Consider the following 55790-nt stretch of genomic DNA (forward strand, 5'->3'; position numbering starts at 1 on the left):
GTTGGTGCTCGACGAAGTCGAGCACCCCCGCCACCGACAGATCCCCGAGATCCGTCACCGCCTCTTCGCTGACCATGTCCCCACCCCATCAAAGGGGTCCGACACAACCCCGAGCCGATCCACACCAGCGCGACCGCCCTCAGGGGCGCGGCGTCACCGCCGCGAGGCCGTCGCCGCTGACCAACGCGGGGTCCGGCGCGCGGCCCGAGGCCAGCATCAACAGCTCCTGGATCGGGCCGGTGATCGTCGGGCCGGACCCGCGCTCCCAGGGGACGTCGGTGGCGACCATCCGCACGCTCCGGAGGAGACGGCCGGTTCCCATCAGGGGCGCCAGCCGGCGGACGCGGTCGGCGGCGACCACGGCCGCCTCGACGGGCATGGTGCGCTGCCGGCCGAGCGGACGCGCGATGTCCTGGTGATGGAGGAGAGCGTCGATCAGCGGCTCGACCGAGGTCGTGGTGGGGACGTGATGGGTGCTGGCGGCGTACCTCGCGAAGTCGCCGAGGATGCTCTCCCTCGTCTCCCGCGCGCCGAGGCGCTTCACCTCGCGGAAGATCATCGTGTTGTAGCCGCGGCCGAGGTTGCGGGCCAACATCCCCGGCATCGAGCGCCACCCGATCTGCGGGGTGGAGATCACGTGCGCCGCGACGTCGTGGACGCTCCACCCGGGACAGAGGGTGTCGTGTCGCCATGCCTCCTCGTCGAGGTCCGCCAGGAGCTCGGCCAGCGCGGCTCGCTCGGCGTGGATGTGCGCCCAGATCGTGGCCTTGTCCATGACGACCTCCGATGGTCAGCGTCCCTGACTGTTATAGTCAGCCTGCCTGACTACTTCGTCAAGGGTGGGAGGACCTGGAGTGCGCGACCCGCATCCGGCGCTGCTCATGTTCATCGGCGCGCGGTACGTCGAGCAGCGGGTCTCCGACGCCGTCGTCGCCGCCGGGTACGCCGACCTCACGCCGGCGATGGCGCGGGTGGCCGCGCGGCTGAGTGAGGACGGCATCCGCGTGACCGAGCTGGCCGAGCAGGCGCGGATCACCAAGCAGAGCGCGAGCGTCCTGGTCGACCAGCTCGAGCGGGCCGGGTACGTCGAACGGGTGCCCGACCCCGCCGACGCTCGGGCCCGGCTCGTCCTGATCGCGCCCCGTGGGCGCGAGGTGCAGCGGGTCGCGCGGCGGGAGGAGCGTGCCGTCGAGCGCGAGTGGGCGCGGCACCTGGGGGCCGAGCGGCTGGCCGTGCTCAAGGAGCTGCTGGGGGACCTGCGGGAGATCACCGATCCCTACCGGTGACGATTTCGTCTCGCCGCCGCACGGCGGGTAGCCTTCTGCGGTTGCCTCGGCGAGGGAGCACCTGCTTCTGTGACTCCGTGATCGACTGGGCCGGCTCGTCATCATGACGCCGCGCGCCCTGCCGGTCACCGGGTGAGGGAAGCGCGGCGTTCCTCGTCTCCGGGTGCAGCGTCCCACCACCACGCGACGAGCAGGAGAGTTCCCATGAGCACCGAGAAGATCAAGGCCGAGGTCCGCACCGAGTTCGGCAAGGGCGCCGCCCGTCGGATCCGCCGTGACAACAACGTCCCCGCGGTCGTCTACGGCCACGGCAACGAGCCGATCCACCTGACCCTGCCGGGCCACGCCACGATGATGGCGCTCAAGCACGGTGGCGCCAACGCCCTCCTCGAGCTCGACATCGACGGCACCTCGCAGCTGGCGCTGACCAAGCAGGTCCAGGTCGACCCGGTCCGCCGCGTCCTCGAGCACGTCGACTTCGTCGCGGTCAAGCGCGGCGAGAAGGTCACCGTCGACGTCCCCGTGCACATCGTGGGCGACGCGATCAGCGGCACCCTGGTCGTCACCGAGAACGCCACGGTCCAGGTCGAGGCCGAGGCCACCCACATCCCCGAGCAGTTCGAGGTCGACATCGAGGGCGCCGAGGCCGGCACCCAGTTCCTCGCCGGCCAGCTGGTGCTGCCCTCGGGCGTCACCCTGCTCACCGACCCCGAGACCCTCGTGGTGAACGTGACCGAGCAGGTCGCCGAGGAGCCCGCCGCCGACGAGGCCACCGAGGAGGCCGCCGCCGAGGCGCCCGCCGAGGCCGCTGAGGGTGGCGACAGCGAGTGACCTTGAGCCGGCTCAGGTGGTTCCTGGGCCGACTCGTCTCCCCGGCGCGCACCTCCGCGCCGGGGAGCACCGCCGCACCCGACGCCGAGGAGACCAACGTGGCTGACGCGAACAGCGCCGACGTCTGGCTCGTCGTCGGTCTCGGCAACCCCGGCCCGTCGTACGCCGGACACCGCCACAACATCGGCTACCTGGTGGTCGACGAGCTGGCCCGCCGGATGGGCAGCGGCTTCCGCGCCCACAAGTCCGGGCGCGCCGAGGTCGTCGAGGGCCGACTGGGAGCCCCCGGCGCCGGCGCCCCGCGGGTGGTGCTGGCCAAGTCCCGCTCGTACATGAACGAGTCGGGCGGCCCTGTCAAGGCCCTCGCCACCTTCTACAAGGTGCCGGCCGAGCGGATCATCGCGATCCACGACGAGCTCGACATCGACTTCGGCACGCTGCGCGTCAAGAAGGGCGGCGGCGACAACGGCCACAACGGCCTCAAGTCGATGCGCTCCTCGCTGGGCACCGGCGACTTCTACCGGGTCCGGGCCGGCATCGGCCGTCCGCCGGGTCGCCAGGAGGTCGCGGACTTCGTGCTCTCCAACTACGCGACCAAGGAGCGCAAGGAGCTGCCGTTCCAGATCGACTCCGCCGCCGACGCGGTGGAGAGCCTGATCGCCGACGGCCTCGAGAAAACCCAGTCCCGCTTCAATTCCTAGGCGCGAGCCCTGTCCTAGGCGCGAGCGTGTCGTCCGATCGACGACCGCGGCCTGCACGCCGATCGGTAGGGTGACCGTGTGACTTTCGAGCCCGGTACCCCCGCTCCCGACGTCGTCGCCGACGACCACCGTCTCGCCGCCTGGCTGGCCGAGGCGGCCGGCCGCCGCCTGCTGGAGGTGCGCGCCGAGGGCCTGGAGGGCAAGGAGCTCAAGAACGCCGGCGACCGGGCCGCCCACGAGCTGCTCATGGAGCTCCTGGCGACCTACCGTCCCGACGACGCCGTGCTGTCCGAGGAGGCGCTGGAGAACGCCGCCGACAAGGACGCCCGGCTGCGCGCCACGCGCGCCTGGATCGTCGACCCGCTTGACGGCACCCGGGAGTTCTCGGAGCCGCCGCGCGACGACTGGGCGGTGCACGTCGCCCTGTGGCAGGAGGGCGAGCTGGTCGCCGGGGCCGTGGCGCAGCCCGCCCTGGGCGAGACCTTCAACACCGGCACGCCGCCGGTCGTGCCGCCGCGCACGTCGCAGCGACCGCGGATCGCCGTCTCCCGCACCCGCCCGCCGGCCTTCGTCCAGGCGCTGGCCGCCGAGCTCGACGCCGAGCTCGTCCCGATGGGCTCGGCCGGCGTGAAGATGATGTCGGTCGTGCGCGACGTCGCCGACGCCTACGTCCATGCGGGCGGGCAGTACGAGTGGGACTCCGCCGCGCCGGTCGCGGTCGCCCGCGCCGCGGGGCTGTTCACCTCGCGCGTCGACGGCAGCGAGCTGGTCTACAACCAGGCCGACGTCTACCTGCCCGACGTCATCGTGTGCCGCCCCGAGCTGTCCGCGAAGATCCTCGCCTTCATCGCCGCGAACGGCACCGACTGAGTCGAGCGGCGACGCGATGGCTGAGACCGACGCCGAGGAGCGGACGTCGCGGATCGACTGGTCCGCGACCTTCGCGGGCGCCGCGGCCGCGGTCACGGTCGCGGTGCTGCTCTCCACCCTCGGCGCCGCGGGGACGCTCATCGGTGCGGCGCTCGGCAGCATCATCGCCACCGTCAGCTCCGCGCTCTACAAGCAGGGCATCGAGTCCAGTCGCCGCCGGATGGCGGAGGTCCAGGCCGCGGCCCTGCAGCGGGTCAACCTCGCCGACCAGAACGTACGCCGTGCCGCGCGTCGCGCCGACCCGGAGGCCGCCGGGCGGGAGCTGGACCGCGCCCACCGTCACCTCGACGCCGCCGGCGAGGAGCTCGGCGACGAGCCCCCGGGCCCGGCGCCGGCCACGGCGCCCAGCCGTTGGGCGGACCTGCAGTGGAAGCGGATCGCGATGCTCGCCGCGGCGGTGTTCGTGCTCGCCCTGCTGGTCATCAGCGCCGTGGAGCTGGTCGCCGGCAAGAGCGTCTCCACCATCACCGGCGGCACCGACGGCAGGGACCGGACGTCGCTGAGCGGTGTCTTCGGCAACGGCGGCAAGGGCGACAAGGGCAAGGACCCGCGGCCCCAGGAGCCGCCGGCCGAGGAGACCCCGACCCCCACGCCCACGCCGGTGCCCACGCCGAGCGAGACCCCGACCGGCCCGAGCCCGACCGGGCCGACCGGTCCGGCGACGCCGAGCGACAGCGCGACGCCGACGCCCACGCCGAGCGAGACGCCGGTCCCGACGCCGTCGTCGACCCCGGCCTCGACCCCGTCGCAAGGAGCGAGCCCGTGACGTCGTACGTCTCCCACACCGCCGTCGACTGCGCCAACGCCTTCGAGCTCTCGGAGTGGTGGAAGCCGGTCCTCGGCTACACCGACCTGCCCGACGATCCCAACGAGCCCGGGCACGAGGAGTGCATGATCGTGGACCCGGACTCGGGCCACCGACTGCTGTTCATCGAGGTGCCCGAGCGCAAGTCGGTCAAGAACCGGTTGCACCTCGACCTGCGCCCGCGCACCGGCACGCGCGACGAGGAGGTCGATCGCCTGCTGCGGTACGGCGCCACGCAGGTCGCCGACCACCGGGGCATCCACGGTCCGGGCAGTGGCTGGGTGGTGCTCGCCGACCCCGAGGGCAACGAGTTCTGCATCCTGCGCTCGCAGGCCGAGGTCGACTCCTAGGGCGGCGCCCCGGAAGGGCTCAGAAGACGTTCAGGGGCCGGAACTGCACGGAGATCCGCGGGCCCGCCGAGGCGACCTTCGGCACGGCGTGCTCCCAGGTCCGCTGGCAGGACCCGCCCATGACGACCAGGTCGCCGTGGCCCATCTCGACCGCGAACGCCTCGTCGCGCCGGTCCGGGTCGCGCGGGCGCAGGTGGAGCCGCCTCGGGTCGCCGACCGAGACGATCGCGACCATCGTGTCGTCGCTCGAGCCGCGCCCGATCGTGTCGCCGTGCCAGGCGACGCTGTCGCGGCCGTCGCGGTAGAAGCAGCAGCCGGCGGTGCGGAACGGCTCGCCGAGCTCGTCGGCGTACCGCACCGTCAGCCGCTCGCGCGCCGCGGTCAGCGCCGGGTGGGGGAGCTCCTCGCCGATCATGTACGTGTAGACGAGGCGCGGCACGTCGACGACCCGGTCGTACATCGAGCGTCGCTCCGCACGCCAGGGGACGTCGCGCACCAGGGTCGCGAAGACGTCGTCGGCGTCGGGCAGCCAGTCGCGCGCGACATCGACCCAGGCGCCGGCGCTGAGTCGCCGGCGCTCGGTGGCCGCCTCGGCCGCCGGGGTGCTGGTCTCGAACAGGCTGGTCTGGAAGTCGACCGTCATGGACCGAGGATACCTCGGATTCGAACAGGTGTTCGCATCCGTCGGCGGCGGCGTGCCGACGGCAAAGAAACGCCGATTCCCCGGACGGCTGGGGCCGCTCGTCCCTAGGGTCGCGGCACGCGTCCACGCCACATGGGGAGTCGATGAGCCGCTCGCTCAAGCACGTCACCATCCGCGAGTACGTCCGCGGCCTGGTCGCGGGCAGTGCTCCCGGCACGGCGATGCCCTCCGAGCGCGACCTCGTCGACCGCTTCGGCGTGGCCCGGATGACTGTGCGGCAGGCGCTCGATGCGCTCGTGGCCGAGGGGGTGCTGGAACGGGTGCCGGGCCGGGGCACCTTCGTCGCGGCGCCGCGGCGTACCCCGACCGGCGTGCACGGCTTCACCGAGGAGATGGCCCGCCGGGGCGTGCTCGCGGAGGCGCGCACCCTGGTGGCCGAGCGCGTTCCGGCCGGCCCGGAGCTGGCCACCGCGCTGCAGGTCGCGCCCGGTACGACGGTGGTGCGCTGGCGACGGCTCCGGATGGCCGACGGGCGGCCGGTCTGCCTGTCCGAGACGCACCTCGCCGAACGCCGGGTCCCAGGCCTGCTCGAGGCCCTCCCCGCGAGTCTCTACGACGACCTCGACGCCCGCGGGCTGCGACCCACCTGGTCCGAGGACGTCCTCACCGCCTGCGCGGCCACCGCCGCGGAGGCCGCCCTGCTCGAGGTGCCGGTCGGCACACCGGTGCTCCGCCACGACCGGCGTGCGTGCGCCGGCGAGACGCCGGTCGAGGTGTCGCGCACCGTCCACCGCGGCGACCACCACGCCGTCAGCCTGCTGCTCCGCGGCTGAGCCCGCCCAGCGGCGCGACGGCGACGCCCGACTCCTCGCACACCCAGGTCGGGTCGGGGCCACCGAGATCGGGCTCGATGTGGAGGGCGTGCACGGGCCCCTCGGCGCACCGGGTGCAGACCGGCCACAGCCCCTCCTGGACCTGGCGGCCGAACCGGTCCGCGAGGGCGTCCTGCACGTCCTGGGCCACCAGGCCGGCGATGAACGGCGCGCCCTCGGGCCACTGACCCAGCCACCAGCGGCGCTCGGCGCAGGCGTCCTCGAGGGCGGTCACGGAGTCCGGCGTACCGAGGGCGCGGGCCTGCAGGTCGGCCAGCACCTGCGCGCGGGCCCGGAAGATCACGCTGTCGTCCACGGTTCCATTGTGCGGGGCGGCGGGTGACGCCCCGGGGTCACGGCAGGCCGGCCAGCTCGCGGGTGACGTTGTCGCGCGCCGCCTGCTCCCAGGTGCTGCGGCCATGGGCCGTGCGGAAGAGGGTGGGCGTGTCCGTCAGGGCGCGCAGGACCTCGGCGCGCCCGGCGGCGAACACGTCGTCGGCCAGATGGGCGTACTCCGCGCGCACGGCCGCGACGTACTCGTCGTAGCGCTCGCGCGGGGCGGCCAGGATGGAGAGGTCCGCGTCGGACAGCGCACACCCGTTGGCGTCGGTAGGCTCCGGCCGGTGGTGCTCGGTCAGCCGCACCAGGCGGGCGACCTCGGCGACCGTCGCGGCGTCGGCGTGCGCGGGCAGTGCGTCCTCGGCCCAGGTCGCCGAGCGCTCCTCGGCATCCCGCTCGCCGTCGTAGACAGCGTCGTGGAACCACGCGGCGAGCAGCACCGGCGTCCGCTCGTACGTCGCCCCCGCGGCCGCGAGCTCGTCGAGCCGCCGCAGCACCTCGGCGAGGTGACGGGTGCCGTGGTGACCGCGGCTCGGGTCGGCGTACGCCGCCAGGAGCTCGTCGCGCAGGGCGTCCGCGCCGGACAGCGGCCAGGGCAGGTCGGTCAGGTCGGGATGGTCGTCCTCCATCCCGCCATTCAAGCCGACCGCCCCGGCCGCTGTCATCGCCGGGTCCGCCCCCGTCTCAGTCGCCCTTCACGTTCACGATCTGGCGCAGCGTGTGCCGGACCTCGACGAGGTCGACCGCGTCGGCCATCACCCGGTCGATGTCCTTGTACGCCGCCGGGATCTCGTCGATGAACGCGTCGGTGTCGCGGTACTCGATGCCCGTCATCGCCTCCCGCAGCTGCTCGCGGGTGAAGGTGCGGCGGGCCCGGGACCGGGAGTACTCACGGCCCGCGCCGTGGGGCGCCGAGTTGAGCGCGACCGGGTTGCCGAGCCCGCTGACGACGTACGACGCCGTGCCCATCGATCCCGGGATCAGCCCCGGCCGTCCCCGCTCGGCGTTGATCGCGCCCTTGCGGGAGAGCCACACGTCCTTGCCGAAGTGGCGCTCCTGCTCGGTGTAGTTGTGATGGCAGTTGATCTCCTCGAGCCGCTCGACGTCGTCGGCCGAGCCGAGTCCCAGCCACTGCGCGAACTCCCGCACGACGCGGTCCATCATCTCCTCGCGGTTGAGCAGCGCGTACCGCTGCGCCCACCGCATCTCGCGGATGTACGACCAGAACTCGTCGGTGCCCTCGGCGAGGTAGGCGAGGTCCTTGTCGGGCAGCCGGATCCACCACTTCGCGCACAGGTCGCGGGCGACCTCGATGTGGTGCTGCGCGATCTTGTTGCCCACGCCCCGCGATCCCGAGTGGAGGAAGAGCCACACCCGCTGCTCCTCGTCGACGGTCACCTCGATGAAGTGGTTGCCCGATCCGAGCGTGCCCAGCTGCAGCTCCCAGCGCGCGGCGTAGCGGCCGGGGTCGAAGCCGGCCTGCTCCGCCGCGAGCGTGAGCTCCTCGAGGCGGCGCTCGGTGTGCTCCCTGCTGACGGTGCGGTTGGCGGCCCCGGCCGAGAGCGGGACCGCCCGCTCGATGGCCTCGCGCAGCGCTCGCCGGTCGGCGGGCAGCTCGTCGGTGGTGTACCGGGTGCGGACGGCGATCATGCCGCAGCCGATGTCGACGCCGACCGCAGCCGGGATGATCGCGCCGAGGGTCGGGATGACCGAGCCCACCGTCGCGCCCAGGCCCAGGTGGGCGTCGGGCATCAGGGCGAGGTGCGGGTGGATGAACGGCATGCTCGCCGTGGTCACCGCCTGGTCGCGCGTGCCCTGCTCGAGGATCGAAGCCCAGCTCAGGAGCTTCGGGGTGATCTTGTCCATCGTGGTGTCCTGTGTCGTTGCCCTTCTCGTGTTCTGTCGAACTCTCGTCGCCGCGTCCGCGGCCGCCGGAGAACGCTACGGCCCGGGAAATGCGTTGCACACGCATTTCCCGGGCCGTAGAAGGACAGACGGGGACCGGGTCAGCCGACCACCGGCACGTTCGCCAGCGCCTCGCCGAGCGCCTCGTCGGACAGCGGGTCGTCCTCGAGCCGGCCGCCGAGGAAGCTCTCGTAGGCCCCGAGCTCGAGCAGGCCGTGCCCGGAGAGGCCGATCACGATCACGGGCTCGGCGCCCGTCTCCGCGGCGACGAGCGCCTCGCGCCGGGCCTGGGCGAGGGCGTGCGACGACTCGGGGGCAGGGACGATGCCCTGGGTGCGGGCGAACTCGACGGCGGCCTCGAAGCACTCGCTCTGGTGGAGCGCGACCGCGTCGATGTGGCCCTCGTTGACCGCATGCGAGACCAGCGGCGCCATGCCGTGGTAGCGCAGACCGCCGGCGTGGATGGGGGAGGGCACGAAGTCGTGGCCGAGCGTGTGCATCTTCATCAGTGGCGTGAGGCCGGCGGTGTCGCCGAAGTCGTAGCGGTACTCGCCGCGGGTCAGCGTCGGGCACGAGCTCGGCTCGACGGCGAGGATGCGCGGAGCCTGGTTGCCGGCGAGCTTCTCGCGGAGGAACGGGAAGGCCAGGCCCGCGAAGTTCGAGCCGCCGCCGGCGCAGCCGATCACCAGGTCGGCGCCGGTCTCGCCGGCCTTGGCCAGCTGGCGCAGTGCCTCCTCGCCGATGACGCTCTGGTGCAGCAGGACGTGGTTGAGCACCGAGCCGAGGGCGTACTTCGCCTCGGGGTCCTGCGCGGCGACCTCGACGGCCTCGGAGATCGCGATGCCGAGCGAGCCGGGGTGGTCCTCGGCGAAGGCCTTGCCGGACTCGGTGAGCCGGCTGGGGGAGCGGTGCACCTTGCCGCCGAAGACCTCGATCAGGGTACGGCGCTGCGGCTTGGTGTCGAAGGAGGCGCCGACCTGCCACACCTCGCAGGTCACGCCGAACAGCGACGCGGCGTACGACAGCGCGGTGCCCCACTGGCCGGCGCCGGTCTCGGTGGTGAGCCGGGTGATGCCGTTGATCTTGTTGTAGTAGACCTGCGGCACCGCGGTGTTGACCTTGTGCGAGCCGGCCGGCGAGACGCCTTCGTACTTGTAGTAGATCCGGGCGCTCGTGCCCAGCCGCTCCTCCCACCGCCGTGCCCGGTAGAGCGGGCTCGGGCGGTACTGGCGGTAGACGTCGAGCACCGGCTCCGGGATCTCGACGTAGCGCTCGGCGCTCACCTCCTGCGCGATGAGCTCCGGCGGGAAGAGCGGCGCGAGGTCGTCCGGGCCCACCGGCTGGTGGGTGCCGGGGTGGAGCGGCGGGGGCGGCGGCACCGGGAGGTCGGCGACGATGTTGTACCAGTGCGTCGGCTGCTCGTCGGGCTCGAGGGTGTACATCACCTGGTCGCTCATCGGGATCCTCTCGGAAGGGGCGTGCTCGGGTGGTCGGATCCTAGGGCGTGGACACGCCCGGGGCGGCGTAGGGCAGGATTCGTGGTGTGAGTGCAGACGACGCCCGGGCCGAGCTCCACCGACTCCGGTCGAGCATCGACAACCTCGACGCCGCCCTCGTGCACCTGCTGGCCGAGCGCTTCAAGTGCACCGAGACGGTCGGTCGCCTGAAGGCGAGCGCCGGCATGCCGCCGGCCGACCCGGCCCGCGAGGCGGTGCAGATCGCGCGGCTGCGGTCGATGGCGGAGAGCTCGGGCCTCGACCCCCACTTCGCCGAGAAGATCCTCAACGTGATCATCGCGGAGGTCATCCGCAACCACGAGCAGTTCGCCGAGGAGAACGACGACTGACTCCGCCCACGGCCCTTGTGACTAAGGGTTACCGCGCGAATTCCGGCGCCACAACGCCCGGGTAGTAGTCAGAGCACCCGGGTAGTGGTCACAACGCCCGGGTAGTCGGCCGACGGGGTCGCGCGCGCGGCGGTCGGCGCCTCCGAGTCATCTGCCCGGGTGCTCTGGCTACTACCTCGGTGCTGTTGCACCCGTTTTCGTGCAGTAACCCTTAGTTACAAGCGCGCGCCCCATATGTTTAACTGCGGTTAAGGATATCGCGGAGCGGGGGTTCGGATGGTCGTGGCCGCGTCCGACCTCGACGCCCTCCGGCTCTCGCTCGGCGAGTGGGGCGCAGACCGGGATCACGCTCCAGAACGCGGTCTTCCTGGTGGGCGTCGCCCCGGACACGCGGGAGCCGGTCCGATGAGCGCACTACGGCAGCAGCGAGGACGGCAGGTGCGCGGAGCCCCTGTCCACGAGTGCCTCGAGCGCCCGTCGGGTGGCGGCGACGTCCGCCGCACCCGCGGCGGCGGCGAGGCCGGCCTCGAACTCGGCGTGGAAGGCGCTGGCGCAGGCGAGCGCCGCGCGGCCCCGGGCGGTGACCCGGACCGCCCGCACCCGCCGGTCGCTGGTCCCGGCGCGCTCCAGGTAGCCGGCGCGGATCATCGGGTCGATCGCCTTGAGGGTGCCGGGGCTGCTCAGCCCCATCCGCTCCGCGAGGTCGCGCAGGCTGAGCTCCTCGTCGCCGAGCGTGCGCAGCACCCAGCCGCTGCGCACGGTGAAGTCCTCGAACCCGGCCTCGGCCAGCCGGTCGTGCAGGGCGTCGACGAACACGACCCCCGCGAGGCTGAGCAGCACGCCGAAGTCCGTCACCCGAGCATCGTAGGAGCCTCTCGTGAGTGATCCCCGCAGCAGCGGCCCGGTGATCGGCCGCACGGTGGCCGACTCGACGCCGTACCACCCGCCGCGGCCGCGCCCGGCCGGCCGGCCGAACGTGCTCGTCGTCCTCCTCGACGACATCGGCTTCGGTCAGCTCGGCACGTTCGGGGGCGAGATCGCCACGCCGGCGATCGACCGGATCGCCGCGCAGGGCCTGCGCTACAACCGCTTCCACGTCACGGCGATGTGCTCGCCGAGCCGGGCCTCGCTGCTGACCGGGCGCAACTCCCACGCGGTCGGGATCGGCTTCCTGGCCGACATGCCGGGCGGCTATCCCGGGTACAGCGGACGGATCCCGCCGTCCGCGGCCTCGTTGCCACGCATCCTGCGCGACGCCGGTTGGAACACCATGGCCGTCGGCAAGTGGCACCTGACGCCCCGCAACGACCGCACCGCCGCCGGCCCGTTCGACACCTGGCCGCTGGGTCAGGGCTTCGAGCGGTTCTACGGCTTCCTCCACGGCGACGCCAACCAGTGGACGCCGACGCTCTATCGCGACAACTCGCCGGTCGCTCCGCCCGCGACGCCGGAGCAGGGCTACCACCTCACCGAGGACCTGATCGACGAGGCGGTGCGGATGGTCCAGGACCAGAAGCACGCCGCCCCCGACAAGCCGTTCCTGATGTACCTCGCTCCCGGTGCCGGGCATGCGCCGCACCAGGCGCCCCCGGAGTGGATCGACGCCTACGCCGGTCGCTTCGACGACGGCTGGGAAGCGCTCCGCGAGCGCACCTTCGCCCGTCAGCTCGCTTCCGGCGTGGTCCCGGCCGGGACCACGCTGCCGCCCCGCCCGCCGTGGGTCCAGGACTGGGCCGAGCTCGGAGCGGAGGAGCGCCGTCTGTTCGCGCGGTACGCCGAGGCGCACGCCGGGTTCGTCGCGCACTTCGACCACCACCTCGGCCGGCTGCTCGACGTCCTGGAGGAGACCGGTGTCCTCGACGACACCGTCGTCCTGCTCACCTCCGACAACGGGGCCAGCGCCGAGGGCGGCCGGATCGGCTCGCTCAACGAGCACCGCTTCGGCTTCGGCGCCGTCGACGACCTGGCCGAGAATCTGGCCGCCATCGACGACATCGGCGGCTGGCGCGGCTACAACCACTACCCCTGGGGCTGGGCCTGGGCGGGGAACACGCCGTTCCGCCTGTGGAAGCGCTACTCCTGGCTCGGTGGCGTCCGGGTGCCGATGGTCCTCAAGCCGCCGCGCGGCACCACCGAGCCCGGTGGCGTCCGCGAGCAGTGGTGCCACATCGTCGACATCGCGCCCACCGTGCTCGACCTGTGCGGCGTCACCGCACCCGTGCGGGTCGACGGCGTCGCCCAGCAGCCGATGGCCGGCGCCTCCCTGCGCGCCACCCTCGCCGACCCGTCCGCCGCGGCGCCGCGGACCACTCAGTACTTCGAGATGCTGGGCTCGCGCTCGATCATCCACGACGGCTGGAAGGCCACCACGGACCACGTCTCGTCCGGCGTCGACGACGAGCGGCTGATCCCGGGCAGTCGCGACTTCGCCACCGATCGCTGGTGCCTGTTCCGGATGGACGACGACTTCTCCGAGGCCCACGACCTCGCCGACCAGCACCCCGACGTGGTGGCCGCGCTCGCGGCCCGCTGGGAGGAGGAGGCCGAGGCCAACCAGGTGTTCCCGATGACCGACGGCCTCTACGGCCACCTCCCGGGCATCGAGCCGCCGCTGTGGCCGGTCCCCGATCGCCTGGTCGTCCGGCCCGGCGGCAACCCGGTGGCCGACGAGGCGGTCCCGTCGCTCGCGCTGGGCGCCCTGCTGGAGGCCGAGGTCGTCGTCCCGGACGCGGGGGCGGAGGGCGTGCTGGCCGCGATCGGCGACTGGTCCAACGGCTGGGCGCTCGTGGTGCTCGAGGGACGCCCGCGCTTCCTGCTCAACGTGACCAGCACGCCGTACGCCGTCGCGGCGGTCGCGGCGCTGACGCCTGGTCCGCACACGGTCGGCTTCCGCCTGGTGGCCGGCGACGGCGTGCTGCTCGTCGACGGCGCCGAGGTCGCCCGGGCGCCGTTCGCCCAGGGCATGGGCGCCAGCGGCATCCAGATCGGCGGCGGCGGCCTCCGCGTCGGCCACGACGCGGGCTTCCCGGTGAGCGACGACTACGCGCCGCCGTTCCCCTGGACCGGTGTGCTGCGTTCGGTCACCTTCACCGGCGGTCAGGCGCTCGCGGACCGCGACGCGGGGCGGGCCCGGCTCGCGACGCTGCTGCGCTCGGAGTGAGCGCGGGCGAGGTGGTCGCGCAGCAGCGCGGCCACCTCGGCCGGTGCCTCGAAGGGCGCTAGATGACCCACGCCGTCGAGGACGACCAGGCGACCCTGGGGGACGGCGTCGGCGATCTCCGCGAGGGCGGCGGGCGGCGTGGCGACGTCCTCCGCGCCGGCGACGGCGAGCAGGGGAACCCCCACCGACGCCAGGCGGGCCCGCACGTCGAAGCGGCCGAGCGCCTCGCACACCCGGGCGTAGCCCTCGGGGTCGACGGTGGCGAGGTCGTCGAGAGCGGCGGCGCGCCGCTCCGCGGGGATCGCGCTGCCGAACCAGCGCGCCGGCGACGACGTGACCATCGGCGCCATCCCCTCCGCCCGGACCAGGGCGGCCCGATCGCGCCAGCCGGCCGGGCCGCCGAACGTCGCGGCGCTGCACAGGACCGCCAGCGAGGTGACCCGGCCGGGGTGGTCCAGGGCGAGCTGCAGCCCGACCGCGCCGCCGACCGAGTCGCCGGCGTACGCGAACGGGACGGCGGCGCCGACGCACTCGTCGATCGCCGTGAGCACGGCGGAGGCGAGGGCCGACATCGAGAAGCCGGGCGTCAGGCGGTCCGCGGCCGGACTGGCACCGTGTCCCGGCAGGTCCCAGCCGAGGACGTTCCATCCCGGCAGCGCCGCGGCGACCGTCCCCCAGAGGCGGTCGGCCGTCGTGCCGAGGGAGGGGCCGACGACGAGCAGCGGCCGGGCCGGTCGACCGGCCAGGTGGCGCACGGCGACGGAGGGGAGCATCAGATCGCCGAAGGGTGCTCGGTCAGCGCCGTGACCTCGATGCGCAGGTAGGGGAACAGCGGCAGGCCGGACAGGATCTCGTGCAGGCGGGCGTTCGACTCGACGTCGAAGATGCTGATGTTGGAGTAGCGACCGACGATGCGCCACAGGTGCGCCCACTCGCCGCTGCGCTGCAGCTCCTGGGAGTACGCCCGCTCCCGCGCGACCACGTCCTCCCGCTCGGCGGGATCGAGGTCGCGCGGGATGTCGACGTCCATCCGGACGGCGAAGAGCATCGACGATCAGCCCCGCACCGGGTCGAGGACGAAGCCGTAGTCGACGGTGACGGAGCCGTCGGCCCGGCGCTGCGGCGCGAGCATGAGCTCGGGCTTCACGGCCGAGGCGATGTCGTCGTCGTTGTGCTCGTCGCCGGGGAAGTAAAGCTGCGCGGTGAGCAGCTCGTGGCCGGGCGCGGAGACCTTGACGTGCAGGTGGGCGGGGCGCCACGCGTGCCAGCCGGCGGCGGCGATCAGCTTGCCGCAGGAGCCGTCGGTGGGGATCTGGTACGGCGCGGGCTGGATCGTGTGGATCTCGAAGGCGCCGTCGGCGCCGACCCGGAAGTTGCCGCGCAGGTTCCACTCGGGGATGCCGGGGGCGAACTGCGAGTAGAAGCCGTCGCTGTCGGCGTGCCAGAGCTCGACGAGCGCGCCGTCGAGCGGCGTGCCGTCGGTCGAGGTGACCGTGCCGGTCCACACCAGCGGCGTACCGGCCTCGCCGTCGCGCATGTCGATGGTCCCCTTCGCGCCCTGCTCCGGTGCGCCCGGCACGTAGTACGGGCCCTCGATGGTGCCCTTGCTGCCCTCGCGGTGGTCGGTGGCGACCTCCTCGACGACGTGCTCGACCCACACGTCGAGGAAGAGCGGCCACTCGCCGTCCTCGCCGACGTTGATCATCCACGCCTTCAGCGCGTTGTACTCGTCGTAGGTGACCTTCTCGTCGCGGATCGTCTGGTGGACGGCCTCGAGCACTCGGCGGGCCAGGCGGTCGACCCGCTCGGGGGCGGTGTCGCGGACCGCGGCGAACGGCGACTTGTCGGAGTGGAAGCGCTCGGTGGCGCTGGCGCCGGATGCGGCGGCGGTGGCGACCTCGGTGGTCATGGCGGTTGTCCTCTCGGGTTGGTGTGCTGCGGTGCTGCTCGGTCAGGAGTCGGTGCGGTAGCGGCGGAGCTTGTCGTCGTCGACGGCGACGCCGAGGCCGGCGCCGGGTCGGAGGGCCAGCTCGCCGTTCTCGATGCGGAGCGGCTCGGTGAGGAGGTCGTCGCTCATGTCGAGGAAGTTCGACAGCTCGCCGGCATGCAGGCTGCTGCGCTGATGCGCGGCGCCGAACGCGACGGCGCAGATCGAGCCGAGCTGGCCGTCGATCTGGTTGCCCATCACGACCTCGAGTCCCAGCCCCTCGGCGAGGTGGAGGACCCGCTGCGAGCCGGTGAAGCCGGTGCGGGCGGTCTTGATCGAGAGTGCGGTCGCGGAGCCGCCGAGCACCTCGCGGGTGACCTCGGCCGGCGTGGTGGCCGACTCGTCGGCGATGAACGGCACGTCGAGCTGGGACACCAGCCACCGGCGTCCCAGGACGTCGTCGGCCGGGCTGAGCTCCTCGGCGAAGGCCAGGTCGAGGTCGGCCATCTGCCGCATCGCGCGGGCCGACTCCGACGCCGTCCAACCGCGGTTTCCGTCGACGTAGAGGACGACGTCGGGGCCGAGGCCCTCGCGCAGCGCACGGACGACGGCGACGTCGAGCGCGGCCGGGCGCCGGCCGACCTTGACCTTGAACGTCGTGATGCCGTGGACGTCGCGCATCCGCTCGGCCTCCTCGACCATGGCCTGGGGCTGGTCGAAGCCGAGCATGTGGGAGACCCGCATACGGTCGGTGTAGCCGCCGAGAAGCTCGGAGACGGGCAGCCCGAGGGTGTGGCCGAGGGCGTCCCACACCGCCATGTCGAGGGCGGCCTTCGCGGTCGGATTGCCGACGGTGCGCCCCAGCAGGGCGGTCATCCGCTCCCGGTCGGTCAGCGCGAGCCCGACGACCTGCGGCGCGAAGATGGTCTCGATCACCGCGATGATGCCGCGTTGGGTCTCGCCGTAGGTGAACGGCCGCGGCGGGGCCTCGGCGATCCCGACGACCCCGTCGTCGGTGTGCACGCGGACCAGGACGTGGTCGGCCGCGTGCACCTCGCCGCTGGCGAACCTCAGCGGCTTGACGTACGGGATCCGGAACGGGATCGCCTCGATGGCGGTGATCTTCACGGGGTCCTCAGCTCGTGGGGGAGGGGGTCGGGGCGAAGAAGCCGTGGCGGTCCAAGACGTCGATCGCGCCGGACACCAGCGCGGACGGCTCGTCGGCGCGCCAGGCCAGGGAGAGGTCGATGGTCAGGGCGTCGGCGACGTCGCGGAACACCACGCCGGTGAGCTGCATGCTCCGCACCGACTCGGGCACGAGGGCGACGCCGAGGTGCGCGGCCACGAGCGCCAGCAGCGCGGCGGTGCCGGGCGCGCGGTGGGTGACGTTGGGGGAGAAGCCGGCCCGCAGACAGCTGGACACCATCGCCTCGTTGACGGCCGAGCGGGTGTCGGCGTAGGCGACGAACTCGTCGGCCGCGACGTCGGCGACCTCGAGGGCGGGCTCCGGCGCCAGCCGATGGTCGGCGGGCAGGGCCAGCACGAGCGGTTCCTGGAGCAGGCTTCGGGTCGCGATGCCGGGCTCGGCGACCGGGCCGCGCAGCACGCCCAGGTCGAGCCGGCCGTCGAGCAGCCGCTCGACCTGGCCGGGCGTGAGGAGGTCGGCCTGGACCTCCAGCGCCACGGCGGGCAGGGCCGAGCGGATCATCCTCGAGAGGCGGGCGAGCTGTGTGAAGGCGCTGGTGCCGGTGAAGCCGACCCGCAGCAGGCCGCGGCTGCCCTCCGCGATGCTGCGCGTGCCGATCACGCACGCGTCGAGGTCACCCAGGATCCGGCGCACCTCGCGGTGGAAGAACTCGCCGGCCGGGGTCAGCGCCACCTGGCGGGTGGTCCGGGCGAGGAGGAGGACGCCGAGCTCGGCCTCGAGGCGTCGTACGGCCTGGGACAGCGCCGGCTGGGCGAGGTGGAGGCGCTCCGCCGCCTGGCCGAAGTGGCAGGTCTCGGCGACCGCGTCGAAGTAGCGCAGCTGCTTGAGATCCATCGGTCACCTCCTCGGGCCGGGGGTGGCGCCGGTGTGGTCGGCGTCACGGGGTCCGACCACGCTAGATCCGCGGCATTCAGAAACACAAAGACCAATAGTCGACGCATTCATAACCAGCCATTATGAATGTGGGAGCCCGAGCGGGCCGGATCAGCCCAGGGTCAGCCCGAGGCCGACGGCGGTCGGCAGCAGTCCGAGCAGGAGCCACGGGCTCAGGATCGGGCGGCGGTGGATGGCGAGCCCGGCCCCGACGCCGAGCACCCCGAACGCCCCCGCGATGACGTTGAGGCCCACCTGGGCCGTCCGCGCCGAGTCGGGCACCTCGAGGGCGGCGACCACGAGCCCCGCCGCGAGGTGGGCGATGGTGAATACGGCGAGGGTCGACATGATCCAGCGCTGCACGTTCGTCAGCGCCCGGTCGTTGACCGGCCGGACCGGGTGGGCCGGGTCCATCAGGTGCCGGCGGCGGCGAGGGGCGGCGTCCGTGGTCATCGGGGGACTCCAGTTCGTTCGTGAGGCAACAGTTTGTACACCAACTATTGCTAGGCTAACAACATGCCCCCGCCCGCTGATTCCCCCGCGCGCCCGGAGAATCCGCTCGCGCTCGACCAGCAGGTCTGCTTCGCGCTGGCCATCGCCTCGCGCAGCGTGATCGCGCTCTACCGACCGCTGCTGGAGCCGCTGGGCCTCACGCACCCGCAGTACCTCGTGATGCTGGCGCTGTGGGAGGAGGAGCCGCTGCGCGTCTCCGAGCTGTCGCGGCTGCTCGAGCTCGATCCGGGGACCCTCTCGCCCCTGCTCAAGCGGCTGGAGGCGGCCGGTCTCCTGCGCCGCGAGCGCGATCCGCGCGACGAGCGGGCGCTGGCCGTCGTGCTGACCGAGAAGGGCCGGGCACTGCGCGAGGATGCCGAGGCCATCCCGCCGGCCATCGTGGAGCGGCTCGGGATGCCGATCGAGGAGCTGCTCGACCTGCACCGCCGGCTCACCGCGGTGATCGCGGCTACCCGCTGACCAGCGTGCGGAGGACGTCGAGCGTCCGCAGCAGAGGGGCCTCGGTCCGGTCACTGCGGTGGGCCACGGCCAGCTCGACGGTCGGCGCCGGGCGGGCGAGCGGCACGTAGACGACCCCGCTGAGGGCGAGCGCCCGGACCGGCTCCGGGACGACCGCCACGCCCAGTCCGCCGGCCACGAGGGTCACCAGGGTCGAGGTCTCGCCGACCTCGTGCCGGATGTGCGGCGCCACGCCGGCCTCCGCGAAGAGCGCCCGCACGACGTCGTACATCGCCGAGCGGCGGCCCGCGGAGTGCACGATCAGGTCGGCGCCGGCGAGGTCGGAGACCCGCAGCCGGCGCCGGGCGGCCAGCCGGTGCCGCAGGGGTACGGCGACGACGAGGCGCTCCTCGCGCAGGACGGTCACCGTCAGGGAGCCGTCGTCGACCGGGGGCCGCAGCAGGGCGAGGTCGATCCGGCCCGCGCGCAGCGCCTCGACCTGCTCGGCCACGAGCATCTCGCCGTGGAAGGCGAAGTCGACGCCGGGCAGCTCCTCGGCCAGGCGTCGGGAGAGGTCGGGGAGCAGGCTGTAGGTCGCCGAGCCGACGCAGCCGATCGCGATCCGGCCGACCACGCCGGCGGCGACCCGCCGGGCCTCGTCCGCGGCGGCGTCGACCTCGGCGAGGATCGCCCGCGCGCGGGTCAGGTAGGCCGTGCCGGCGGCGGTGAGGTCGACGCGCCGGGTGGTCCGCTCGAAGAGCGCGACGCCCAGCTCCGCCTCGAGGCGACGGATCTGCTGGGACAGCGGCGGCTGGGCCATGTGCAGCCGGGCCGCGGCGCGTCCGAAGTGCCGTTCCTCGGCGACGGTCACGAAGTGGTGGAGGTGGCGCAGCAGGTCCATGGCGCCTGGCCTTTCATATGTTCTTTCGTCTCAAACGTGTCAGATATTGATCCTTCACAGTATCAACACGCGCGCCTACGGTCGGTGGCGTGAGCTCCTACGTCTACGCAGCGGTCCGCACGCCCTTCGGCCGGTTCAACGGCGCACTGGCCGGCGTCCGCACCGACGACCTCGCCGCCGCCGCCGTGTCCGCGGCGCTGGCGCGGGTGCCGGGTCTCGACCCGGCCGCGATCGGCGACATCGTCTGGGGCAACGCCAACGGTGCCGGCGAGGACAACCGCAATGTCGGCCGGATGGCGGCGTTGCTCGCCGGGCTGCCGGTCAGCGTCCCCGCCACGACCGTCAACCGGCTGTGCGGGTCCAGCCTCGACGCCGTCATGGTCGGCTCGCGCACCATCGAGACCGGCGACGCCGACATCGTCCTCGCCGGCGGCGTCGAGTCGATGACCCGCGCGCCGTGGGTGCTCCCCAAGCCCGACCGCGCCTTCCCCGTCGGCGACGCCACCGCCGTCTCGACCGCGCTCGGCTGGCGCCTGGTGAACCCGGCGATGCCGAAGGAGTGGACCGTCAGCCTGGGCGAGGCCAACGAGCAGCTCCAGGAGCGCTTCGGGATCTCCCGCGAGCGCCAGGACGCCTTCGCCGCGCGCTCGCACCAGCTCGCCCACCAGGCCTGGGAGGACGGCTTCTACGCCGACCTGGTGGCGCCCGTCCCCGGCGTCGACCTGGACCGTGACGAGGGCATCCGCCCCGGCAGCACCCCGGAGTCGCTCGCGGCGCTCAAGCCCGTCTTCCGCAAGGACGGCACGATCACCGCCGGCAACGCCTCGCCGCTCAGCGACGGCGCCTCCGCCGTCCTGCTCGGCTCGGCGGCCGCCGCCGACCGGATCGGGACCGCTCCGCTGGCGCGCGTGGCCGGCCGGGCGGCGTACGCCCTCGAGCCGCAGGCGTTCGGCTACGCGCCGGTCGAGGCCGCCAACGCCGCGCTCGCACGCGCCGGGATCTCCTGGTCCGACGTGGGCGCCGTCGAGCTCAACGAGGCCTTCGCCGTCCAGTCGCTGGCCTGCGTCGACGCGTGGCCGATCGACCCCGAGATCGTCAACCGGCGCGGTGGCGCGATCGCGCTCGGCCACCCGCTCGGCGCGTCGGGCGGACGGTTGGTCGGCACCCTGGCGAAGGTGCTGCGCGAGACCGGCCAGCGCTGGGGCGTGGCCGGGATCTGCATCGGCGTCGGCCAGGGCCTGACCGTCGTCCTCGAGAACGAGGCGGCCCGCTGATGGCCCGCACGTCGCTGCTGGAGTCCACCGACGAGGCGGTCGCCGGGATCGAGGACGGGTCGACCGTCCTGGTGGGCGGCTTCGGTCTCGCCGGGATGCCCTTCGACCTGATCGACGCCCTCATCCGCCAGGGCGCCAAGGACCTCACCATCGTGTCCAACAACGCCGGCAACGGCGAGGTCGGCCTCGCCGCCCTGCTCAAGGCCGGCCGGGTCCGCAAGGTGGTCTGCTCGTTCCCGCGGCAGGCCGACTCGTTCGTCTTCGACGAGCTCTACCTCTCCGGCCGGATCGAGCTCGAGGTCGTCCCCCAGGGCAACCTCGCCGAGCGGATGCGTGCCGCCGGCGCGGGGATCGGCGCGTTCTACAGCCCGACCGCGGTCGGCACGCCGCTCGCCGAGGGCAAGGAGGTGCGTGAGATCGACGGGCGCAGCTACCTGCTGGAGTATCCCCTCAAGGGCGACTACGCACTGATCTCCGCGCACCGCGCCGACCGGCTCGGCAATCTCGTCTATCGCAAGACCGCCCGCAACTTCGGACCGGTCATGGCCGCCGCGGCGACGACGACGATCGCCCAGGTGGGCTCCGTCGTGCCGACCGGCGCGCTGGATCCCGAGGTCGTCGTCACCCCGTCCATCTACGTCGACCGCGTGGTCGCCGTCGAGGCCCGCCACTACACCGTCCAGGGAGCACGATGACCACGCTCGACGACCGGTCCGCCACGATCGAGCACCTGGACCGGGGTCCGCTGACCATGGACGAGCTGGCCGAGGTGATCGCCCGGGACATCCCCGAGGGCTCCTTCGTCAACCTCGGCATCGGCCAGCCCACCAAGATCGCCGACCACCTGCCGGCCGAGCGCGGTGTCATCCTGCACACCGAGAACGGCATGCTCGGCATGGGGCCGGCGGCACACGGCGACGAGGTCGACGCCGATCTCACCAACGCCGGCAAGGTGCCCGTGACCGAGCTGCCCGGCGCGGCGTACTTCCACCATGCCGACTCCTTCGCCATGATGCGCGGCGGCCACCTCGACGTGTGCGTCCTCGGCGCCTACCAGGTGGCCGCGAACGGCGACCTCGCGAACTGGCACACCGGCAGGCCGGACGCCATCCCCGCCGTCGGCGGCGCGATGGACCTCGCCATCGGTGCGAAGGACGTCCTCGTGATGATGGGCCTGTTCGGCAAGGACGGCGCGCCGAAGCTGGTCCCCGCCTGCACCTACCCGCTCACCGGCGTCGGCTGCGTCAGCCGGGTCTACACCGACCACGCGGTGTTCGAGGTCGGCGGTCCCGCCGTGGTCGTGCGCGAGACGTGGGGCATCGGGGTCGAGGAGCTCGGCCGTCGGTTGGGGCTTCCGTTGGTGACCCGCGAGGGCTGAACCGGTCCCTTCCGTCACCGACGGGTACGTCGGTTCTCCACAACCGGCGTCGCACGGCCCCTCCTCCCCAGCCTCCCCGGAGGATCCCGGACGTCTCGTCGGACCCACGCGCCAGCGTCGTGCTCCCACGACGAAGGAGGCGCCCATGGCGGGAGATCGGTACGACGCGCGAGCCGCGCGGGAGGTTCTGCAACGACTGCTGTGGCGGCCGACGGGGAGCCGGCAGGTGCCGAGCGCGGACGCGGAGCGGCTGAGCGCCTTCGCGGTGGCGATCGTCGACCCGATGGTGGAGCGGGTCCTGCTGCAGGCCGTCGCGTCGGCCTACGGGCTGGGCTGGCAGCCCGCCGAGGTGGTGCACGCGGCGGCCCGCCGACTCGGCCGCACCGGCGCACGCCTCGTCGACCTCGCCGTCGTCGCCGACCACGATCGCCGCACCGGCGCCGTCGACCCGCGCTGGCAGACGCAGGTGGACCGGCTGTCGGGCCGCTGCGCGTCGACCCGGCACGACTGGTTGCGCCAGTGGCGGCGCCGCGACGCGGTCGACCGGCCCCGGTGCCACGACCTGGCGGCCGACGTGTGGCGCGTGCTGGCCCGCCTGCCGCGGATCCCCGTCCTCGTCCCGCCACCGGGGGCCGACCCGTCGGTGGTGGAGGTCGCCGCGCCCGGCGGGCGCGCCGACCCGGTGCTCGAGCGGATCCGCCGGCTGCTGGCGAAGGCGGAGTCCACGGCGTTCGAGGCGGAGGCGGAGGCGCTGACCGCGAAGGCCCAGCAGCTGATGGCGCGGCACGCCGTCGACCGGGCCCGGCTCCACGACCGGGGGACCGACGACGGGCCCCGGATGATCCGGATCCTCCTCGAGCCGCCGTACGCCTCGGCGAAGGGCGTGCTCCTCGCCGCGGTCGCCGAGGCCAACCGCTGTCGGGCCGTCGAGCTCGGGGGGCTCGACCTCGCCGCCGTCGTCGGGCATGCCGAGGACCTCGCCGGAGTCGAGGTGCTCTTCACGTCCCTGCTCGTGCAGGCGGGCAACGCCCTCGCCCGCGCCGCCCACGGCGCCGGCGCGGGCGCCCGCACCCGGTCGGCCCCGTTCCGCCAGTCCTTCCACCTCGGCTTCGCGGCCGGGATCCGCGAGCGGCTCGCCGCGGCCGACGCGGCCGTCCTGGCCGATCCCGCCTCCAGCGGCTCGCTCCCGGTGCTCCGGTCCCGGGCCGCCGCGGTCGAGGAGGAGGTCGACCGGCTCTTCGGGGACCGTCTGCGCGAGCGCAACGTCGGCGGCCGGTACGACGCCCGCGGCGCGGCGCAGGGGCGATCGGCCGCCGAGCGGGCCCGGCTGCACGCTGGCGAGCTCTCGGCATGAGGAGGCACGATGAGAGGCATGACGACCCCGACCCTCGGCTGACGGGGAGGGGGCCGCCGCCCCCTACGAGGTCACCCTCGTCCCCGCGCGGCTGCTCGCCTGAGCCTCGAGGGCCGATCCGTCGGAGAGTTCCCCGGTTCGCCGTTGGCGAACGCCGGAACAGCACCTCGCCGGAGCGCATTGGACGGTGCATGACGAACCCGATCCAGCTTCCGGTGCTGTTCCTCTCCGATGTGGTGGTGCTCCCCGGGATGGTGGTCCGGGTCGAGCTCGACGAGCCCGCCCGAGCCGCCATCGACGCCGCCCAGCTGGCCGCTCGCGAGAGCGGCGAGACCGCCCAGGTGCTGGTCGCACCCCGACTCGAGGACCGCTACGCGTCGTACGGCGTCGTGGCGAGTGTCGAGAAGGTCGGCCGCTTCTCCGGCGGCGAGCCGGCGGCCGTGCTCAAGGCCGGCGGGCGCGCCCGCATCGGCAGCGGCGTGACCGGTCCCGGCGCGGCCCTGTGGGTCGAGGTCGAGCCCGTCGACGGCGGGGTCGTGGACGACGACGTCCGCGCGCTCGCCGAGGACTACCGCAAGCTCGTCGTCGGGCTGCTGCAGCGCCGCGAGGCCTGGCAGGTCGCCGACCAGGTGACCCGGATCGACGACCCGGCGACGCTGGCCGACACGGCCGGCTACGCGCCGTACCTCTCCGACGACCGCAAGCGCCAGCTCCTGGAGACCCCCGAGGTGGGGGAGCGGCTGCGGCTGCTTGTGGAGTGGACCCGCGACTTCGTGGCGGAGTCGGAGGTCAGCGACAAGATCGACGCCGACGTGCGCGAGTCGCTGGAGAAGAACCAGCGCGAGTTCCTGCTGCGCCAGCAGCTCGCCGCGATCCGCAAGGAGCTCGGCGAGGGCGATGCCGACGGCGGCGACGACTACCGGGCCAGGGTCGAGGCGGCCGACGTCCCCGACGCGGTGCGGGAGGCGCTGCTGCGCGAGGTGGACAAGCTCGAGCGCGCCAGCGACCAGAACCCCGAGGCCGGCTGGATCCGCACCTGGCTCGACACCGTCCTCGACCTGCCGTGGAGCGTCACGACCGAGGACGACACCGACGTCGTCGCGGCGCGGGCCGTCCTCGACGCCGACCACCACGGGCTGGACGAGGTGAAGGACCGGATCACGGAGTACCTCGCCGTCCGCGCCCGGCGCGCCGAGCGCGGCCTCGAGGTCGTCGGCGGGCGCGGCTCCGGCGCCGTCGTCCTGCTGGCCGGGCCTCCGGGCGTCGGCAAGACCTCGCTGGGCGAGTCCGTCGCCCGCGCGCTCGGCCGCAGGTTCGTCCGGGTCGCGCTCGGCGGCGTCCGCGACGAGGCCGAGATCCGCGGCCACCGGCGCACGTACGTCGGCGCCCTGCCCGGCCGCGTGGTGCGGGCCATCAAGGAGGCCGGCTCGATGAACCCGGTCGTGCTGCTCGATGAGGTCGACAAGGTGGGGAGTGACTATCGGGGCGACCCGGCGGCGGCCCTGCTCGAGGTCCTCGACCCGGCGCAGAACCACACCTTCCGCGACCACTACCTGGAGCTCGACCTCGACCTGTCCGACGTGCTGTTCATCGCGACGGCCAACGACATCGGCTCGATCCCGGCCGCGCTGCTGGACCGGATGGAGCTGGTCTCCATCGACGGCTACACCGAGGAGGACAAGGTCGCGATCGCCCGCGACTTCCTGGTCCCGCGCCAGCTCGAGCGGGCCGCGCTGTCCGCCGACGAGGTGACGATCAGCGACGAGGCGCTGCGCGAGATCGCGGCCAACTACACCCGCGAGGCGGGCGTGCGCCAGGTCGAGCGGCTGCTCGCCAAGGCGTTCCGCAAGGCCACCGCGCGGCTCGCGTCCGGTGAGGTGGAGCGCGTCGACATCGGCGTCGACGGGCTCGTGGAGCTGATCGGCCGGCCGCGGTTCACCCCCGACGTCGAGGAGCGGACCTCGGTCCCCGGCGTCGCCACCGGCCTCGCGGTCACGGGCATGGGCGGTGACGTCCTGTACGTCGAGACCTCCGTCGCGTCCGGTGAGACGGGCCTGACCGTCACCGGTCAGCTGGGCGACGTGATGAAGGAGTCCGCGCGGATCGCGCTCTCGTGGGTGCGCTCGCACGCCGCCGAGCTGGGGATCCCCGCGGAGGCCTTCGAGCGGTCGATCCACGTGCACTTCCCGGCGGGCGCCGTACCCAAGGACGGGCCCTCGGCCGGCGTCACCATGGTCACGGCGCTGGTCTCGCTGCTGACCGGTCGCCCGGTCCGCTCCGACATCGCGATGACCGGCGAGGTCACGCTCTCCGGGCGGGTGCTGCCGATCGGCGGGGTGAAGCAGAAGCTGCTCGCCGCCCAGCGTGCCGGCGTCGCCGAGGTGTTCATCCCCGAGCGCAACCGGCCCGACCTGGATGACGTCCCGTCCGAGATCCTGGACGCGCTGACGGTCACGCCGGTCGGTGCGGTGACGGAGATCCTGGAGCGGGCGCTGGTGGTCGCCGACGCGGGGGTCGCCGCGGCCTGATCTGTCTGCGTCGCAACTACCGAATTTGTCGCCGTGACGGCGGATCAACGACAAATTCGGTAGTTGCGCCGTCCCACCTCAGGCCCCGGCGAGATCCTCCGCGTCGATGATCCGGTACGCGTAGCCCTGCTCGGCCAGGAACCGCTGCCGGTTCTGGGCGAACTCGGCGTCGACGGTGTCGCGGGCGACGATCGTGTAGAAGTGCGCGACCTTCCGCTCGCCGTCGGGACCGGGGTCGCCCGGTCGCAGCAGCCGGCCGAGGCGCTGCGCCTCCTCCTGGCGGGAGCCGAACGAGCCGGACACCTGGATGGCGACCTCGGCGCCCGGCAGGTCGATCGAGAAGTTCGCCACCTTCGACACGACGAGCAGGCCGATCTCCCCGGACCGGAAGCCGTCGAAGAGCCGCTGCCGCTCCTTCACCGTGGTCTGTCCGGTGATCACCGGTGCGTCCAGTGCCGCAGCCAGCTCGTCGAGCTGCTCGAGGTACTGGCCGATCACCAGTGTCGGCCGGCCGGCGTGCTGCGCGACGAGGTCCTTGACGACCGACAGCTTCTCCGGCGTGCACGCCGCGAGGCGGTAGCGCTCCTCGGGGTCCGCGGTGGCGTAGGCCATCCGCGCGGAGTCGGGCAGCGACACCCGCACCTCGATGCAGTCGGCGGGCGCGATCCAGCCCTGCACCTCGATGTCCTTCCACGGGGCGTCGTACCGCTTCGGCCCGATCAGCGAGAACACGTCGCCCTCGCGGCCGTCCTCCCGGACAAGGGTCGCGGTCAGCCCGATCCGGCGCCGGGCCTGGAGATCGGCGGTCATCCGGAAGATCGGCGCCGGCAGCAGGTGCACCTCGTCGTAGACGATCAGGCCCCAGTCCCGGGCGTCGAAGAGCTCCAGGTGGGGATAGACGCCCTTCCGCTTGGTCGTGACGACCTGGTAGGTCGCGATGGTGACGGGACGGATCTCCTTGACCGTGCCGGAGTACTCCCCGATCTCGTCCTCGGTCAACGAGGTACGCCGGACCAGCTCGTCCTTCCACTGGCGGGCGCTCACGGTGTTGGTGACCAGGATCAGGGTCGTCGCCTGCGCGTGCGCCATCGCGGCCGCGCCGACGAGGGTCTTGCCCGCGCCGCAGGGCAGGACGACGACGCCGGAGCCGCCGTGCCAGAACGACTCGGCGGCGTCGCGCTGGTAGTCGCGCAGGCTCCAGTCGTCCTCGGCCAGCGCGATGGGGTGGGCCTCGCCGTCGACGTACCCGGCGTAGTCCTCGGCCGGCCAGCCCAGCTTCAGCAGCGCCTGCTTGAGATTGCCGCGCTCGGAGGGATGCACGGCGACGCCCTGCTCGTCGTGGGGCAGGTCGTCGATGCGCGCGCCGAGCATGCCGGCGACCTTCTTCGCCCGCAGCACCTCCTCGAGGACCGGCCGGTCGCTGGACGCGAGCACGAGCCCGTGGACGGGATGCTTCTCGAGGCGGAGCCGGCCGTAGCGGGCCATCGTCTCGGCGACGTCGACCAGGAGGGCGTGCGGCACCGGGTAGCGCGACCACGTCAGCAGGGTGTCGACCACCTGCTCGGCGTCATGCCCCGCCGCCCGCGCGTTCCACAGCCCCAGCGGGGTCAGCCGGTAGGTGTGGATGTGCTCCGGAGACCGCTCCAGCTCCGCGAAGGGGGCGATCGCCTTACGGCACTCCGCGGCCCGGGGGTGGTCGACCTCCAGCAGCAGGGACTTGTCCGACTGCACGATCAGGGGTCCGTCTGTCACCGCACGAGTTTACGAGACGGGGACCACCCGGTTGATCCGGTGCACGGCGTAGCGCCGCTCGGCGTCGGGGTCGTCCTGCGCGGCGTCCGCGTCGAACGCGGTGAGCTGGCCGCCCTCGACGACGAGGGGGCGCACGGTGCGCTCGGACACGACCCCCTGGTTGTCGGTGAAGCCGATCAGGACGGAGCCGCCGCGCTCGATCGCGTCCCGCAGCGCCGACAGCACGCCGCCGCCCGCGGTCGACGCCGACGCCGGGCGCGAGCGGGCGGCCTCGTCGCCCTCGCGCAGTGTGGCGACGGCGGAGACGACCTGCGCGGCCTGCCGCGCGGCCGACCGGGCGGCGTCGGCGACCTCGCGGGTGCGGGGGGTGCGGGCGCGCAGCGCGTCGGGGGTGCCCACCCGCACCACGCCGTCGGGACCCTCGACCACCGGAGCCAGTCCGAGCTCGCGCAGCCGCGGCAGCAGGACGTCGATCGGCAGCGTCGAGACCACCACGGTCGGTGCGAGGCGTTGGAGCCCCAGCGTGGCCGCCTTGGGGTGGTTGACCAGCGCCGCGAGCGCGGCCTCGTCGTCCGAGCGCACGAACGACGACGCCAGCCCGACCCGGAGCCGCCCGAACGAGCGCACCACGTCGTCGATCAGGTAGGTCAGTGGCTGGGGGACCGGCGTGCGCGATGCCGCGAGCACGAACGCGTGCAGCTCGGCCGCCGTCCAGCCGGCATCCAGTGCGCGGCGTACCGAGTCGGCCGTGAAGCGGTAGACCGTCGCCGCGCCGTGGGAGTCGACGTCGGCGACCTGCTGGAGCCGCCGGGCCAGGTCCGGCTCCAGCGGCCCGGGCGCCACGGCGGTCAGGTCGGCCTGGACCAGGACGTGGTCCACCGGCGGTGGCAGCAGCTCGGCGAGGGCGGGAGCCGGGTCCGCGCCGGCCAGCAGCGGTCGGGCGTACGGCGCCAGCACGTCCGCGCCCGTGATGCCGAGGATCGCGGCCTCGGCGACCGCCCACGCCACCAGGTCGGGTCGGGTCCGGGGGCGGCGCGGCCGCTCCCACGCGACCCGCGCGACCAGCGACGGCAGGCCGGTGCCCGCGGCGAGGCCGTGCCCCTCGGGCAGCCCCGCGAGCACCTCGAGCGCCATCGCCTTGGCCTCCGGCATCCCGGCCGCCGCGAGCTCGGGGGTGAGCGCGTTCCACGGCTTCTGGTCCGGGCCGCGCTCGCCGACCAGGGACGGCAGGCGGGCGCTCGAGAGCCAGGCCCGGGCGAGCACGCTCCACCGCTCGGCGACGGGCCGCTCGGCCCACTCGTCGAAGGCCGTGGTCGGCACCCACACCGGATTGCCGTCGGCATCGGCCCGGGTCCCCGCCAGGCCGGCCTCGTGCGCGACCTCGACCAGCAGGGCCGCCTCGGGCTCGGGCACCTGGAGCTGGGCCGCGGCCGCGCGCAGCTCGCGCACGCCGAGGCCGGTCGTCCGCAGGGCGGCCGCCGGCCGGCCGGCCCACCACTCCAGGAGCAGCCCGACCCGTCGCACCGCGTCCGTGGCCGCGCCGAGCGCCGCGCCGGTCGCCAGGCGGGGCGCCCGCTCCTCGGAGGCCACCGCCGGAGCGACGTCGACCGGGTGGGTCGTCGTCCGGCCGCCGCGGACCACGAGTCCGACCTCGCCCGGCACGACCAGCAGGCCGGGCAGCAGGGATCCGCCCGGCACCAGCAGCCGGTGGGCGACGAGGAGCTCGGCGGGCGACTCGGCGTCCTCCGGGCGCACCCCCACCCGCACCGTGCCGGACTTCGCCGTCCCGCCCTCGGCGATGACGTGGTCGAGCAGCGCCCGCGCGGAGGGCGGCAGCGCCGCCAGCGACTCCTCGATCTCCGCGGCCGGCCGCGGCGCGGCCGAGCGCGGCCGCAGGCCGCTCACCCCGGAGTCCGGCCCGCCCGCCATCGCGTCGCTCACCCCGCTCAGGGCGCGGAGCCCCTCGGGGGAGTCCCACACGACGGCGAGATCGCGCAGCCGGGCCAGCGTCGCGGCGACGTACCCCGCCTCGGCCCGCACCATCGCGACGACTTCGGAATCCGTGGTTTGGCCCGCGACGACGAGGGCATCAAGCACCGAGAGCTCGCCTCGGGTGAGGCCGTCGAGAGCGCGTGCGATCGAGTTCCTCACCGCGGCGCGGGAGGCGAGTTGTCCGAAGTCGTGAGGGGCAGGAGTGGCCAGGTCCAGACGTTCGGTGAGCAGGCGCTGGAGCCGCTCGTCCGGCCACGACCGCAGCTGGTCGGCCAGCGACCGGTGCCCGCTCGGTCCCGCTCCCACGGTGCCCAACCTAGCCTGGATCCGTGGATGGGCGCCGTCGCGAGCGGCACTCCAGGGGTGTGGTCGCAAGGCGCGGGCGCGAGGGCAGTCTGGTTGCACTGTTGAGCGTCCGCAACGCCGCGAACGCGCCGCTGGAGTGTCGCGTAGTAGGTGGCCATCCACGGATCCAGGCTTAGGACATCGATGAACCGGGTCGAGCTGCACCACGGCGCCGCCACCGACGTCGGCCTGGTCCGCAAGGTCAACGAGGACGCCTTCCTGGCCGACCCACCGGTCTACGCCGTCGCCGACGGGATGGGCGGGCACGACCGCGGCGACGTCGCGAGCCGGTACGCCGTCGAGGAGCTGGCCCGCCTCTCCCAGCGTGACTACGACCTCGACGAGGGGACCGTCGCCGTCGACGCGGCACTCCAGGCCGCCCAGGACCGGCTGCTCGCCTACGACGAGGAGCAGCGGGCCGCGGGGGCCGACGACACCTTCGCGGCCGGCACCACCGTCGTCCTCGCCCTGCTCGTGCAGTCCGCCGACGGGCCGCACTGGCTGCTGGCCAACGTCGGCGACTCCCGGATCTACCGCTACACCGAGGGCGAGCTCGAGCAGGTGAGCGTCGACCACAGTCTGGTCCAGGAGCTCGTCGACGCCGGCCGGCTGACGCCCGACGCCGCGGCCGTGCACCCCAGCCGGAACGTCATCACCCGCGCGCTCGGCGGCGCGGCGATGCCGGGAGCCGTCAGCGGTGCCGCGGACTACTACCTGCTGCCGCTCGCGGCGGCCGAGCGCCTGCTGCTGTGCTCCGACGGCGTCAGTGGCATGGTGGACGACGTGACCATCGCCTCGATCCTCGCCGGGCACGACGACCCGCGCGACGCCGCCGACGCCCTGGTCGCGGCCGCGGTGAGCGCCGGCGGGCACGACAACGCGACTGCGCTCGTGGTCGATGTGGTGGGATTGGCGAACGAAGATCCGTACGACTCGCACGCGCAGCGGCTGAGTCTGGAGCAGAAGTTGGGGGCTCTCCCATGAGCGACGGCATGCAAGGGGCCGAGCGCGCGACCGGCGCGTGGTCGTACCGCCACGGTGCGTGGTTCGCGGTGTTCGGGACCGGTGCCGCCATCGTGCTGCCGGAGTCGCAGAAGGATCAGGTCGTCGGCCTCTGGGCGATGGTCGACGGCGGCGCCGGCTTCGACGACGTCCTCGACGGCCTGCTCGCGTCCGGACTGAGCCGGATCCCCGGCTTCGTGCTGGTCAGCACGGGAGAGGGGCCGACCCGCTTCCTGCTGCGCGGCGCGGGCGTCGTGGCCACGGTCACCGCCGCCGGGGAGACCGTGACCGTCGACGGCGGCGAGAGCCACACCTGGGTCGAGCGCAGCCTCGACGACGTCACCGCGCTGAGCGTCGCGCTCCCGGCCGGCGACGCCGCCGGCGCCGGCGCCGGTGAGGCGGCCGGGGAGGGTGGCCCCGACCTCCCGATCGTCACCGGCCTGGTCCGGGTCGGCCGCATCGACCGTCCCGCCGTGACCTCCGCCGTCCCGATGCCCGCCGCGCCCGCCGCGCCCGCCGCGCCCGTCGAGCCCGCCGCCGAGCCCGCCGAGGAGCCGGTCGCCGGCGGTGTCCACGCCGCCGACGTGCCCGTGGCCGTCGGTGCGCCCGGTCCGATCGAGCCCAGCCCTCTCGACGAGCCCAGCCCTCTCGACGAGCCCAGCCCCCTCGACGAGCCCAGCCCCCTCGACGAGAGCGCGGCGGCCGTCACCGACGCCACGCACCTCGGCGACGACCCCGCGACCGAGGTCATGGACAGCGTCGACGAGCCCCTCCCGGGGGCGCCGCAGGATCCGGCGCCGGACGGGTGGGTGACGCCGTGGGACACGCCCGCCGCCGCCGCGGACGCCGCGACCACGCCACCCCCCGAGACGCCGCCGCCGGGCTGGGTGCCGCCCCCGCCCCCGGGTGTGCCGGCCCCGTCGGTTCCGGCCCCGTCGGCTCCCGCGCCGGGCGCCCCGGACGTCCCGGACGCACCGCCGCTGCCGATCGGCTCGTGGGAGCCCGTGGGCGGCGTCGCTCCGCCGCCGGGCCCGGGCGTCGAGCACGACGGCTTCACGGTCGCCGGTGCCGGAGAGCCGCCGGCCCCGCTGGTGCCGCCCGTGCCGGGCACGCCGGCTGCACCGCCGGTCACCCAGCCGGTGGCGAAGCTGCTCGTCTCCGACGGACAGTCGATCATCGTCGACCGGGCCGTCCTCATCGGGCGCGCGCCGGAGGCGCGGCGGTTCGCCTCGACGGAGCAGCCGACGCTCGTCACGGTGCCGAGCCGGCTCCACGAGATCTCCTCCACCCACATCGAGGTCCGCCCGGGCGTGGGCGCCGATCTCGGGACCGCCGTGGTCACCGACATGGGCTCGACCAACGGCACCGTCCTGGTCCAGCCGGGACTGGGCCCCGAGGATCTCAAGCCCGGCATCGCCGTCCAGTTGATCCCGGGGGCGACCATCAACCTCGGTGACGGGGTCACCATCCAGGTCACCCGTCCCTGATCCGGCCCGCTACTCGGAGCGCCTGCATGACGCACGTCCCCCAGCCACCGTCGCCCGATCCGGGTGCCGTCTCCCCGCCGGCGGAGATGGAGCGACGGTTCACCGCCGCCGTCGTCGACCGCGCGCTGACCTGGGCGGTCGGGGTCGCCGCCGCCTTCGCCGTCTGGCGGCTCCTGGAGCCGGACGGCGCCGGGATCGTGGTGCTGACCTTCGTCGCGGTGGTGGTCCTCGTCGGCCTGGTGCTGGCCGTGCTCGTGGGCACCGTGGGGCTGACTCCGGGGAAGGCGGCCACCGGCCTGCGGGTCGTGCGACGTACGACGGGCGGGCCGATCGGCATCGGTGCCGCCCTGCTCCGCACGGTCGTGCTCGGCATCGCCGGCCTGCCGACCGCCGGCCTGGGGCTGGCGACGCTCGCCTGGACGGCGGCGATGGACCCGTCCGGGCAGCGGCGGGGGCTGCACGACCGGATCGGCGACGCCGTCGTCGTCGACGTCCGGCCGCGCGAGGTGGAGATGGTCGCCGAGGTCGAGCGCCCGCAGCAGATCGTCAACCTCACTGCGATGCGGCTGCTGCCGTCGCCGGTCGAGGAGCATCCCGCGCCCGACCCGACCCCCACGCCGACGTCGACACCGCTGCCGACGCCCGCCCCCGTGCCGACGCCCGCCCCCGCGCCGACCCCGGCGCCCGTCGTGACCCCGACGCCCGCGGCCGGTCCCGTCGCGAGCCCCGCGCCCGCGGCCCCGGCTCCCGCTCCGCGACCGCCGCTGGAGCAGACCCGGGTGCGGCCGGCGCCGGGCAGCGAGCCGGCGGCCGCGTCGACCCCGGAGCCCGTGCGGTGGCGCGTCGAGTTCGACACCGGCGAGCGCTTCGTGGTCGAGGGCCTCGCGCTGGTCGGCCGGCGGCCGGAGCCGCGACCGGGCGAGCCGGTGCGGCACGTCGTCCCGCTGCGCTCCTCCGACATGTCCCTGTCGAAGACCCACGCCCAGTTCCAGGTCGCCGCCGACGGCGCCCTGGTGGTGATGGACCGGGGGTCGACCAACGGGTCCTATGTCATCCGCAAGGGGATGTCGCGCTCGCTGTCCCCGGGGCGCCCGAGCACCCTGCTCGCGGGCGACGAGGTGCGCTTCGGCGACCGCACCATGCGCGTCGAGCGCGAGAGCTGAGCCTGGTGGGGCCGAGCGGGTCGGATGCCGAGCGCGCCGCCGGCTGCCGGGGCGTCAGCCGCGCGCGTCCCACTCGCGACGCAGCAGGCCGTAGACGGCCGTGTCGCTCCACGACCCGTCACGGTCGGCGTAGTCCTCGCGGGTGTGCGCCTCGTGGCGCATCCCGAGCCGCTCGCAGAGCCGGGCCGAGGCGAGATTGCGCGGGTCGAGCCGTGCCATCAGCCGGTGCAGCGGATAGTGGGTGAACGCCAGGTCGACCAGCGCCCGGGCCGCCTCGGTGGCGAAGCCGCGCCCCGCGTGCTCCGGGGCGAACACCCAGCCCAGCTCGCCGATCCCCGGCGGATCCGTCTCGCCGTGGCGCTCGGTGAACCGCAGCATCAGGTCGCCGACGAGCACGCCGTCGTGCACGACCGCCAGCGCCAGGATCTCGCCGGGCACCGACGGGGCGGTGCCGGCGACCAGCCGCTCCATCCGCCCGGCCAGGCCGGCTGCGTCGAGCGCCGGGAACGGCAGGTAGCGGGTGACCTCGGGGTCGGCGCAGTAGGCACCGATCGCCGTACTGTCCGACGGCTGCACGGTGCGCAGCACCAGTCGTTCTGTCGTGAGGGGCAGCGGCGGCGCCGGCAGTGCGGGGGGCGTCAATTCGGTTGCCACGTCGGTGAGAATAGGTGGTGGCACGGACACTACGATGTGCCGCGCGTGCGTCCGACCGGGCGCGCGTCCGCGATGACGAGAGGTTGGGCGGACCCGTGCCGACTGGCAAGGTGAAGTGGTACGACGCGGAGAAGGGCTTCGGCTTCCTCTCCCAGCAGGGCGGCGAGGACGTCTATGTCCGCGCCGATGCGCTGCCCGACGGCGTGACCACCCTCAAGGCGGGCACCCGGGTCGAGTTCGGCATCGCCCAGGGGCGCCGTGGTGAGCAGGCCCTCCAGGTGCGCATCCTCGACGCGCCGACCTCGGTCGCCCGCAACCAGCAGCAGGCCAAGCGCAAGAAGCCCGAGGAGATGGTCCCGATCGTCGAAGACCTGATCCGGCTGCTCGACGGCGTCGGTGAGGCCTACCGCCACGGCCGCCACCCCGACCGCCGTACGGCGCAGCCGGTCGCCAAGCTGCTGCGAGCGCTGGCCGACGAGCTCGAGTCGTAGTCGCCCGGGCGCGGCGCCGGCTCAGCCGCGAGCGGCCTCGACCGGCGGGGTCGCCTGGTTGCGCTCGCGGCGGGCGGGGCTGGAGCGCAGCACGAAGACCGCCCAGGCGGTCAGCAGGACGGCGGCGAAGCCCAGGCCGATCCCGTTGACCGCGGGGTAGGACAGCACCACGCCCAGGAAGCCGCCGACGACCCATGCCAGCTGGAGGGTCGTGTCGCCCTTGGCGAAGGCGCTCGCATGCGCGCGCACCGGGACGCCGGACTGGATGGTCGAGTCGAGGGAGACCTTGGCGAGGTACTGCATCAGGCCCACGGTCAGCCCCAGCGCGATCAGCGGCACCAGGCTGAAGAACAGCGTCGCCACCACGAGCGCGACGATGTCGGCGAGCAGGGCGATGACGACCATCGCGGCCGGGTTGATCCGGCGGGCGAGCGAGGCCACCAGGATGCCGATGGTGTTGCCGAGGCCGGCTGCGCCGACGACCAGCCCGACCGACAGGGTCGCCTTGGTCTTGCTCTCCCAGCCGTCGAGCGGCTCGGTCATGAGCACGAACGTCATGAACATGGTCAAGAAGCCGGACAGCAGGCGCGGGCCGCAGTTGGCGCGCAGCGCGAAGGCGACGCGCGGCGGCAGCCCGCTGCTCGGCCGCCCGGGGCGTCGCGGCCCGTCGATGGACTCCTCGCCGGTCGAGGAGTCGACCTTCGCCGGTAGCAGGATCGCCGCGACCGTGCCCACGGTGAACACGACGAAGGCGTAGCGGCAGGCCCACTCCGGCCCGATCCAGTACGCCGCGCCGGCGAGCGGTGCCGAGGCGCACGCGCCGACCACGCCGGCGAGCGCGACCCGGCCGTTGGCCTTCACCAGGGTGATCTCCTGGGGGACCAGGCGCGGGACGGCAGCCGCCTTCGCGACGCCGTAGGCCTTGGACGAGACGAGGACGCCGAGGGCGGCCACGTAGAACCACGGGGAGCCGTCGTCGAGGGTCCCGGCGAGCACCCAGCACAGGAACGCGCGCAGCGCGAACGTGGCGCCGATCGCCCAGCGCCGGCCGTGGCTGAACCGATCGAGGAAGGGGCCGATCAGCGGCGCCACGATCGCGAACGGGACCATGGTGAGACCGAGGAACAGCAGCACCGGACCGCGCTGTCCGCTGGTGGCGCCGGCGAAGAACACCGTGCCGGCCAACGCGATCGCGAACGCGGAGTCGCCGGCGGCGTTGGCCGCGTGCAGCTCGATGAGCCGGTTGAGGCCGGAGCGCTCCGCGCCCTGTGCCCCGGCGGCCTTCCGAGCGGTGCGGACGGTCGCCTTGCTGGCGCGTCCCGTGACCCGCGCGAAGCCCTTCACCCCGCGGGCGGTCGCCTTGGCCGCGCGGACCGAGCCGGTCTCGGCGGGCGTCTCCTCGCCGGGCCCGCGCTCCGGCGGCGTGCTCAGGTCGGGGCCGTCGGTGCTCACGCTCCTATCTTGCCTGCTGCCCCCGACGTGACGAGCGTCGCCGTCATGGGGGATGCTGTGCCGGTGTCCACCCTGGAGCGCAAGCTGACCGACGCCGCCACCGCCGACGCCATCGACGCGGCGCGCGCGGCGCTCCTCGAGGAGGTCGACGCCTCCGACGTCGGCGAGCACCTCGGCCACCAGGTCGACGGGCTGCGGGTCGTGACCCATCTGTTCGACTGCACCCGCAAGGGCTACCGCGGCTGGCAGTGGGCGGTCACGCTCACCCGGGCCTCGCGTCAGCGCAAGGTGACCGTGGTCGAGGTGGTGCTGCTCCCGGGCTCCGACGCGATCGTCGCCCCCGCCTGGGTGCCCTACCGCGACCGGCTGCTCCCCGGCGACATGTCGCCCGGCGACCTGCTGCCCGTCACCGACGACGACCCGCGCCTCGTGCCGACGTACTCCTTCGGCGACGACCCGCTCGACACCGACGAGAAGGCGCAGATCCGCCAGGTCGCCAAGGACCTCGGCCTGGGCCGGGTCCGGGTGCTCTCGCCCGAGGGCCGCGACGCCGCCGCCGAGCGCTGGTACGACGGCGCGGCGGGTCCCGACGCCCCGATCGCCAAGTCCGCTCCGCACCACTGCTACTCCTGCGGCTTCCTGGTCCGCCTCGCCGGCCCGCTGTCGGAGCTGTTCGGCGTGTGCGCCAACGGTGACGCCAACGACGACGGCCGGGTGGTCGCGCACCAGCACGGCTGCGGCGGCCACTCCGAGGTCCGGCTGAGCAAGCGCCAGCAGCCCCAGCCCCCCGCGCCGCCGGTCGTCGACACGATCTCCCTCGACGACCTCGAGACCTTCTGAGTTGGATGGCGCGAGCGCGTCGCTCGTTCCTCGCGCCGCGCTGCCGCGCACGCAGTCGAGTCCGGTAGGTGGTTGCGTCGGCGTGGCGGCAACACTTCGGCACGCCGCGAAGCGCCGCCCTCGTCGGCTTCGGTCGCTCGTGCCTCGCTCCCTGCGCCTCCTTGTCCGGCGTTCGCGTCGTAGCCTTGGGTATCCTCAGCCGCGGGCGAGGATCGTGACGGCGTAGAGATCGTCGACCGGGCGCAGGTCGTAGCCGCCGAAGCGGTGCTGGACGACCAGCCCGGCCGCCGCGACGTCGGCGAGGAACTCCTCGGGCGCGTACACCCGTGCCGTGCTCGGCCCCTCCTGCAGGTGGAAGCCGACCAGGATCCGGCCGCCGGGGGCCAGCAGCGAGCCGAGCCGCTCCAGCACCGCGACCTCGGTGCCCTCGGCGACGAAGGTGAGCACGTTGCCGACGCACACCACGAGGTCGTACGCCGAGGGCGCGCCGGCGGCGGCCAGGGCGTCGGGGGTCAGCGCGAGGATCTCGAGGGGGAGCACCGGAAGGTCCGGGTACGTGCGCCGGGACTGCGCGACGAGGGCGGGGTCGGGCTCGGCGGCGGTGACCCGGTGGCCGAGCGCACGGAGGTGGGCGCCGATGCGGCCCATGCCGGAGCCGGCGTCGAGGATCGCCGCGCCGCGCGGGACCAGGGTGTCGGCGAGGCGGGCCTCGCCGACCACGTCGGCGCCCTCGGCGATCAGCTGGGCGAAGCGGTCGCCGTAGCCCCCGTTGCGGGGCCCGCCGAGCGCCCACCGGGTCGGGGGCAGGGGAGCGGGCTCACCCATGGGCGTCGTGGGCCGTGGTGTCGCGCTCGGCGCGGGCCTGGCGGCGCCGCTTGCAGTACTCCGTGCCGAGGAGGCCGAGCCCCACGCCGGTCAGGCACATCCACAGCAGCCAGGTGCGGCCGGTCTCCTCGAGCCGGCCGTAGAACGGCAGCAGGCCGACGAAGGCGATGAGGAAGAGCACCGTGCCGACCTGGACGGTCCGGACCCCGTCCACGTCGAGGGGCTCGACGGGCGCGATCAGGTAGGTCCGGCTGCCGAACTCGTGCTGGGTCGGCTGGTCGTCGCGCAACTCCACACGCCCCATGCTACCGCTCCGGGAATAGTTAACAGAGGTAATGACTTATGCTAACGATATGCCGACTCTCGAGAAGCACGTGCGCAGCAACGCGGGGCTCAGCACCGAGCTCCGCTTCGCGGTCATGCGGCTGCGCCGACGTCTCCTGCGCGAGCGGCACCCCGACAACGACCTGAGCGTGTCGTCCATGGCGGTGCTCTACGCCCTCGGCAGGCAGGGCGACCTCACCGTGGGCGCGCTCGCCGCCCGCGAGCAGGTGCAGCCGCCGAGCATGACCCGCACGGTCACGGCGCTGGCCGACGCCGAGCTCGTCGAGCGGTGCGCGCATCCGAGCGACGGCCGACAGGTCGTCGTACGCATCACCGACGCCGGGCGTGCCGTGGTGGCGGCCGACGTCGCGCGCCGCGACCGCTGGCTCTCGCGCCGGCTCGCCGACCTGACCCCGGAGGAGCGCGACGTCCTGCGGCGCGCGGCTCCGATCCTCCAGCGCCTCGCCGAGGCCGACTGACCATGACCCGCTGACCGAGACCGAAGGAGTCCCCACGAGCCCCCGATTCCGCTCCCTTGCCCACCCGAACTACCGCCTGTACTTCGCCGGCAGCATCGTCTCGAACGTCGGCACCTGGATGCAGCGCGTCGCCCAGGACTGGCTGGTCCTGACCATCCCCGGCAACGGCGGCGCGGCCCTCGGCATCACGACCGGCCTCCAGTTCCTGCCGGTCCTGCTGCTCTCCCCGTACGCCGGGGTGGTGGCCGACCGCATCCCCAAGCGGGTCCTGCTCCAGGTCACCCAGTCCGTGATGGCGCTGGCCTCCCTCGTGCTCGGCGTGATCGCCGCCGTCGGCGCGGCCGAGACCTGGCACGTCTACCTGCTCGCGTTCGTCTTCGGCATCGGCGCGGCCTTCGACGCGCCGGCCCGCCAGGCCTTCGTGTCGGAGATGGTCGGCGCCGACGACGTCGCCAACGCGGTGAGCCTGAACTCGGCCGCCTTCAACACCGCCCGCCTGGTCGGCCCCGGCCTCGCCGGACTGCTCATCGGCCTCGGCGGCGGCGGGATGCACGCCACGGGCTGGGTCATCCTCGCCAACGCGGTGTCCTACCTCGCCGTGATCGCCCAGCTGCGACGGATGGACGTCGCCGCACTCCAGTCGCCCCGCCCCGCGGCCCGCACGCCCGGCATGCTCCGCGAGGGGGTCGGCTACCTGCGCGGCCAGCCGAAGATGCTGATGATCCTGGTCCTGGCCTTCTTCATCGGCACGTTCGGGATGAACTTCCAGATCACCTCGGCGCTGATGGCCACCGAGGTGTTCGGCAAGGGCGCGGAGGAGTACGGCGTCCTCGGCTCGGTCCTCGCGGTCGGCTCCCTGACCGGGGCGCTGGTCGCGGCGGGACGGGCCCGGGTCCGGGTGCGGCTGATGATGGGCGCGGCGGTGGTGTTCGGCCTCGCCGAGATCGCCGCGGGGCTCGTGCCGACGTACCTCGCCTTCGTGCTGCTGTGCCCCCTGCTCGGCTTCTCGGTGATCACGGTGCTCAACTCGTGCAACGCGCTGCTCCAGATCGAGTCGGCGCCGGCACTGCGGGGCCGGGTGATGGCGATCTACATGACGATCGTGATGGGCGGCACCCCGCTCGGGGCGCCCTTCATCGGCTGGGTCGGCGAGCAGTTCGGCGCCCGGTGGACCCTCGTCCTCGGGGGAGTGCTGGTGCTGGTCGGCGTGGGCCTCGCCGTGCTGGTCCGCCGGACGGCGGAGCGCGCGGGCGGCTCGGTCGCCGGCTCGACCCCGGCCGTCGCTCCTGCCATGCTTCGGCCGTGAACTCGGCCCAGCCCGTCGCCCCGACGCACCCGCTCGACCGCTACTTCCGCATCTCGGAGCGAGGCTCCAGCCTCGGCCGGGAGATCCGCGGAGGCGTCGTCACCTTCTTCACGATGGCCTACATCGTGGTCCTGAACCCGCTGATCCTCGGCTACGCGACCGACATCGACGGCAAGTACCTCGGCGGCGGCAGCGAGCCGAACCTCGCCGCGATCGCCGCCGGCACCGCGCTGGTCGCGGGCGTGCTGACGATCCTGATGGGCGTCGTGGCGAACTACCCGCTCGCGCTGGCCACGGGCCTGGGTCTCAACGCCTTCCTGGCCTTCGCGGTCGCCAGTCAGATGACGTGGGCCGACGCGATGGGGCTGGTCGTGATCGAGGGCGTGGTCATCCTCGTGCTCGTCCTCACCGGCTTCCGGACGGCCGTCTTCCGGGCCGTGCCCGCGCAGCTCAAGGTCGCCATCTCGGTCGGCATCGGCCTGTTCATCGCGCTGATCGGGTTCGTCGACGCCGGCGTGGTCTCGCGGATCCCCGACGCGGCGCAGACGACGGTCCCCGTGCAGCTCGGCTCCGACGGCAACCTCAGCGGCTGGCCGGTCCTGGTCTTCGTGGCGGGCCTGCTGCTGATGCTGGCGCTGTGGGTACGCCGGGTGCGGGGCGCGATCTTGATCTCGATCGTCGTGATGACCGCCGTCGCCGTCGTCGTCGAGGCGATCGGCGACCTCGGCCGGTCCGCGGAGCAGGCCGGCGGCTGGGCGCTGACGGTCCCGGCGTGGCCCGACTCCTTCCACGCCCCCGACTTCGGCACGCTCGGCGAGTTCAACCTCCTGGGCTCGTGGGACAAGGCCGGCGTGGTCACCGTCCTGCTGCTCGTGTTCTCGCTCCTGCTCGCCGACTTCTTCGACACCATGGGCACGATGACCGCCATCGGCGCCGAGGCCGGGCTGCTCGACGAGGACGGTGTGCCCCCGCACGCCGAGCGGATCCTCGTCGTCGACTCGGTCGCCGCGATCGCCGGCGGCGCGGCCGGCGTCTCGTCGAACACGTCGTACATCGAGTCGGCCTCGGGCGTCGGCGAGGGCGCCCGGACCGGTCTGGCCTCGGTCGTGACCGGCGCGCTCTTCCTGGTCACGATCTTCCTCTCGCCGCTCGTGGCGATGATCCCGTCCGAGGCGGCGGTGCCCGCGCTGGTCCTGGTCGGCTTCTTGATGATGCAGCAGATCACCGGCATCTCCTGGGACGACGTCGAGATCGCCATCCCGGCCTTCCTCACCATCGCGCTGATGCCGTTCACCTATTCGATCTCGGTCGGCATCGGGGCCGGATTCGTGTCCTTCGCCTTCCTCAAGGTGGTGCGCGGCAAGGCCCGCGAGCTGCACCCGCTGCTGTGGGTCGTGGCCGGTCTGTTCGTCGTCTACTTCGCGATCGACCCGATCACCCGCTGGCTGACCTGATCCGGGGCGGCGCGACGCCCGGCTCAGGCGTGCCCGCCGCATTTTGACCCGCCTTTGGGGCGGCCGGTAATCTCGAATCTCGTGTCTGGGGCCACCCGGCACATCGAGCATGCCCTCGCACCCGCCGCTGCGGCAGACGGGGTGGACGAGGCAGCGCTCCGGCACTCCGCATGACCGCATCACCCCGAGCCCGGCACCGTGCCGAGCCGTGAGAATGAGACGAAAGGGAACCACCAGGTGCCCACCATTCAGCAGTTGGTCCGCAAGGGCCGCCAGGACAAGGTGTCGAAGACCAAGACGCCTGCCCTGAAGGGTTCGCCCCAGCGGCGCGGTGTGTGCACCCGCGTCTACACCACCACTCCCAAGAAGCCGAACTCCGCCCTGCGCAAGGTCGCCCGCGTGCGCCTGTCCAGCGGCGTCGAGGTCACCGCTTACATCCCGGGTGAGGGTCACAACCTCCAGGAGCACTCGATCGTGCTCGTCCGCGGCGGTCGTGTGAAGGACCTCCCCGGTGTCCGCTACAAGGTCATCCGCGGCGCGCTGGACACCCAGGCCGTGAAGAACCGCAAGCAGGCTCGCAGCCGCTACGGCGCCAAGAAGGAGAAGAGCTGACATGCCGCGCAAGGGCCCCGCGCCGAAGCGCCCGATCGACATCGACCCGGTCTACGGTTCGCAGCTGGTGAGCCAGCTGGTGTCGAAGGTGCTCCAGGACGGCAAGAAGCAGGTCGCTCAGCGGATCGTCTACTCCGCCCTCGAGGGCACCCGCGAGAAGACCGGCACCGACCCGGTCATCACCCTCAAGCGTGCGCTCGACAACGTGCGCCCCGCCATCGAGGTCAAGTCCCGCCGCGTCGGTGGCGCGACCTACCAGGTCCCGATCGAGGTCAAGGGCAACCGGGGCACCACCCTGGCCCTGCGCTGGCTCGTCGGCTACGCCGCCGACCGTCGCGAGAAGACGATGGCCGAGCGCCTGCAGAACGAGATCCTCGACGCCGCCAACGGCCTCGGTGCCGCGGTGAAGAAGCGCGAGGACACCCACAAGATGGCCGAGTCCAACAAGGCCTTCGCTCACTACCGCTGGTGATCTTCGTCGGAGCGGGCCCGTCACCACGGTGCCCGCTCCGGCGCCACCAGTTCCATCCCCTTACCTAAGGAACGCTGACTCACGTGGCAGTCGACATCACGACGGACCTCAACGTCGTCCGCAACATCGGCATCATGGCGCACATCGATGCCGGCAAGACCACCACCACCGAGCGCATCCTGTTCTACACCGGCATCACCTACAAGATCGGTGAGGTCCACGATGGCGGCGCCACGATGGACTGGATGGAGCAGGAGCAGGAGCGCGGCATCACCATCACGTCGGCCGCGACGACCTGCTGGTGGAAGAAGCACCAGATCAACATCATCGACACCCCCGGGCACGTCGACTTCACCGTCGAGGTCGAGCGCTCGCTGCGCGTCCTCGACGGCGCCGTCGCGGTCTTCGACGGTGTCGCCGGCGTGGAGCCCCAGTCGCAGACCGTGTGGCGCCAGGCCAACAAGTACGCCGTCCCGCGGATGTGCTTCGTCAACAAGCTCGACCGGACCGGTGCGGACTTCTACCGCGTCGTCGACTCGATCGTGCAGAAGCTGAACTCCACCCCGCTGATCCTCCAGATCCCGATCGGTGCCGAGGCCGACTTCGTCGGTGTCGTCGACCTGGTCGAGATGAACGCCAAGCTCTGGCGCGGCGAGACCCAGCAGGGTGAGGACTACGTCGTCGAGGAGATCCCCGCCGATCTCGCCGACAAGGCCGCCGAGTACCGCGAGAAGCTCATCGAGACCCTCGCCGAGGCCGACGACGACATCATGGAGACCTACCTCGAGGACGGCGACACGTTCGACGTGCCGACCCTCAAGGCCGCCATCCGTCGCGCGACCCTGGGCGACAAGGTCAACCCGATCCTCACCGGCACCGCGTTCAAGAACAAGGGCGTCCAGCCCCTGCTCGACGCGATCGTCGACTACCTCCCCTCGCCGCTCGACGTCGACGCGATCGTCGGCCACAAGCCGGGCGCGGAGGAGACCGAGGAGAACGAGGTCGTCCGCAAGCCGTCGAGCGAGGAGCCGCTGGCGGCGCTGGCGTTCAAGATCGCCGCCGACCCGCACCTGGGCAAGCTGACCTTCGTCCGCGTCTACTCGGGCAAGCTCGAGGCCGGCGCGACCGTGCTCAACGCGAGCAACGGCCGCAAGGAGCGGATCGGCAAGGTCTACCAGATGCACGCCAACAAGCGTGAGGAGATCGCGTCGGTCGGCGCGGGCCAGATCGTCGCGGTCATGGGCCTCAAGGACACCCGGACGGGTCACACCCTCTCCGACAACGCCAAGCCGGTGGTGCTGGAGTCGATGACCTTCCCGGCCCCGGTGATCTCGGTCGCCATCGAGCCGAAGACCAAGGCCGACCAGGAGAAGCTCGGCGTCGCCATCGGCCGCCTCGCCGAGGAGGACCCGACCTTCGTCGTCAAGACCGACGAGGAGACCGGCCAGACCATCATCTCCGGCATGGGCGAGCTCCACCTCGAGATCCTCGTCGACCGGATGAAGCGCGAGTTCAAGGTCGAGGCCACCGTCGGCAAGCCGCAGGTCGCCTACCGCGAGACCATCCGCGGCACCGTCGAGAACCACAGCTACACGCACAAGAAGCAGACCGGTGGCTCGGGTCAGTTCGCGAAGGTCATCATCTCGATCGGCCCGAACATCGACCCCGAGACCGGCCTGGGCGCGGGCTACGAGTTCGTCAACAACGTGACCGGTGGTCGCGTGCCGCGCGAGTACATCCCGTCGGTCGACAACGGCGCCCAGGAGGCCATGGAGTTCGGCGTCCTCGCCGGCTACCCGATGGTCGACGTCAAGGTCTCGCTCGAGGACGGCGCCTACCACGACGTCGACTCGTCCGAGCTCGCGTTCAAGATCGCCGGCATCCAGGCGTTCAAGGAGGCCGCGCGCCAGGCGCGTCCGGTCCTCCTCGAGCCCATGTTCGCCGTCGAGGTGACCACCCCCGAGGACTTCCTCGGCACGGTCATCGGCGACATCAACAGCCGTCGCGGTCAGATCCGCGCGCAGGAGGAGCGTCACGGCGACATCGTCGTCAGCGCCCTCGTGCCGCTGTCCGAGATGTTCGGGTACGTTGGCGACCTGAGGTCCAAGACCTCCGGTCAGGCGTCGTACTCGATGGAGTTCGACTCGTACGCCGAGGTTCCCACGAACATCGCCGACGAGATCATCAAGAAGGCGCGCGGCGAGTAATCTCCGCAGACCCTCGGCGCACCACCCATTAGTACGAGTCAGTAACAACACACCAGGAGGAGCCCCAGTGGCTAAGGCGAAGTTCGAGCGGACCAAGCCGCACGTCAACATCGGTACGATCGGTCACATCGACCACGGCAAGACCACGCTGACCGCGGCCATCTCGAAGGTCCTGCACGACGCGTACCCGGACCTCAACGAGGCCTCGCCGTTCGACACGATCGACAAGGCTCCCGAGGAGCGCCAGCGCGGCATCACGATCTCGATCGCGCACATCGAGTACCAGACCGAGGCGCGCCACTACGCGCACGTCGACTGCCCCGGTCACGCGGACTACATCAAGAACATGATCACCGGTGCCGCGCAGATGGACGGCGCGATCCTGGTGGTCGCCGCGACCGACGGCCCGATGCCGCAGACCCGTGAGCACGTGCTGCTCGCCCGCCAGGTCGGCGTCCCCGCCCTGGTCGTCGCGCTCAACAAGTGCGACATGGTCGACGACGAGGAGCTCATCGAGCTCGTCGAGATGGAGGTGCGCGAGCTCCTCTCCGAGTACGAGTACCCGGGCGACGACGTTCCGGTCGTGCGCGTGGCCGCGTTCCCGGCGCTCAACGGCGACGAGAAGTGGGGCAAGTCGGTCCTCGAGCTCATGTCGGCCGTCGACGAGTACATCCCGCAGCCCGAGCGTGAGATCGACAAGCCGTTCCTCATGCCCGTCGAGGACGTCTTCACGATCACCGGTCGTGGCACCGTCATCACCGGTCGCATCGAGCGCGGCATCGTCAAGGTGAACGAGGAGGTCGAGATCATCGGCATCCGCGACACCTCGCAGAAGACCACCGTCACCGGTGTCGAGATGTTCCGCAAGCTGCTCGACGAGGGCCAGGCCGGTGAGAACGTCGGTCTGCTGCTGCGTGGCACCAAGCGCGAGGACGTCGAGCGCGGCATGGTCGTGGTGAAGCCGGGGACCACCACCCCGCACACCAACTTCGAGGCCAGCGTCTACATCCTCTCGAAGGAGGAGGGCGGCCGTCACACGCCGTTCTTCAACAACTACCGTCCGCAGTTCTACTTCCGGACCACCGACGTGACCGGCGTCGTGACCCTCCCCGAGGGCACCGAGATGGTCATGCCGGGCGACAACACGGACATGACGGTCGAGCTGATCCAGCCGATCGCCATGGACGAGGGTCTGAAGTTCGCGATCCGCGAGGGTGGCCGTACCGTCGGCGCCGGCCGGGTCACGAAGATCACCAAGTGATCTGACCTGCTTCGGGGAGGCCCCCGCTGCTTCGGCAGCGGGGGCCTTCTGCATTTCGGGCTGTCGACCCGAGCCGGGAGAATGGCCGGGTGGCTGAGCAGAGCAATGGGGGCGTACGGCCGGCGCGACCGCACCACAAGCAGACCGAGGACGGTCGGCGGATGCGGGAGGTGCTGACCTACACCCGCCGGGGCAGCCGGTTCACCCCGAGGCAGCAGGCCGCCTGGGACAGGTACGCCGAGCGGTGGGTGATCCCCGACGAGGCGGTCGACGACCCCGACTTCTCCTGGGCCCGCTGGTTCGGCCGCGACGCCCCGCTGGTCGTGGAGATCGGCGGCGGCGTCGGCGAGGCCACGGCGGCGCTCGCCGCGGCGCGGCCGGAGGTCAACGTGCTGGCGCTGGAGGTGTGGCGCCCGGGCGTCGCCGAGGCGCTCGGTCGCGTCGCGGAGGCGGGCGCGACCCAGGTCCGCTTCTGCGGCGTGGACGCCGTGTGGACCCTGGAGCACCTGATCGCGCCCGACTCGATCAGCGAGCTGTGGACCTTCTTCCCGGACCCGTGGCACAAGACGCGGCACCACAAGCGGCGGCTGGTCAACCGGGAGCACGCCGCCATGATCGCCTCCCGGCTGGCGCCCGGAGCCCTGTGGCGCCTCGCGACCGACTGGGCCGACTACGCCGAGCAGATGATCGAGGTCCTCGACGCGGAGCCGCGGTTGGAGGGCGGAGTGGTCGAGCGCTGGGCCGAGCGGCCGGTGACGAAGTTCGAGCGCAAGGGGATCGCGAAGGGCCGCGCCATCACCGACCTGGCGTACCGACGCGTCACCTGACATTAACGCCGGCGTCGCGGCGTGGCGCCCGAATCGGCCCGCCTCCCGGCGTACTTTCCGAGTCAGTGGCAGGTGGGGAAGCCGGCCACATCGGGAGGCCGAACGTGACGAACCACGAACGCGCATCCCGGTCCGTCTACCAGGGATAGGGCCGGGTGGCCCCTGGGGGCGCGCGGTCCGGTGAGGTGAGTCGTGGGAAACGTTCACGATGAGGCACAGACCAGCACGCAGCGCCGTACCTATGTCCTCGACACCAGCGTCCTGCTGGCCGACCCGGCCGCCCTGCGCCGGTTCGCCGAGCACGAGGTCGTCCTGCCGGTGGTCGTGATCACCGAGCTCGAGGGCAAACGCCATCACCCCGAGCTCGGGTACTTCGCGAGAAGCGCACTGCGGATGCTGGACGAGATGCGGGTCAGCCACGGTCGCCTCGACACGCCGGTCCCGGTCGGCGACGACGGCGGCAGCGTCCGCGTCGAGCTCAACCACACCGACGCCTCGTCCCTGCCGTCGGGCTTCCGTCTCGGCGACAACGACACGCGGATCCTCGCGGTCGCCCGCAACCTCGCCGACGAGGGCCACGACGTCACCCTGGTCTCCAAGGACCTGCCGATGCGGATCAAGGCGTCCGCGGTGGGCCTGGCCGCCGAGGAGTACCGCGGCGAGACCATCAGCGACTCCGACACCGGCTACTCCGGGATGGCCGAGATGGAGGTCGGCGCCGCCGATCTCGACGAGCTGTACGACGACGGCACGCTCGACCTCGCCGACGCCCGCGACCTGCCCTGCCACACCGGCCTGGTGCTGCTCTCCGAGCGCGGGACCGCCCTGGGCAGGGTGGGCCCCGACAAGCAGGTGCACCTCGTGCGCGGCGACCGCGAGGCGTTCGGCATCCACGGGCGCAGCGCGGAGCAGCGGGTCGCCCTGGAGCTGCTCCTCGATCCCGAGGTCGGCATCGTGTCGCTGGGCGGACGGGCCGGCACGGGCAAGTCGGCGCTCGCGCTGTGCGCCGGGCTCGAGGCGGTGATGGAGCGCCAGCAGCACAAGAAGGTCGTGGTCTTCCGGCCGCTGTTCGCGGTGGGAGGTCAGGAGCTGGGCTACCTGCCCGGCTCGGAGTCGGAGAAGATGTCGCCCTGGGCCCAGGCGGTCTTCGACACCCTCGGCGCGCTCACCTCGCGCGACGTGGTGGACGAGATTCTCGACCGCGGGATGCTCGAGGTGCTGCCGCTGACGCACATCCGTGGCCGGTCGCTGCACGACTCCTATGTCATCGTCGACGAGGCGCAGTCGCTGGAGCGCAACGTGCTGCTCACGGTCCTCTCGCGGATCGGCGCCAACTCCAAGGTGGTGCTCACCCACGACGTCGCCCAGCGCGACAACCTCCGGGTCGGGCGCCACGACGGCGTGGTCGCGGTCGTCGAGAAGCTGAAGGGCCACCCCCTCTTCGCCCACGTCACCCTGACCCGGTCCGAGCGTTCGCCGATCGCCGCGCTGGTGACCGAGATGCTGGAGAACGTCGTGGTGTGAGCGTCAGGTCCGGCCCGAGTGACACTCGTGTGACGGATGTGATCGACGGTGCTGACGGTTCGCGAGAGGTCGGGGGAAATCCGCGGTTCGGTTTGCGTGAGGTCTCCGGGTCAGGCAGGGTGGTCGCTGGCCGCCGGTGGTGATGACAGCGAGTCGGGCCCGATCGGGCGGTGGTCACCCCCCCCCCTGTCGTCGAGCCCGGATCCGAGCACTTGTCGAACAACGCGCCGCAGCCGCCGAAGAGGCGAGCGCCCAAGCACCGTGGTGCGCCCAAGCACGCTCACATCGCCCGGGCTCCTCGCACGGCGGCGCGCAACGTCATCGTCCTCTCCTCCGTCGCGGTCGCCGTGACCGGCGCCTCGGTGGTCGCCGGCCTCGCCGGCCAGCAGGCGGCCCCGGCCGCCGCAGGCGCGGGATCGGCCGACCTCGACGCGATCGCCAACGTCGGCGCCGCCACGGCCGCCGAGGGCGCGACCGAGCGCCGGGAGCCGGTGATCTCCCGCGACGACCTGCGGCCCGAGGCGGTGCCGGCGAAGTCCGCCGGCCTCGACGGCTCCCGCACCGCCGCGATCACCGACAGCCGGGAGCTGTCCGACTCCGACCCGCGCGACATCGCCCGGGCGCTCCTGGGGGAGTTCGGCTTCTCGTCCAGCCAGTTCGGCTGCCTCGACTCGCTGTGGACCCGTGAGTCCAACTGGCGCTGGAACGCCGACAACCCGACCTCCAGCGCCTACGGCATCCCGCAGGCGCTGCCGGGCTCGAAGATGTCCACCGCCGGTGCGGACTGGGCGACCAACCCGGCCACGCAGATCCGCTGGGGCCTGGGCTACATCAAGGGCCGGTACGGCAGCCCCTGCAGCGCCTGGGGCCACAGCCAGGCCCGCGGCTGGTACTGAGCGCGCCACGCCGGGCCGCCGGGTCGGCCGGGTCCACGCTGCGGCGGGGTCGCGGGTGCATGATGCCTTCATGGACGGGACTCGGGTGTCCCGTACGACGTGAGGAGCCGCGCCATGCTCTGGACCATCATCGTCACCCTCGTGGGTGGCACGATCATCGGCCTCATCGGCAAGGCGGTCGCGCCGGGCGACCGCACGAAGTTCCCGTTCTGGCTCACCGTGCTGTGCGGCATCGTGGGCATGCTGCTCGGCAGCCTGCTCTACTGGGTGCTGGTCGGCAACAACAACGGCCCGTTCGACGGCCACGAGGCCACGTGGGACAACGCGACCAACGGCATCGACTGGTGGCGTCACGTGTGGCAGATCGCCGTGGCGGCCGTCGCGGTGATCGTCGCCGCGGCCCTCACCGGACGCCGGAAGGTCTGACCGGCCCGCGGCGGGCCGGCGTCACGGCCGGGTCATCGACGCCAGGTCCAGCGCGGCGTCCAGCTCGGCGAGGGTGAGCTCGCCGCGGTCGACGTACCCCAGCGCCAGCACGGTCTCGCGGATCGTGCTGCCGGTGGCGAGCGCCTGCTTCGCGACCTTGGCGGCCGCCTCGTAGCCGATGTGCTTGTTCAGCGGTGTCACGACGGACGGCGACGAGGCGGCGTAGCGCAGCATCCGCTCGGCGTCGGCGGTGATGCCGTCGACGCACCGCTCGGCGAGGGTGACCGACGAGCGGGCGAGCAGGCGGATCGACTCGAGGACGTTGCGGGCCAGGACCGGCATGGCGACGTTGAGCTCGAAGCTGCCGCTTGCGCCGGCGGCGGTGACGGCCGCGTCGTTGCCGATCACCTGCATGCAGACCATCAGGGTCGCCTCGGGGAGCACGGGGTTGACCTTGCCGGGCATGATCGAGGAGCCCGGCTGCAGGTCGGGCAGGTGGATCTCCGCGAGACCGGTGGTCGGGCCCGAGCCCATCCAGCGCAGGTCGTTGCAGATCTTGGTCAGGCCGACGGCGATCGTGCGCAGCACCCCGCTCAGCTCGACCAGGGAGTCACGGGTGCCCTGCGCCTCGAAGTGGTCGCGCGCCTCGGTGAACTCCTGCCCGGTGGCCTCGCTGAGCGCCGTGATCGCGGCGGCCGCGAAGCCGGGAGGCGTGTTGATGCCGGTGCCGACGGCGGTGCCGCCGAGGGGCAGCTCACGGACCCGGGGGAGGACGCCGGCGAGCCGCTCCCCGGCGTACCGGACGGTCGCGGCGTAGCCGCCGAACTCCTGGCCGAGCGTCACGGGCGTGGCGTCCATCAGGTGGGTGCGGCCCGACTTCACCAGGCCGGCGAACTCCTCCGCCTTGGCCTCCAGGGACGTCGCGAGCCGGTCGAGCGCCGGCAGCAGGTCGTCGACGACCGCCAGGGCCGCGGCGACGTGGATCGCGGTCGGGAAGGTGTCGTTGCTCGACTGGCTGGCGTTGACGTGGTCGTTGGGGTGCGCGGTGACGCCCGCGCGGTCGCACAGCGAGGCGATCACCTCGTTGACGTTCATGTTCGAGCTGGTGCCGGAACCGGTCTGGAAGACGTCGATCGGGAACTGGTCGTCGTGTCCGCCGTCGGCGACCGCGCGCGCCGCGGTCGCGATCGCGGCGCCGAGCGCCGGCTCGAGCACGCCCAGGGCGACGTTGGCCGTCGCCGCGGCCGCCTTCACGTGGCCCAGCGCGTGGATCAGGGCTGGCTCGATCGGTGTCCCGCTGATCGGGAAGTTCTCGACCGCGCGCTGCGTCTGGGCCCGCCACAGGGCTGCTGCCGGGACCTGGATCTCGCCCATGGAGTCGTGCTCGATGCGGAAGTCGCTCACTCCTCGAGCCTACCGACACCGCTGATTGGATTGTTCTAGTACGATACGAACATGTTGCTCCGCGTGGACCCGGCCAGCTCCCTGGGGTTGGCCGAGCAGATCGCGGCCCAGGTGCGTGCCGCGGTCATCGACGGCAGCCTGCGCGGGGGCGACAAGCTGCCGCCGGCGCGGGAGCTGGCCGCGGCGCTCGACGTCAACATGCACACGGTGCTGCGCGCGTACGCCGCCTTGCGCGACGAGGGGATCGTCGACCTGCGTCGCGGGCGCGGCGCGCACGTGCGCAGCGACCTCGCCGAGCCCGACCGCGAACGCGTCGCACTGCGCCGCGAGGTACGTGACCTGCTCGCCCGCGCCACCCGCATCGGCGTCACCCCCGACGAACTCGTCGACGAGATCCGAAAGGCCCTCCCATGACCCGCATCCGCCCGCTCCTCGCCGCCCTCGTGGCGCTCCAGGCTCCGCTCTGGGTCGCCGGGGTGGGCCTCGCCCTGCGCGACGACGTCCCCGATCCCGTGCCGACCCACTGGGACCTCGCCGGGGACGTCGACGGCACCCTCGCCCTGGCCGGCTTCACCGCCGCGGTGGCCGCCGTGGTCGGGCTGGCGGCGCTGGTGGCGCTCGGTCTGGTGGCCGCGTCCGCCCGGCGCGCGCCCCTGGCGGCACTGGGCGCCGCGGGCGCCACCTGGCTCGCGTGGCTCCCGGCGGCGCTCTACGCGGCGACGCTGTTCGCCTCCGCCGACGTCGCACGGGCCGAGGAGGTCCGGCTGCCGGTCCTGCCGATCCTGCTCGCCACCCTGCTGCCGTTCCTCGCCGCGCTGGTGGTCCACCGGCTGCTGCCGGGACCGGTCGGGTCCGGCCGCCCGGTGCCGGTCGCGACGGCCTCGCTCGCCCTCGCCGACGGCGAGCGGGTGGTCTGGGTCGGTCAGGCGAGCTCGCGATCCCTGCTGGTGGTGGGCGTCGTGCTCGGCCTCGGCACGGCCCCGCTCTGGTTCGCGGTCTGGCCCGCCGCCGTGGCCGCGGGCCTGGCGGCGATCGCGGTGGCCTGGGTCCACGTGGTCACGGTGCGCGTCGACGACGCGGGCGTCGCGGTGTCCTGGGGGCCGGCCCGGTGGCCGCGGGTGCGGATCGACCTGGCCGACATCGCCTCCGCCGCGACCGGAGACATCGAGCCCCTCCGGTGGGGAGGCTGGGGCTACCGGCGCAGCACCCAGGGGCGCGCCGCGGTGGCCCGCCGCGGGGAGGGGCTCGTGCTGACGCTGCGCGACGGTCAGCGCTTCGCCGCGACCGTGGACCGGCCCGAGCCGGCGGCCGAGCTCGTGAACGCGCTGGTGGTGCGGCTCGAGGCTAGTCGAACAGCTCGCTGAGCCAGGACTCGCGCTTGCGCTTCTTGTAGTACTTGTCGTCGTAGCGGCGGCGGTCGTCGTACTGCTGCTGGGGGGCGCGGTAGCCGTCGTACTGCGGCTGTTGCGGCGCGGCCGGCTGCGGCGGCGCGGGCTGCGGCATCCCGACGGAGCGGTCGATGATCTTGTCGAGCTCGCCGCGGTCGAGCCAGACGCCCCGGCACTGGGGGCAGTAGTCGATCTCGATGCCGTTCCGCTCGCTCATCACCAGCGTGGACTCGTCAACTGGACAGCGCATACCCGGTCAACGGCCCGCGGTGGCCGAGGGTTCCCGCCCGGCGGACCCGCAGCTCGCCGTCAGTCCTCCCAGGGCGGGGTGTCGTCCATCTTGCGGTAGTACTTCGCGAGGTGGCTCTTCACCCGGTCGACGTCCTCGCGCGGCAGGTCCACGCCGCCCCGGCCGCCCTGCAGGACGTTCCCGGCCGCCATCACGCCGCGCGGGACCACCTTGAGGGTGTCGTCGACGATGTCGGCCACGAGCAGCTTGTACGCCGTGAAGTTGTCCTTCTCGTCGGCGTCGTACCACAGATGGGCGTCGCGGTACCTCTCGTTCGGCTCGTCCTCGGCGCCGGCCCAGCGGCGGACCCGCTTCTCGGCGGCGTCCCCGTCCCAGGCGCGGTCGCGGTCGGCGAGCGGCAGGTCATGGAATGCGGTCACAGCCATGCCCGGGCCGTACCCCGCCCGTGGAGCCCTATTCGGCCGAGCGCACCCGGATCCCGGAGACGGGCACGGTCACGGTGCCGCCCGGGTCGGTGAAGAAGTCGTTGCCCTTGTCGTCGACCACGATGAAGGCGGGGAAGTCCTCGACCTCGATCCTCCAGACCGCCTCCATGCCGAGCTCGGGGTACTCGATGACCTCCTGGCTCTTGATGCAGTCCTGGGCCAGCCGCGCGGCCGGGCCGCCGATGGAGCCGAGGTAGAACCCGCCGTACTCGTCGCACGCCTCGGTGACCTGCTTGGAGCGGTTGCCCTTGGCGAGCATGACCATCGAGCCGCCGGCGGCCTGGAAGGACTTCACGTAGGAGTCCATCCGCCCGGCGGTGGTCGGGCCGAACGAGCCGGAGGCCATGCCCTCGGGGGTCTTGGCGGGACCGGCGTAGTAGACCGGGTGGTTCTTGAGGTAGTCGGGCATCTCCTCGCCGGCGTCGAGGCGCTCCTGGATCTTGGCGTGCGCGATGTCGCGCGCGACGACGAGCGGGCCGGTGAGGGAGAGCCGCGTCTTGACCGGGTACGACGACAGCTGGGCGAGGATCTCGCTCATCGGCCGGTTGAGATCGACCTTGACCACCTCGCCGCCGGAGATGTCCTCGGCGACGCCGGCGTCGGGCATGTACTGCGCCGGGTCGGTCTCGAGCTGCTCGAGGAAGACGCCGTCGGCGGTGATCTTGCCGAGCGCCTGGCGGTCGGCCGAGCAGGACACCGCGATCGCGACGGGGCACGAGGCGCCGTGGCGGGGGAGCCGGACCACCCGCACGTCGTGGCAGAAGTACTTGCCGCCGAACTGCGCGCCGATGCCGAAGGACTGGGTGAGCTTGAAGACCTCCTCCTCGAGCTCGAGGTCGCGGAAGCCGTGGGCGCTCATCGAGCCTTCGGTCGGCAGGTTGTCGAGGTAGTGCGCCGAGGCGTACTTGGCGGTCTTGAGCGCGAATTCCGCGCTGGTGCCGCCGATGACCACGGCGAGGTGGTACGGCGGGCAGGCGGCCGTGCCGAGCGAGCGGATCTTCTCGTCGAGGAACTCCAGCATCCGCTTCGGGTTGAGGATCGCCTTCGTCTCCTGGAACAGGAAGGACTTGTTGGCCGAGCCGCCGCCCTTGGCCATGAAGAGGAACTTGTACTCGGGCTTGCCGTCCTTGGACGGGGTGGAGTAGATCTCGATCTGCGCCGGCAGGTTGGTGCCGGTGTTCTTCTCCTCGTAGGTCGTCAGCGGGGCGAGCTGGCTGTAGCGGAGGTTCAGCTTCGTGTAGGCGTCGTACACGCCCTTGCTGATCCACTCGCCGTCGTCGGCGCCGGTGAGCACGCCCTCGGACTTCTTGCCCATGACGATCGCGGTGCCGGTGTCCTGGCACATCGGCAGCACGCCACCGGCGGAGATGTTGACGTTCTTGAGCAGGTCGAGCGCCACGAAGCGGTCGTTCCCGGACGCCTCGGGGTCGTCGATGATCTTGCGCAGCTGCGCGAGGTGGGCCGGGCGCAGGTAGTGGCTGATGTCGTGCATCGCCTCCGCGGTCAGCCGCTGGATCGCCTCGGGGGCGACCTTCAAGAAGGTGCGCCCGTCCGGTCCCAGAGTCGTCTCGACGCCCTCCTTGGTGATCAACCGGTAGGGCGTGTCGTCCGTGCCGGTGGGGAGGAGGTCGGAGTAACGGAACTCAGCTTCAGCCACGGCCACCGAGGATATCGCCGCGGCGGAATGCACGAGGGGCCGGGCCGCCTGCTGGCGACCCGGCCCCTCGTGACCGGCGTGGAGCGCGATCAGTAGATGATCGTGCTGGCCTGGCCGATCTCGATCACGGCGCCGACCGGGAGGCCGGCGGTCGAGGTGTCGAGCGTGATCTTCAGGGCGTAGATCTGGTTGGCCCGGATCGACTTGTTGACCACCTGCTTGTTGATCTCGACCTTGCCGAGGTTGGCGATCTTGAGCGTGGTGTTCGGGGAGACGTCGATCGGGATCGACTTCCCGGCGATGACCAGGTTGACCAGCGTCATCTTCATGCTGCCGGTCCACTGGGTCCCGACCCGCTTGCCGCTGGCGCTGACCCCGATCGCGTCGGCCTTGATCAGGCCGCCGAGGAGGTTGAGCCCGGCCAGCTGGTTGGTGTTGACGATCTCCGCGTCCTTGCCGTTCTTGCTGGACGTCGACGTCGAGGTGATCGCGCCGAGGTTGAGCAGGCCCGGCACCGTCACGCTCGCGGTGCTGTTGCGCAGGGTGCGTCCGCCGCTGGAGGAGAACGGGACGCCGATCTGCGCGGTCGGGTCGCTGACGATCTTGATGTCGGAGCCGACGTTGGCGGCGATGCGGGTGCCGTAGGCGTTGCCGCCGAGGATGGCGCCGGCGTTGTCGTTGACGTGGATGAGGCCCTGGCTCACCGGGTTGACGAGCACGGTCGTGCCGATGTCGAAGCCGCCGATCGGCTTGA

The 55790-nt window shown here is 72.8% G+C and carries 58 protein-coding genes (1 of these 58 running past the window's edge); 33 read left to right on the top strand and 25 right to left on the bottom strand.

Annotation, left to right across the window (positions count from 1 at the left end; genetic code table 11):
- Positions 1-139 precede the first annotated feature (139 nt).
- Complete coding sequence (locus ACPZVR_RS20915; protein ID WP_436701619.1) at positions 140-775, bottom strand: maleylpyruvate isomerase family mycothiol-dependent enzyme; 636 nt, start codon at positions 773-775, stop codon at positions 140-142.
- A 79-nt stretch (positions 776-854) separates the two neighbouring features.
- On the opposite strand from ACPZVR_RS20915, the gene ACPZVR_RS20920 reads away from it, so the two are divergent.
- The 6 genes from ACPZVR_RS20920 to ACPZVR_RS20945 all read left to right on the top strand — a co-directional run bounded on the left by ACPZVR_RS20920 (position 855) and on the right by ACPZVR_RS20945 (position 4903).
- Complete coding sequence (locus tag ACPZVR_RS20920) at positions 855-1286, top strand: MarR family winged helix-turn-helix transcriptional regulator (RefSeq protein ID WP_436701620.1); 432 nt, start codon at positions 855-857, stop codon at positions 1284-1286.
- Positions 1287-1490: 204 nt separating this feature from the next.
- Positions 1491-2117, top strand: a complete 627-nt coding sequence (locus tag ACPZVR_RS20925; RefSeq protein ID WP_436701621.1) for a 50S ribosomal protein L25/general stress protein Ctc — start codon at positions 1491-1493, stop codon at positions 2115-2117.
- A 98-nt stretch (positions 2118-2215) separates the two neighbouring features.
- Positions 2216-2818 carry an aminoacyl-tRNA hydrolase gene (pth, locus tag ACPZVR_RS20930; protein WP_436701622.1) on the top strand — a complete coding sequence of 201 codons (603 nt, stop codon included), beginning with the start codon at positions 2216-2218 and terminating at the stop codon, positions 2816-2818.
- Between the two features lie 78 nt (positions 2819-2896).
- Positions 2897-3688, top strand: a complete 792-nt coding sequence (locus ACPZVR_RS20935) for a 3'(2'),5'-bisphosphate nucleotidase CysQ (RefSeq protein ID WP_436701623.1) — start codon at positions 2897-2899, stop codon at positions 3686-3688.
- A gap of 16 nt (positions 3689-3704) precedes the next feature.
- Entirely contained in the window at positions 3705-4514 is an 810-nt protein-coding gene (locus tag ACPZVR_RS20940; protein WP_436701624.1) for a hypothetical protein, read from the top strand.
- Positions 4511-4903, top strand: a complete 393-nt coding sequence (locus ACPZVR_RS20945; RefSeq protein ID WP_436701625.1) for a VOC family protein — start codon at positions 4511-4513, stop codon at positions 4901-4903. Before ACPZVR_RS20940 ends, ACPZVR_RS20945 begins: the two co-directional genes overlap by 4 nt.
- A 19-nt stretch (positions 4904-4922) precedes the next feature.
- On the opposite strand, the gene ACPZVR_RS20950 is transcribed toward ACPZVR_RS20945, so the two are convergent.
- The gene (locus ACPZVR_RS20950; protein ID WP_436701626.1) at positions 4923-5546 is read right to left on the bottom strand and encodes an alpha-ketoglutarate-dependent dioxygenase AlkB; all 624 of its coding nucleotides are present in this window, start codon (positions 5544-5546) and stop codon (positions 4923-4925) included.
- A gap of 143 nt (positions 5547-5689) precedes the next feature.
- On the opposite strand from ACPZVR_RS20950, the gene ACPZVR_RS20955 reads away from it, so the two are divergent.
- Positions 5690-6379 (top strand): GntR family transcriptional regulator, encoded by a 690-nt coding sequence (locus tag ACPZVR_RS20955; protein ID WP_436701627.1) that lies wholly within the window; start codon positions 5690-5692, stop codon positions 6377-6379.
- Here the strand turns inward: ACPZVR_RS20955 and ACPZVR_RS20960 are convergent.
- The 4 genes from ACPZVR_RS20960 to ACPZVR_RS20975 all read right to left on the bottom strand — a co-directional run bounded on the left by ACPZVR_RS20960 (position 6357) and on the right by ACPZVR_RS20975 (position 10119).
- Positions 6357-6734: a DUF8819 family protein gene (locus ACPZVR_RS20960; protein ID WP_436701628.1), complete on the bottom strand. Its 378-nt coding sequence runs from the start codon at positions 6732-6734 to the stop codon at positions 6357-6359. The two genes, ACPZVR_RS20955 and ACPZVR_RS20960, sit on opposite strands and share 23 nt — an antisense overlap.
- A 37-nt stretch (positions 6735-6771) precedes the next feature.
- A complete protein-coding gene (locus ACPZVR_RS20965; RefSeq protein ID WP_436701629.1) occupies positions 6772-7386 on the bottom strand; it encodes an HD domain-containing protein in 615 nt (204 codons plus the stop codon).
- A 55-nt stretch (positions 7387-7441) separates the two neighbouring features.
- On the bottom strand, positions 7442-8623 hold the full coding sequence (locus ACPZVR_RS20970; protein ID WP_436701630.1) for an RtcB family protein: 1182 nt from the start codon (positions 8621-8623) through the stop codon (positions 7442-7444).
- Between the two features lie 140 nt (positions 8624-8763).
- Entirely contained in the window at positions 8764-10119 is a 1356-nt protein-coding gene (locus ACPZVR_RS20975) for a TrpB-like pyridoxal phosphate-dependent enzyme (protein ID WP_436701631.1), read from the bottom strand.
- A gap of 86 nt (positions 10120-10205) precedes the next feature.
- Between ACPZVR_RS20975 and ACPZVR_RS20980 the strand changes: the two genes are divergently transcribed.
- Complete coding sequence (locus tag ACPZVR_RS20980; protein ID WP_436701632.1) at positions 10206-10508, top strand: chorismate mutase; 303 nt, start codon at positions 10206-10208, stop codon at positions 10506-10508.
- 414 nt (positions 10509-10922) lie between these two features.
- On the opposite strand, the gene ACPZVR_RS20985 is transcribed toward ACPZVR_RS20980, so the two are convergent.
- The gene (locus ACPZVR_RS20985; RefSeq protein ID WP_436701633.1) at positions 10923-11363 is read right to left on the bottom strand and encodes a MarR family winged helix-turn-helix transcriptional regulator; all 441 of its coding nucleotides are present in this window, start codon (positions 11361-11363) and stop codon (positions 10923-10925) included.
- A 22-nt stretch (positions 11364-11385) separates the two neighbouring features.
- On the opposite strand from ACPZVR_RS20985, the gene ACPZVR_RS20990 reads away from it, so the two are divergent.
- Positions 11386-13668 (top strand): arylsulfatase, encoded by a 2283-nt coding sequence (locus tag ACPZVR_RS20990; RefSeq protein ID WP_436701634.1) that lies wholly within the window; start codon positions 11386-11388, stop codon positions 13666-13668.
- Here the strand turns inward: ACPZVR_RS20990 and ACPZVR_RS20995 are convergent.
- The 6 genes from ACPZVR_RS20995 to ACPZVR_RS21020 form a co-directional block, all read right to left on the bottom strand.
- Entirely contained in the window at positions 13605-14441 is an 837-nt protein-coding gene (locus tag ACPZVR_RS20995; RefSeq protein ID WP_436701635.1) for an alpha/beta fold hydrolase, read from the bottom strand. The genes ACPZVR_RS20990 and ACPZVR_RS20995 overlap by 64 nt on opposite strands.
- Entirely contained in the window at positions 14441-14716 is a 276-nt protein-coding gene (gene catC, locus ACPZVR_RS21000) for a muconolactone Delta-isomerase (protein WP_436701636.1), read from the bottom strand. Before catC ends, ACPZVR_RS20995 begins: the two co-directional genes overlap by 1 nt.
- A gap of 6 nt (positions 14717-14722) precedes the next feature.
- Positions 14723-15577, bottom strand: coding sequence for a catechol 1,2-dioxygenase (gene catA / locus ACPZVR_RS21005; RefSeq protein ID WP_436701637.1), 855 nt, complete (start codon positions 15575-15577; stop codon positions 14723-14725).
- 42 nt (positions 15578-15619) lie between these two features.
- Positions 15620-16723, bottom strand: a complete 1104-nt coding sequence (locus ACPZVR_RS21010) for a mandelate racemase/muconate lactonizing enzyme family protein (RefSeq protein ID WP_436701638.1) — start codon at positions 16721-16723, stop codon at positions 15620-15622.
- A gap of 7 nt (positions 16724-16730) precedes the next feature.
- Positions 16731-17636: a LysR substrate-binding domain-containing protein gene (locus ACPZVR_RS21015; RefSeq protein ID WP_436701639.1), complete on the bottom strand. Its 906-nt coding sequence runs from the start codon at positions 17634-17636 to the stop codon at positions 16731-16733.
- Between the two features lie 150 nt (positions 17637-17786).
- The gene (locus tag ACPZVR_RS21020; RefSeq protein WP_436701640.1) at positions 17787-18128 is read right to left on the bottom strand and encodes a hypothetical protein; all 342 of its coding nucleotides are present in this window, start codon (positions 18126-18128) and stop codon (positions 17787-17789) included.
- Positions 18129-18191: 63 nt separating this feature from the next.
- Here ACPZVR_RS21020 and ACPZVR_RS21025 point away from each other — a divergent pair, with 63 nt between their 5' ends.
- Positions 18192-18647, top strand: coding sequence for a MarR family winged helix-turn-helix transcriptional regulator (locus ACPZVR_RS21025; RefSeq protein ID WP_436701641.1), 456 nt, complete (start codon positions 18192-18194; stop codon positions 18645-18647).
- Here the strand turns inward: ACPZVR_RS21025 and ACPZVR_RS21030 are convergent.
- The gene (locus ACPZVR_RS21030; RefSeq protein WP_436701642.1) at positions 18637-19527 is read right to left on the bottom strand and encodes a LysR family transcriptional regulator; all 891 of its coding nucleotides are present in this window, start codon (positions 19525-19527) and stop codon (positions 18637-18639) included. The genes ACPZVR_RS21025 and ACPZVR_RS21030 overlap by 11 nt on opposite strands.
- Before the next feature lie 89 nt (positions 19528-19616).
- On the opposite strand from ACPZVR_RS21030, the gene ACPZVR_RS21035 reads away from it, so the two are divergent.
- The 5 genes from ACPZVR_RS21035 (at position 19617) to lon (ending at position 26061) form a co-directional block, all read left to right on the top strand.
- Positions 19617-20801, top strand: coding sequence for a thiolase family protein (locus tag ACPZVR_RS21035; protein WP_436701643.1), 1185 nt, complete (start codon positions 19617-19619; stop codon positions 20799-20801).
- Positions 20801-21496, top strand: a complete 696-nt coding sequence (locus tag ACPZVR_RS21040) for a 3-oxoacid CoA-transferase subunit A (RefSeq protein WP_436701644.1) — start codon at positions 20801-20803, stop codon at positions 21494-21496. Before ACPZVR_RS21035 ends, ACPZVR_RS21040 begins: the two co-directional genes overlap by 1 nt.
- On the top strand, positions 21493-22179 hold the full coding sequence (locus ACPZVR_RS21045; RefSeq protein WP_436701645.1) for a 3-oxoacid CoA-transferase subunit B: 687 nt from the start codon (positions 21493-21495) through the stop codon (positions 22177-22179). Before ACPZVR_RS21040 ends, ACPZVR_RS21045 begins: the two co-directional genes overlap by 4 nt.
- 145 nt (positions 22180-22324) lie before the next feature.
- Positions 22325-23533: a DUF2786 domain-containing protein gene (locus ACPZVR_RS21050; protein WP_436701646.1), complete on the top strand. Its 1209-nt coding sequence runs from the start codon at positions 22325-22327 to the stop codon at positions 23531-23533.
- A gap of 191 nt (positions 23534-23724) precedes the next feature.
- Positions 23725-26061, top strand: a complete 2337-nt coding sequence (lon, locus tag ACPZVR_RS21055; RefSeq protein ID WP_436701647.1) for an endopeptidase La — start codon at positions 23725-23727, stop codon at positions 26059-26061.
- A 78-nt stretch (positions 26062-26139) separates the two neighbouring features.
- Here the strand turns inward: lon and ACPZVR_RS21060 are convergent, their stop codons facing one another.
- Positions 26140-27813: a DNA repair helicase XPB gene (locus ACPZVR_RS21060; RefSeq protein WP_436701648.1), complete on the bottom strand. Its 1674-nt coding sequence runs from the start codon at positions 27811-27813 to the stop codon at positions 26140-26142.
- Between the two features lie 9 nt (positions 27814-27822).
- On the bottom strand, positions 27823-30111 hold the full coding sequence (locus tag ACPZVR_RS21065; protein ID WP_436701649.1) for a helicase-associated domain-containing protein: 2289 nt from the start codon (positions 30109-30111) through the stop codon (positions 27823-27825).
- Between the two features lie 183 nt (positions 30112-30294).
- Between ACPZVR_RS21065 and ACPZVR_RS21070 the strand changes: the two genes are divergently transcribed.
- From ACPZVR_RS21070 to ACPZVR_RS21080, 3 genes are read left to right on the top strand one after another with little or no spacing between them, the layout of a single operon-like run.
- Positions 30295-31134, top strand: a complete 840-nt coding sequence (locus ACPZVR_RS21070) for a PP2C family protein-serine/threonine phosphatase (protein ID WP_436701650.1) — start codon at positions 30295-30297, stop codon at positions 31132-31134.
- Positions 31131-32639 carry an FHA domain-containing protein gene (locus tag ACPZVR_RS21075; protein ID WP_436701651.1) on the top strand — a complete coding sequence of 503 codons (1509 nt, stop codon included), beginning with the start codon at positions 31131-31133 and terminating at the stop codon, positions 32637-32639. Before ACPZVR_RS21070 ends, ACPZVR_RS21075 begins: the two co-directional genes overlap by 4 nt.
- Positions 32640-32665: 26 nt before the next feature.
- Positions 32666-33802 carry an RDD family protein gene (locus tag ACPZVR_RS21080; RefSeq protein WP_436701652.1) on the top strand — a complete coding sequence of 379 codons (1137 nt, stop codon included), beginning with the start codon at positions 32666-32668 and terminating at the stop codon, positions 33800-33802.
- Positions 33803-33856: 54 nt separating this feature from the next.
- On the opposite strand, the gene ACPZVR_RS21085 is transcribed toward ACPZVR_RS21080, so the two are convergent.
- On the bottom strand, positions 33857-34456 hold the full coding sequence (locus ACPZVR_RS21085; RefSeq protein WP_436701653.1) for a GNAT family N-acetyltransferase: 600 nt from the start codon (positions 34454-34456) through the stop codon (positions 33857-33859).
- Positions 34457-34551: 95 nt separating this feature from the next.
- On the opposite strand from ACPZVR_RS21085, the gene ACPZVR_RS21090 reads away from it, so the two are divergent.
- Positions 34552-34947, top strand: coding sequence for a cold-shock protein (locus ACPZVR_RS21090; protein ID WP_203048407.1), 396 nt, complete (start codon positions 34552-34554; stop codon positions 34945-34947).
- Positions 34948-34968: 21 nt separating this feature from the next.
- Here ACPZVR_RS21090 and ACPZVR_RS21095 read toward each other — a convergent pair whose 3' ends face one another.
- The gene (locus ACPZVR_RS21095) at positions 34969-36399 is read right to left on the bottom strand and encodes an MFS transporter (RefSeq protein WP_436701654.1); all 1431 of its coding nucleotides are present in this window, start codon (positions 36397-36399) and stop codon (positions 34969-34971) included.
- Positions 36400-36444: 45 nt separating this feature from the next.
- Here ACPZVR_RS21095 and ACPZVR_RS21100 point away from each other — a divergent pair, with 45 nt between their 5' ends.
- A complete protein-coding gene (locus ACPZVR_RS21100) occupies positions 36445-37239 on the top strand; it encodes a DUF3027 domain-containing protein (RefSeq protein WP_436701728.1) in 795 nt (264 codons plus the stop codon).
- Between the two features lie 195 nt (positions 37240-37434).
- On the opposite strand, the gene ACPZVR_RS21105 is transcribed toward ACPZVR_RS21100, so the two are convergent.
- Positions 37435-38064, bottom strand: coding sequence for a class I SAM-dependent methyltransferase (locus ACPZVR_RS21105; protein WP_436701655.1), 630 nt, complete (start codon positions 38062-38064; stop codon positions 37435-37437).
- Positions 38057-38359: a DUF2530 domain-containing protein gene (locus tag ACPZVR_RS21110; protein ID WP_436701656.1), complete on the bottom strand. Its 303-nt coding sequence runs from the start codon at positions 38357-38359 to the stop codon at positions 38057-38059. Before ACPZVR_RS21110 ends, ACPZVR_RS21105 begins: the two co-directional genes overlap by 8 nt.
- Before the next feature lie 58 nt (positions 38360-38417).
- Here ACPZVR_RS21110 and ACPZVR_RS21115 point away from each other — a divergent pair, with 58 nt between their 5' ends.
- The 11 genes from ACPZVR_RS21115 (at position 38418) to ACPZVR_RS21165 (ending at position 49852) form a co-directional block, all read left to right on the top strand.
- Entirely contained in the window at positions 38418-38867 is a 450-nt protein-coding gene (locus tag ACPZVR_RS21115) for a MarR family winged helix-turn-helix transcriptional regulator (protein ID WP_436701657.1), read from the top strand.
- 94 nt (positions 38868-38961) lie between these two features.
- A complete protein-coding gene (locus ACPZVR_RS21120) occupies positions 38962-40173 on the top strand; it encodes an MFS transporter (protein WP_436701729.1) in 1212 nt (403 codons plus the stop codon).
- Positions 40170-41627 (top strand): NCS2 family permease, encoded by a 1458-nt coding sequence (locus ACPZVR_RS21125; RefSeq protein WP_436701658.1) that lies wholly within the window; start codon positions 40170-40172, stop codon positions 41625-41627. Before ACPZVR_RS21120 ends, ACPZVR_RS21125 begins: the two co-directional genes overlap by 4 nt.
- A 237-nt stretch (positions 41628-41864) precedes the next feature.
- Positions 41865-42239 (top strand): 30S ribosomal protein S12, encoded by a 375-nt coding sequence (gene rpsL / locus ACPZVR_RS21130; protein ID WP_203048413.1) that lies wholly within the window; start codon positions 41865-41867, stop codon positions 42237-42239.
- 1 nt (position 42240) lies between these two features.
- Positions 42241-42711: a 30S ribosomal protein S7 gene (rpsG, locus tag ACPZVR_RS21135; RefSeq protein WP_436701659.1), complete on the top strand. Its 471-nt coding sequence runs from the start codon at positions 42241-42243 to the stop codon at positions 42709-42711.
- An 83-nt stretch (positions 42712-42794) separates the two neighbouring features.
- A complete protein-coding gene (gene fusA, locus ACPZVR_RS21140; protein WP_436701660.1) occupies positions 42795-44918 on the top strand; it encodes an elongation factor G in 2124 nt (707 codons plus the stop codon).
- A 67-nt stretch (positions 44919-44985) separates the two neighbouring features.
- On the top strand, positions 44986-46179 hold the full coding sequence (gene tuf / locus ACPZVR_RS21145; protein ID WP_282400913.1) for an elongation factor Tu: 1194 nt from the start codon (positions 44986-44988) through the stop codon (positions 46177-46179).
- A gap of 89 nt (positions 46180-46268) precedes the next feature.
- Positions 46269-47006: a tRNA (guanosine(46)-N7)-methyltransferase TrmB gene (trmB, locus tag ACPZVR_RS21150; RefSeq protein WP_436701661.1), complete on the top strand. Its 738-nt coding sequence runs from the start codon at positions 46269-46271 to the stop codon at positions 47004-47006.
- A 192-nt stretch (positions 47007-47198) separates the two neighbouring features.
- Complete coding sequence (gene phoH2, locus ACPZVR_RS21155) at positions 47199-48530, top strand: RNA 5'-3' helicase PhoH2 (protein WP_436701662.1); 1332 nt, start codon at positions 47199-47201, stop codon at positions 48528-48530.
- Between the two features lie 170 nt (positions 48531-48700).
- On the top strand, positions 48701-49426 hold the full coding sequence (locus ACPZVR_RS21160) for an aggregation-promoting factor C-terminal-like domain-containing protein (protein ID WP_436701663.1): 726 nt from the start codon (positions 48701-48703) through the stop codon (positions 49424-49426).
- 114 nt (positions 49427-49540) lie between these two features.
- Positions 49541-49852, top strand: a complete 312-nt coding sequence (locus ACPZVR_RS21165; RefSeq protein ID WP_436701664.1) for a hypothetical protein — start codon at positions 49541-49543, stop codon at positions 49850-49852.
- 21 nt (positions 49853-49873) lie between these two features.
- Here ACPZVR_RS21165 and ACPZVR_RS21170 read toward each other — a convergent pair whose 3' ends face one another.
- Complete coding sequence (locus ACPZVR_RS21170; RefSeq protein WP_436701665.1) at positions 49874-51256, bottom strand: class II fumarate hydratase; 1383 nt, start codon at positions 51254-51256, stop codon at positions 49874-49876.
- A gap of 51 nt (positions 51257-51307) precedes the next feature.
- Between ACPZVR_RS21170 and ACPZVR_RS21175 the strand changes: the two genes are divergently transcribed.
- Positions 51308-51670, top strand: coding sequence for a GntR family transcriptional regulator (locus ACPZVR_RS21175; RefSeq protein ID WP_436701666.1), 363 nt, complete (start codon positions 51308-51310; stop codon positions 51668-51670).
- Positions 51667-52620, top strand: coding sequence for a hypothetical protein (locus ACPZVR_RS21180; RefSeq protein WP_436701667.1), 954 nt, complete (start codon positions 51667-51669; stop codon positions 52618-52620). The genes ACPZVR_RS21175 and ACPZVR_RS21180 overlap by 4 nt, the downstream gene beginning before the upstream one ends.
- Here ACPZVR_RS21180 and ACPZVR_RS21185 read toward each other — a convergent pair.
- From ACPZVR_RS21185 to ACPZVR_RS21200, 4 genes are all read right to left on the bottom strand, one after another.
- On the bottom strand, positions 52601-52894 hold the full coding sequence (locus tag ACPZVR_RS21185; RefSeq protein ID WP_436701668.1) for a TFIIB-type zinc ribbon-containing protein: 294 nt from the start codon (positions 52892-52894) through the stop codon (positions 52601-52603). The two genes, ACPZVR_RS21180 and ACPZVR_RS21185, sit on opposite strands and share 20 nt — an antisense overlap.
- Positions 52895-52953: 59 nt before the next feature.
- Positions 52954-53319, bottom strand: coding sequence for a hypothetical protein (locus ACPZVR_RS21190; RefSeq protein WP_436701669.1), 366 nt, complete (start codon positions 53317-53319; stop codon positions 52954-52956).
- A gap of 28 nt (positions 53320-53347) precedes the next feature.
- Positions 53348-55036 carry a fumarate hydratase gene (locus tag ACPZVR_RS21195; protein ID WP_436701670.1) on the bottom strand — a complete coding sequence of 563 codons (1689 nt, stop codon included), beginning with the start codon at positions 55034-55036 and terminating at the stop codon, positions 53348-53350.
- 89 nt (positions 55037-55125) lie between these two features.
- Positions 55126-55790, bottom strand: partial view of a choice-of-anchor P family protein gene (locus tag ACPZVR_RS21200; RefSeq protein WP_436701671.1) — the 3' portion only. Its footprint extends 577 nt past the window's final position; only the last 665 of its 1242 coding nucleotides appear in the window; its start codon lies beyond the right edge, outside the window; it ends in the stop codon at positions 55126-55128.

Source organism: Nocardioides segetis (genome assembly GCF_051390595.1).
GTDB lineage: Bacteria > Actinomycetota > Actinomycetes > Propionibacteriales > Nocardioidaceae > Nocardioides.

Coding starts and splice junctions, on each gene's coding strand:
- ACPZVR_RS20915 (WP_436701619.1), bottom strand. CDS start 775: ATGGACAAGGCCACGATCTGGGCGCACATCCACGCCGAGCGAGCCGCG.
- ACPZVR_RS20925 (WP_436701621.1), top strand. CDS start 1,491: ATGAGCACCGAGAAGATCAAGGCCGAGGTCCGCACCGAGTTCGGCAAG.
- ACPZVR_RS20940 (WP_436701624.1), top strand. CDS start 3,705: ATGGCTGAGACCGACGCCGAGGAGCGGACGTCGCGGATCGACTGGTCC.
- ACPZVR_RS20950 (WP_436701626.1), bottom strand. CDS start 5,546: ATGACGGTCGACTTCCAGACCAGCCTGTTCGAGACCAGCACCCCGGCG.
- ACPZVR_RS20955 (WP_436701627.1), top strand. CDS start 5,690: ATGAGCCGCTCGCTCAAGCACGTCACCATCCGCGAGTACGTCCGCGGC.
- ACPZVR_RS20965 (WP_436701629.1), bottom strand. CDS start 7,386: ATGGAGGACGACCATCCCGACCTGACCGACCTGCCCTGGCCGCTGTCC.
- ACPZVR_RS20970 (WP_436701630.1), bottom strand. CDS start 8,623: ATGGACAAGATCACCCCGAAGCTCCTGAGCTGGGCTTCGATCCTCGAG.
- ACPZVR_RS20975 (WP_436701631.1), bottom strand. CDS start 10,119: ATGAGCGACCAGGTGATGTACACCCTCGAGCCCGACGAGCAGCCGACG.
- ACPZVR_RS20995 (WP_436701635.1), bottom strand. CDS start 14,441: ATGCTCCCCTCCGTCGCCGTGCGCCACCTGGCCGGTCGACCGGCCCGG.
- catC (WP_436701636.1), bottom strand. CDS start 14,716: ATGCTCTTCGCCGTCCGGATGGACGTCGACATCCCGCGCGACCTCGAT.
- catA (WP_436701637.1), bottom strand. CDS start 15,577: ATGACCACCGAGGTCGCCACCGCCGCCGCATCCGGCGCCAGCGCCACC.
- ACPZVR_RS21015 (WP_436701639.1), bottom strand. CDS start 17,636: ATGGATCTCAAGCAGCTGCGCTACTTCGACGCGGTCGCCGAGACCTGC.
- ACPZVR_RS21020 (WP_436701640.1), bottom strand. CDS start 18,128: ATGACCACGGACGCCGCCCCTCGCCGCCGCCGGCACCTGATGGACCCG.
- ACPZVR_RS21025 (WP_436701641.1), top strand. CDS start 18,192: ATGCCCCCGCCCGCTGATTCCCCCGCGCGCCCGGAGAATCCGCTCGCG.
- ACPZVR_RS21030 (WP_436701642.1), bottom strand. CDS start 19,527: ATGGACCTGCTGCGCCACCTCCACCACTTCGTGACCGTCGCCGAGGAA.
- ACPZVR_RS21040 (WP_436701644.1), top strand. CDS start 20,801: ATGGCCCGCACGTCGCTGCTGGAGTCCACCGACGAGGCGGTCGCCGGG.
- ACPZVR_RS21045 (WP_436701645.1), top strand. CDS start 21,493: ATGACCACGCTCGACGACCGGTCCGCCACGATCGAGCACCTGGACCGG.
- ACPZVR_RS21050 (WP_436701646.1), top strand. CDS start 22,325: ATGGCGGGAGATCGGTACGACGCGCGAGCCGCGCGGGAGGTTCTGCAA.
- lon (WP_436701647.1), top strand. CDS start 23,725: ATGACGAACCCGATCCAGCTTCCGGTGCTGTTCCTCTCCGATGTGGTG.
- ACPZVR_RS21070 (WP_436701650.1), top strand. CDS start 30,295: ATGAACCGGGTCGAGCTGCACCACGGCGCCGCCACCGACGTCGGCCTG.
- ACPZVR_RS21075 (WP_436701651.1), top strand. CDS start 31,131: ATGAGCGACGGCATGCAAGGGGCCGAGCGCGCGACCGGCGCGTGGTCG.
- ACPZVR_RS21080 (WP_436701652.1), top strand. CDS start 32,666: ATGACGCACGTCCCCCAGCCACCGTCGCCCGATCCGGGTGCCGTCTCC.
- ACPZVR_RS21100 (WP_436701728.1), top strand. CDS start 36,445: ATGGGGGATGCTGTGCCGGTGTCCACCCTGGAGCGCAAGCTGACCGAC.
- ACPZVR_RS21105 (WP_436701655.1), bottom strand. CDS start 38,064: ATGGGTGAGCCCGCTCCCCTGCCCCCGACCCGGTGGGCGCTCGGCGGG.
- ACPZVR_RS21115 (WP_436701657.1), top strand. CDS start 38,418: ATGCCGACTCTCGAGAAGCACGTGCGCAGCAACGCGGGGCTCAGCACC.
- rpsG (WP_436701659.1), top strand. CDS start 42,241: ATGCCGCGCAAGGGCCCCGCGCCGAAGCGCCCGATCGACATCGACCCG.
- ACPZVR_RS21165 (WP_436701664.1), top strand. CDS start 49,541: ATGCTCTGGACCATCATCGTCACCCTCGTGGGTGGCACGATCATCGGC.
- ACPZVR_RS21175 (WP_436701666.1), top strand. CDS start 51,308: ATGTTGCTCCGCGTGGACCCGGCCAGCTCCCTGGGGTTGGCCGAGCAG.
- ACPZVR_RS21180 (WP_436701667.1), top strand. CDS start 51,667: ATGACCCGCATCCGCCCGCTCCTCGCCGCCCTCGTGGCGCTCCAGGCT.
- ACPZVR_RS21185 (WP_436701668.1), bottom strand. CDS start 52,894: ATGCGCTGTCCAGTTGACGAGTCCACGCTGGTGATGAGCGAGCGGAAC.
- ACPZVR_RS21190 (WP_436701669.1), bottom strand. CDS start 53,319: ATGGCTGTGACCGCATTCCATGACCTGCCGCTCGCCGACCGCGACCGC.